Annotated in this window: 54 protein-coding genes and 1 pseudogene (2 of these 55 only partly in view); 28 read left to right on the forward strand and 27 right to left on the reverse strand. The window is 60.6% G+C overall.

Going from position 1 to position 57,170, the window contains the following annotated elements:
- Positions 1–349 carry the 3' portion of a hypothetical protein gene (locus IVB12_RS31800; protein WP_247305319.1) on the forward strand. 275 nt of this gene lie to the left of the window's left edge, so the window shows 349 of its 624 coding nt (coding positions 276–624); the start codon falls outside the window, past its left edge; its stop codon occupies positions 347–349.
- Positions 350–749: 400 nt separating this feature from the next.
- Here IVB12_RS31800 and IVB12_RS31805 read toward each other — a convergent pair whose 3' ends face one another.
- From IVB12_RS31805 to IVB12_RS31850, 10 genes are all read right to left on the reverse strand, one after another.
- Entirely contained in the window at positions 750–1,847 is a 1,098-nt protein-coding gene (locus IVB12_RS31805; protein WP_247305322.1) for a hypothetical protein, read from the reverse strand.
- A 179-nt stretch (positions 1,848–2,026) separates the two neighbouring features.
- The gene (locus tag IVB12_RS31810; protein ID WP_247305324.1) at positions 2,027–2,878 is read right to left on the reverse strand and encodes a glycosyltransferase family 2 protein; all 852 of its coding nucleotides are present in this window, start codon (positions 2,876–2,878) and stop codon (positions 2,027–2,029) included.
- A gap of 164 nt (positions 2,879–3,042) precedes the next feature.
- On the reverse strand, positions 3,043–3,687 hold the full coding sequence (locus IVB12_RS31815; RefSeq protein ID WP_247305327.1) for a class I SAM-dependent methyltransferase: 645 nt from the start codon (positions 3,685–3,687) through the stop codon (positions 3,043–3,045).
- 182 nt (positions 3,688–3,869) lie between these two features.
- A complete protein-coding gene (locus tag IVB12_RS31820) occupies positions 3,870–5,048 on the reverse strand; it encodes a glycosyltransferase (protein WP_247305330.1) in 1,179 nt (392 codons plus the stop codon).
- 45 nt (positions 5,049–5,093) lie between these two features.
- Positions 5,094–5,687 carry a putative colanic acid biosynthesis acetyltransferase gene (locus IVB12_RS31825; RefSeq protein WP_247305333.1) on the reverse strand — a complete coding sequence of 198 codons (594 nt, stop codon included), beginning with the start codon at positions 5,685–5,687 and terminating at the stop codon, positions 5,094–5,096.
- A gap of 68 nt (positions 5,688–5,755) precedes the next feature.
- Positions 5,756–6,730 (reverse strand): hypothetical protein, encoded by a 975-nt coding sequence (locus IVB12_RS31830; protein ID WP_247305334.1) that lies wholly within the window; start codon positions 6,728–6,730, stop codon positions 5,756–5,758.
- A complete protein-coding gene (locus IVB12_RS31835) occupies positions 6,727–7,947 on the reverse strand; it encodes a hypothetical protein (protein WP_247305337.1) in 1,221 nt (406 codons plus the stop codon). The genes IVB12_RS31830 and IVB12_RS31835 overlap by 4 nt, the downstream gene beginning before the upstream one ends.
- A gap of 49 nt (positions 7,948–7,996) precedes the next feature.
- Complete coding sequence (locus tag IVB12_RS31840) at positions 7,997–8,656, reverse strand: hypothetical protein (protein WP_247305340.1); 660 nt, start codon at positions 8,654–8,656, stop codon at positions 7,997–7,999.
- A gap of 27 nt (positions 8,657–8,683) precedes the next feature.
- Positions 8,684–9,775, reverse strand: a complete 1,092-nt coding sequence (locus IVB12_RS31845; protein WP_247305342.1) for a hypothetical protein — start codon at positions 9,773–9,775, stop codon at positions 8,684–8,686.
- A gap of 173 nt (positions 9,776–9,948) precedes the next feature.
- Entirely contained in the window at positions 9,949–11,316 is a 1,368-nt protein-coding gene (locus IVB12_RS31850) for an undecaprenyl-phosphate glucose phosphotransferase (RefSeq protein WP_247305345.1), read from the reverse strand.
- Between the two features lie 461 nt (positions 11,317–11,777).
- Between IVB12_RS31850 and IVB12_RS31855 the strand changes: the two genes are divergently transcribed.
- The 4 genes from IVB12_RS31855 to IVB12_RS31870 all read left to right on the forward strand — a co-directional run bounded on the left by IVB12_RS31855 (position 11,778) and on the right by IVB12_RS31870 (position 15,790).
- Complete coding sequence (locus tag IVB12_RS31855; protein WP_247305348.1) at positions 11,778–12,704, forward strand: ABC transporter substrate-binding protein; 927 nt, start codon at positions 11,778–11,780, stop codon at positions 12,702–12,704.
- A 190-nt stretch (positions 12,705–12,894) separates the two neighbouring features.
- Complete coding sequence (locus IVB12_RS31860) at positions 12,895–13,167, forward strand: hypothetical protein (RefSeq protein ID WP_247305350.1); 273 nt, start codon at positions 12,895–12,897, stop codon at positions 13,165–13,167.
- A 288-nt stretch (positions 13,168–13,455) separates the two neighbouring features.
- Entirely contained in the window at positions 13,456–14,430 is a 975-nt protein-coding gene (locus IVB12_RS31865; protein ID WP_247305354.1) for a GDP-L-fucose synthase, read from the forward strand.
- A 52-nt stretch (positions 14,431–14,482) separates the two neighbouring features.
- On the forward strand, positions 14,483–15,790 hold the full coding sequence (locus tag IVB12_RS31870) for a WcaI family glycosyltransferase (RefSeq protein WP_247305356.1): 1,308 nt from the start codon (positions 14,483–14,485) through the stop codon (positions 15,788–15,790).
- A gap of 599 nt (positions 15,791–16,389) precedes the next feature.
- Here IVB12_RS31870 and IVB12_RS31875 read toward each other — a convergent pair.
- Both IVB12_RS31875 and IVB12_RS31880 read right to left on the reverse strand, forming a co-directional pair.
- The gene (locus IVB12_RS31875) at positions 16,390–17,523 is read right to left on the reverse strand and encodes an ERF family protein (protein ID WP_247305358.1); all 1,134 of its coding nucleotides are present in this window, start codon (positions 17,521–17,523) and stop codon (positions 16,390–16,392) included.
- Positions 17,507–18,331 (reverse strand): YqaJ viral recombinase family protein, encoded by an 825-nt coding sequence (locus tag IVB12_RS31880; protein ID WP_247305360.1) that lies wholly within the window; start codon positions 18,329–18,331, stop codon positions 17,507–17,509. Before IVB12_RS31880 ends, IVB12_RS31875 begins: the two co-directional genes overlap by 17 nt.
- Before the next feature lie 93 nt (positions 18,332–18,424).
- Between IVB12_RS31880 and IVB12_RS31885 the strand changes: the two genes are divergently transcribed.
- Entirely contained in the window at positions 18,425–18,661 is a 237-nt protein-coding gene (locus tag IVB12_RS31885; protein WP_247305362.1) for a helix-turn-helix transcriptional regulator, read from the forward strand.
- A 728-nt stretch (positions 18,662–19,389) separates the two neighbouring features.
- Here the strand turns inward: IVB12_RS31885 and IVB12_RS31890 are convergent.
- Complete coding sequence (locus IVB12_RS31890) at positions 19,390–19,917, reverse strand: hypothetical protein (protein WP_247305365.1); 528 nt, start codon at positions 19,915–19,917, stop codon at positions 19,390–19,392.
- Positions 19,918–20,168: 251 nt separating this feature from the next.
- On the opposite strand from IVB12_RS31890, the gene IVB12_RS31895 reads away from it, so the two are divergent.
- The gene (locus IVB12_RS31895; RefSeq protein WP_247305369.1) at positions 20,169–21,566 is read left to right on the forward strand and encodes an IS1380 family transposase; all 1,398 of its coding nucleotides are present in this window, start codon (positions 20,169–20,171) and stop codon (positions 21,564–21,566) included.
- Between the two features lie 619 nt (positions 21,567–22,185).
- On the opposite strand, the gene IVB12_RS31900 is transcribed toward IVB12_RS31895, so the two are convergent.
- The 5 genes from IVB12_RS31900 to dctP all read right to left on the reverse strand — a co-directional run bounded on the left by IVB12_RS31900 (position 22,186) and on the right by dctP (position 27,039).
- Positions 22,186–23,091, reverse strand: a complete 906-nt coding sequence (locus IVB12_RS31900) for a tripartite tricarboxylate transporter substrate binding protein (protein WP_247305372.1) — start codon at positions 23,089–23,091, stop codon at positions 22,186–22,188.
- Positions 23,092–23,244: 153 nt separating this feature from the next.
- Positions 23,245–24,162, reverse strand: a complete 918-nt coding sequence (locus IVB12_RS31905; RefSeq protein WP_247305374.1) for an SMP-30/gluconolactonase/LRE family protein — start codon at positions 24,160–24,162, stop codon at positions 23,245–23,247.
- Positions 24,163–24,175: 13 nt separating this feature from the next.
- Positions 24,176–25,483 carry a TRAP transporter large permease gene (locus IVB12_RS31910; protein ID WP_247305376.1) on the reverse strand — a complete coding sequence of 436 codons (1,308 nt, stop codon included), beginning with the start codon at positions 25,481–25,483 and terminating at the stop codon, positions 24,176–24,178.
- Positions 25,480–26,034, reverse strand: coding sequence for a TRAP transporter small permease (locus tag IVB12_RS31915; RefSeq protein ID WP_247305378.1), 555 nt, complete (start codon positions 26,032–26,034; stop codon positions 25,480–25,482). The genes IVB12_RS31910 and IVB12_RS31915 overlap by 4 nt, the downstream gene beginning before the upstream one ends.
- Positions 26,035–26,040: 6 nt before the next feature.
- The gene (gene dctP / locus IVB12_RS31920) at positions 26,041–27,039 is read right to left on the reverse strand and encodes a TRAP transporter substrate-binding protein DctP (protein WP_247305380.1); all 999 of its coding nucleotides are present in this window, start codon (positions 27,037–27,039) and stop codon (positions 26,041–26,043) included.
- Between the two features lie 276 nt (positions 27,040–27,315).
- Between dctP and IVB12_RS31925 the strand changes: the two are divergent.
- The 5 genes and pseudogenes from IVB12_RS31925 to IVB12_RS31945 all read left to right on the forward strand — a co-directional run bounded on the left by IVB12_RS31925 (position 27,316) and on the right by IVB12_RS31945 (position 33,444).
- Positions 27,316–28,445, forward strand: a pseudogene (locus tag IVB12_RS31925) (CoA transferase).
- A gap of 58 nt (positions 28,446–28,503) precedes the next feature.
- Positions 28,504–29,652, forward strand: coding sequence for an acyl-CoA dehydrogenase family protein (locus tag IVB12_RS31930; protein ID WP_247305382.1), 1,149 nt, complete (start codon positions 28,504–28,506; stop codon positions 29,650–29,652).
- A 13-nt stretch (positions 29,653–29,665) separates the two neighbouring features.
- Positions 29,666–30,757, forward strand: a complete 1,092-nt coding sequence (locus tag IVB12_RS31935; protein WP_247305384.1) for an acyl-CoA dehydrogenase family protein — start codon at positions 29,666–29,668, stop codon at positions 30,755–30,757.
- Between the two features lie 208 nt (positions 30,758–30,965).
- A complete protein-coding gene (locus IVB12_RS31940) occupies positions 30,966–32,171 on the forward strand; it encodes an ABC transporter substrate-binding protein (RefSeq protein WP_247305386.1) in 1,206 nt (401 codons plus the stop codon).
- A gap of 85 nt (positions 32,172–32,256) precedes the next feature.
- Positions 32,257–33,444, forward strand: coding sequence for a CoA transferase (locus IVB12_RS31945; RefSeq protein WP_247305388.1), 1,188 nt, complete (start codon positions 32,257–32,259; stop codon positions 33,442–33,444).
- A 280-nt stretch (positions 33,445–33,724) separates the two neighbouring features.
- On the opposite strand, the gene IVB12_RS31950 is transcribed toward IVB12_RS31945, so the two are convergent.
- Positions 33,725–33,901 (reverse strand): hypothetical protein, encoded by a 177-nt coding sequence (locus IVB12_RS31950; protein ID WP_247305390.1) that lies wholly within the window; start codon positions 33,899–33,901, stop codon positions 33,725–33,727.
- Between the two features lie 36 nt (positions 33,902–33,937).
- On the opposite strand from IVB12_RS31950, the gene IVB12_RS38235 reads away from it, so the two are divergent.
- The gene (locus tag IVB12_RS38235) at positions 33,938–34,072 is read left to right on the forward strand and encodes a hypothetical protein (RefSeq protein WP_256467136.1); all 135 of its coding nucleotides are present in this window, start codon (positions 33,938–33,940) and stop codon (positions 34,070–34,072) included.
- On the opposite strand, the gene IVB12_RS31955 is transcribed toward IVB12_RS38235, so the two are convergent.
- On the reverse strand, positions 34,069–34,899 hold the full coding sequence (locus IVB12_RS31955; protein ID WP_247305393.1) for a helix-turn-helix domain-containing protein: 831 nt from the start codon (positions 34,897–34,899) through the stop codon (positions 34,069–34,071). The two genes, IVB12_RS38235 and IVB12_RS31955, sit on opposite strands and share 4 nt — an antisense overlap.
- 217 nt (positions 34,900–35,116) lie before the next feature.
- On the opposite strand from IVB12_RS31955, the gene IVB12_RS31960 reads away from it, so the two are divergent.
- Complete coding sequence (locus IVB12_RS31960) at positions 35,117–35,458, forward strand: hypothetical protein (protein WP_247305396.1); 342 nt, start codon at positions 35,117–35,119, stop codon at positions 35,456–35,458.
- A 21-nt stretch (positions 35,459–35,479) separates the two neighbouring features.
- On the opposite strand, the gene IVB12_RS31965 is transcribed toward IVB12_RS31960, so the two are convergent.
- A complete protein-coding gene (locus IVB12_RS31965) occupies positions 35,480–36,286 on the reverse strand; it encodes an enoyl-CoA hydratase-related protein (protein WP_247305398.1) in 807 nt (268 codons plus the stop codon).
- A 107-nt stretch (positions 36,287–36,393) separates the two neighbouring features.
- Here IVB12_RS31965 and IVB12_RS31970 point away from each other — a divergent pair, with 107 nt between their 5' ends.
- The 12 genes from IVB12_RS31970 to IVB12_RS32025 all read left to right on the forward strand — a co-directional run bounded on the left by IVB12_RS31970 (position 36,394) and on the right by IVB12_RS32025 (position 47,914).
- Positions 36,394–37,173, forward strand: coding sequence for an IclR family transcriptional regulator (locus IVB12_RS31970; protein ID WP_247305401.1), 780 nt, complete (start codon positions 36,394–36,396; stop codon positions 37,171–37,173).
- Between the two features lie 180 nt (positions 37,174–37,353).
- Entirely contained in the window at positions 37,354–38,058 is a 705-nt protein-coding gene (locus IVB12_RS31975; RefSeq protein ID WP_247305404.1) for a dienelactone hydrolase family protein, read from the forward strand.
- Positions 38,059–38,192: 134 nt separating this feature from the next.
- The gene (locus IVB12_RS31980) at positions 38,193–39,305 is read left to right on the forward strand and encodes an ABC transporter substrate-binding protein (RefSeq protein ID WP_247305407.1); all 1,113 of its coding nucleotides are present in this window, start codon (positions 38,193–38,195) and stop codon (positions 39,303–39,305) included.
- Positions 39,306–39,375: 70 nt separating this feature from the next.
- Positions 39,376–40,218, forward strand: a complete 843-nt coding sequence (locus tag IVB12_RS31985; protein WP_247305410.1) for a branched-chain amino acid ABC transporter permease — start codon at positions 39,376–39,378, stop codon at positions 40,216–40,218.
- Position 40,219: 1 nt separating this feature from the next.
- On the forward strand, positions 40,220–41,257 hold the full coding sequence (locus IVB12_RS31990; protein ID WP_247305412.1) for a branched-chain amino acid ABC transporter permease: 1,038 nt from the start codon (positions 40,220–40,222) through the stop codon (positions 41,255–41,257).
- Positions 41,238–42,023, forward strand: a complete 786-nt coding sequence (locus IVB12_RS31995; protein ID WP_247305415.1) for an ABC transporter ATP-binding protein — start codon at positions 41,238–41,240, stop codon at positions 42,021–42,023. The genes IVB12_RS31990 and IVB12_RS31995 overlap by 20 nt, the downstream gene beginning before the upstream one ends.
- The gene (locus tag IVB12_RS32000) at positions 42,013–42,726 is read left to right on the forward strand and encodes an ABC transporter ATP-binding protein (RefSeq protein WP_247305418.1); all 714 of its coding nucleotides are present in this window, start codon (positions 42,013–42,015) and stop codon (positions 42,724–42,726) included. Before IVB12_RS31995 ends, IVB12_RS32000 begins: the two co-directional genes overlap by 11 nt.
- Positions 42,727–42,763: 37 nt before the next feature.
- On the forward strand, positions 42,764–43,987 hold the full coding sequence (locus IVB12_RS32005; RefSeq protein WP_247305422.1) for a CoA transferase: 1,224 nt from the start codon (positions 42,764–42,766) through the stop codon (positions 43,985–43,987).
- Between the two features lie 13 nt (positions 43,988–44,000).
- A complete protein-coding gene (locus IVB12_RS32010; RefSeq protein ID WP_247305426.1) occupies positions 44,001–45,071 on the forward strand; it encodes an acyl-CoA dehydrogenase family protein in 1,071 nt (356 codons plus the stop codon).
- An 11-nt stretch (positions 45,072–45,082) separates the two neighbouring features.
- The gene (locus tag IVB12_RS32015; RefSeq protein WP_247305429.1) at positions 45,083–46,240 is read left to right on the forward strand and encodes an acyl-CoA dehydrogenase family protein; all 1,158 of its coding nucleotides are present in this window, start codon (positions 45,083–45,085) and stop codon (positions 46,238–46,240) included.
- A 30-nt stretch (positions 46,241–46,270) separates the two neighbouring features.
- The gene (locus IVB12_RS32020; RefSeq protein ID WP_247305432.1) at positions 46,271–47,047 is read left to right on the forward strand and encodes an enoyl-CoA hydratase/isomerase family protein; all 777 of its coding nucleotides are present in this window, start codon (positions 46,271–46,273) and stop codon (positions 47,045–47,047) included.
- Between the two features lie 9 nt (positions 47,048–47,056).
- Positions 47,057–47,914 carry an amidohydrolase family protein gene (locus IVB12_RS32025; protein WP_247305435.1) on the forward strand — a complete coding sequence of 286 codons (858 nt, stop codon included), beginning with the start codon at positions 47,057–47,059 and terminating at the stop codon, positions 47,912–47,914.
- Between the two features lie 21 nt (positions 47,915–47,935).
- Here the strand turns inward: IVB12_RS32025 and IVB12_RS32030 are convergent, their stop codons facing one another.
- The 6 genes from IVB12_RS32030 to IVB12_RS32055 form a co-directional block, all read right to left on the reverse strand.
- Positions 47,936–48,391 (reverse strand): PaaI family thioesterase, encoded by a 456-nt coding sequence (locus IVB12_RS32030; protein WP_247305436.1) that lies wholly within the window; start codon positions 48,389–48,391, stop codon positions 47,936–47,938.
- Between the two features lie 105 nt (positions 48,392–48,496).
- Complete coding sequence (locus IVB12_RS32035; RefSeq protein WP_247305439.1) at positions 48,497–49,666, reverse strand: NADH:flavin oxidoreductase/NADH oxidase; 1,170 nt, start codon at positions 49,664–49,666, stop codon at positions 48,497–48,499.
- 189 nt (positions 49,667–49,855) lie between these two features.
- The gene (locus tag IVB12_RS32040) at positions 49,856–51,067 is read right to left on the reverse strand and encodes an ABC transporter substrate-binding protein (protein ID WP_247305442.1); all 1,212 of its coding nucleotides are present in this window, start codon (positions 51,065–51,067) and stop codon (positions 49,856–49,858) included.
- 75 nt (positions 51,068–51,142) lie between these two features.
- Entirely contained in the window at positions 51,143–52,315 is a 1,173-nt protein-coding gene (locus IVB12_RS32045) for an NADH:flavin oxidoreductase/NADH oxidase (protein WP_247305445.1), read from the reverse strand.
- A 50-nt stretch (positions 52,316–52,365) separates the two neighbouring features.
- Positions 52,366–53,577, reverse strand: a complete 1,212-nt coding sequence (locus IVB12_RS32050; protein ID WP_247305477.1) for a CoA transferase — start codon at positions 53,575–53,577, stop codon at positions 52,366–52,368.
- A 16-nt stretch (positions 53,578–53,593) separates the two neighbouring features.
- Positions 53,594–54,439: an amidohydrolase family protein gene (locus tag IVB12_RS32055; protein ID WP_247305479.1), complete on the reverse strand. Its 846-nt coding sequence runs from the start codon at positions 54,437–54,439 to the stop codon at positions 53,594–53,596.
- Between the two features lie 429 nt (positions 54,440–54,868).
- Here IVB12_RS32055 and IVB12_RS32060 point away from each other — a divergent pair, with 429 nt between their 5' ends.
- Both IVB12_RS32060 and IVB12_RS32065 read left to right on the forward strand, forming a co-directional pair.
- On the forward strand, positions 54,869–55,645 hold the full coding sequence (locus IVB12_RS32060) for a helix-turn-helix domain-containing protein (protein WP_247305480.1): 777 nt from the start codon (positions 54,869–54,871) through the stop codon (positions 55,643–55,645).
- A gap of 1,027 nt (positions 55,646–56,672) precedes the next feature.
- A protein-coding gene (locus tag IVB12_RS32065) for a hypothetical protein (protein ID WP_247305482.1) crosses the window boundary here: on the forward strand, positions 56,673–57,170 show its 5' portion. The gene runs 153 nt beyond the window's last position; 498 of the gene's 651 nt are visible here — the first part of the coding sequence; its start codon is at positions 56,673–56,675; its stop codon lies off the right edge, out of view.

Below are 57,170 nucleotides of genomic sequence, written 5' to 3' on the forward strand. Positions count from 1 at the left end.
TTTTGCGACCGAAAACATTCGCTATATCGACCAATCTTACAGCTCCGGACCACACGAGGGGTGGATCGCACTTCGACGCAATCGGGTCGTGCTTTCGATATTTCCAATGCTTTCCGTGTCGGCCGAGGAACGGGTTGTTTCCGAATTCGCAGCAATGGTCGACTCGGACCTAATTGAGGATGCGGTGATGAACTTAACCGGAGTTGGCTGGCCTCAGCGGCAGCGCCTGCTGGCGGCGCTGGATAAGACGGATGTTCAATCGAGGAAGAGTCTGCAGAAGCGGCTCTTGATAGATGGCGTCAAAGTGGCGATTCCCGGAATCGAATACGACGAAAGACCTTGGCGATGAGAACGTTTGTTCAAGTATGTGCATTGTGGGCTGCCCTGGCCTCATTGGGGTCGGCGGTCCATGCTCAATCAACCACTTCGCAATCGCGGCTGACACTCCAGGGGGGGCCGGAGCAATCAGGTTCTCCAATGGCAAGGGATCCGCTCGGGAGGCCTTGTCTCGACGTTGAGGCCGCGGCCCGTTCCGAAATTATCAATCCGACGATGCTTGACCATGTAGTCAGCATCAGGAACAAATGTCCCAAGCTCATAAAGGCGAAGGTCTGCTACTTCAACTCGGAACGATGCAACGATGTTGAACTGCGTCCGTATGGTAGGGCCGACACCATTCTAGGCACGATGAAGGGGATTAGCTTCTTCAGGTATACGCTCACCCAGAAGTGACGCGAATGCGCGAATCTTCAGCGGTAGCCGGCGACGACTGCAGCGACGTCCACTTCATAGATCTGTCGCTCGATCGAGCTCGCGACATCGACGCAAATGGACGGTTTCGTCGGGTGCCAACGAGGGTGCAAGTCGCAGCGCACCTCTCCGTCGAGCACCGGCGGCATTCGAAAGCGGGACACGCTATAGACCCGTTGCGTTGCCAGATGGCAAAGTAACAAATGTGCTTCGCCATGCCGATCGGGGTATGTGTCGCTGACAAACCAAGCGCCGTCCGGCGAGAAGCTGCAATGGCCATCGGTGGTGAGATCACCCTTGCAAACTGTATCAGCGGTGCCGGCTAGCACGTCAAACAGAATGTAGCGATCGTTGAGCACGCCGGCTTTGAGCGCCGCAGGCTTGCCGAGGGCGCGATAGAGCTTCTTCAATGCAGGCCCGATCGGCAAACGGCTAATGAAGCCACCACGGGTGGCCGAACTCATGAGTCGTCGCTGCCCCGCCCAAGCCAGCAGACGGATATCGTCTTGCCAGCCAAAGTGCGATGCCATACCGGAGATCAACAGTCGCAGATTGCTGCCGTCCCGGTCGCAGGCGAACAACCGGGTATTCTGAGTGCCACCAGCGTTGACATAGCGGTGCAAGAAGCAGAACCGCGCGCCGGTACGGCTGTACATAACGTGATTGATGTAATGGAACGCCTTCAGCACGCCCGGCTCTTCATTGAACTCCACGATCTGCTGCATCGCGATGAGTCGTCGCGTCTGACCGCTAGAAAGATCGATGTGCCAGATGCCCGATTCCTTCGGATAGTTAACTCCCGCGAAAGAGTCAGTAACTCCGGGATAGCCGTATTCCGGTTTGATAGCGGTGAGGCGGCCGAAATCGATCGAGAGCGCCTCCGTGCCGCTAGGGGACACCGACGCGAATGGCAGCTCGTGCGTGCGCCGTTCGCCGTCAGTCAGGCTAAGGCAGACACCCACCGCTTGCTCGCCGTCCCTGTCGTTAAACAGAACTTGATCGGCGCTGCCTGGCAGCCATTGCAGCATGCTGCCTTGTTGAAAATTCCATGCCTTGCTGCTGGCAATGGCGTTAAATTGGCCGGTGGTGTCGATCAATCCGAGACGCACCTCATCGTCACTCCCCGGAGCAGAGCCGTACAATGAGGTTTCGTGCGCGAGGATACCGCGGTTAGGATCCACGGCACTCCACGGCGACTTGTCGTAATATCCAAAAAAATGGCTGATACCAGTCCGTGACAGCGGTCGTTGCGGACAGGTCTGAGTGATAACACCACTCACTTGCTGCCACCCTTGGCTGCACGCAACTCCATGACCTTGAGCACGATGAAGTATTCGTAGATGCTCTGCAACAGGCAGTAACGAAAGCCCGGCATGCCGTCGAGCAGGCCAAGCCGGAAGAAATAGAAGTAGATGAACTTGAACACTGGCCGCGCGGGCAAACGCAAAGATAGCCTCTTCAACGCGTTTCGGCGGGTGATTGGATCCAAAGAGAACAACTCTGATAGCCGGAGCTCGCCGGCAGCCAGCGAATGCATCGTCTCCTCTGCTTCGTACGACGAATAGCGATTGTGCCGCCAGATCCAATCCGCCAAACCTTTCGAGAACGGGTAGTGCAGATAGTCATTCTCCAGACGACCGACGGTACCCTCGATTTCCGGCACTGGATTGGCCTTGCGAGCCCAACGGATCTTTCCAGGCTGGAACAGCCGAATGATCCATAGGGGGTAGCTGGTGCTGTGCTTGATCCAAGTGTTCTGGAAATGGTCCCGTCGGGCAACCTGAAATGCAACATGCGGTGTCTTAGCATCAGAGGTGATGCGACGAATTTCGTCGGCCAGTGCCGGGGGCACGCGCTCGTCAGCATCGGTGTAGTAGACCCAGCGGTATTTGAAATCGATGTTGTCCATCGCCCAGTTCTGGTGCGCAGCACGGCCTTCGTACTTGTGCTGGATCCAGCGGGCACCCATCGATTTGGCGATCTGCTCGGTCTTATCGCTACTGAACGAGTCTAGAACGACGACGTCATCGCACCAGCTGAAGCAGGCAATGCAGTCGGCAAGGTTCACTTCTTCGTCGAGCGTCTGGATAAAGACCGAGACGCCGAGAGGCTTTTGATTCTCCGACATATTCGTAGTTGCCTTTCAGTGACTGTCGGGTCTGAGTTTGCTAAGCGGTCGCGTCAATCGCGTGACCGCGCTTTGTCACGTCCCGTTCCTCGAAACGGATGTGCTTGATCATTCGGAAGTGTGTCGAGCCCTTGGAAACGTGAGGTTGATTCACCCAGAAGGACTCAAGCGGGACGGCGTGCGACCATAAGCATCGACTTGGCGAGCGCCGGGATGCGTCCGACTCTATGTGTTCGCTCGACTCCAAAGCCCGCTTCGGTGAGCAGCTTGGAAAGGGTATTGATCGACCAAAACTTGATGTGTCCATGCGGCCACAACGCTGTGAAATGATCGTCAAGTTTTCCGGTTGCCGCCAATACTAAGTTCTTTAGATAGCCGTGATAGGGCGTGCTCACGAGAACGAGTCCGCCGGGATTAACAAGATCGAACAAGCACTTCGCGTAGGCGTATGGATCATAGACGTGTTCGACGACCTCGAAACTGTACACCACGTCGAACGTTCCGTATTTCTTCCTGAGGTCATCATATGCGGAGCCCTGCTCGAGGTGGAGGTGAGGAAAAGCCCGGTGAGCATGCTCCACGCCGATGGCGGATGGGTCTACCCCCATGACCGGAAAGCCGCGGCTTGCAACAACGTTTGCCGCAGCACCGTTGCCACAACCTAAATCAAAGACCGTAGGAGCGGCCTTCCCCGAGCGCCTTTCGATCTCTAGATAGTCAAATAGAATAGGTAGGAGAAGTTTGCTGGCTGGCTGACAATGATGATCGGAAAAGCCGTATCCAGTAATGTCGACGTGACCGCTATCCATCGGACAACCTGACCATCAGTGCACCCAAAAGGCAGACCAAGCAATTGAATTGCTAGAATTATCTCGGAATGTTTGAACCATACAACCCATAGAGTGGAGCGTCTATAACTTTCCGGAGGCGCGTACGACTGTCGCTTGGTGTGCATTCGTTATGGTTACCCTGCTTCTTCGATCGCACGCCTCTACCCAGTGATGTGAGCTTCCGTCTGTCGTGCCGCGCCAATTAGAAGGTGCTCAAGACGATCGGTCGCGGCTTCGATGCTAAACTCGTTCATGAAACATTTCCGTGCCGCTTGGCCCATTGTAGTCCGCTCGGCTTGGCTGAGTGCGGCGAAGCAATCGAGGAGCCTTGCAAGGCCCGCCGCGGTATCGTCCGCCACAACCCCCGCGCCGTTCTCGCTGATTGTTGCGTGGATGTTGACTTTATTGGTGGTTAGGATGGGAATGCCGCACGCTGCCGCCTCGGCGACTGCAATTCCGAAATTTTCCTGGTGCGACGGCAGTATGAAGGCGCTTGAATGACGTAACAGCGCCCATTTGCGAGCGCCAGTGACCATGCCTGTCCAATGGATGCGGGCCGAAACGATGGGATCGACTCGCTGCATGAGTTCAGTTCGAATGCCACTTGGGTCCGGCCCGGCGACCACGAGATCGTATCCCTGAAGTCTATCAGCATATCGCGCAAAACCTTCGATCAACAGGTCGATGCCCTTCTTGGGATGAATACGACTGAGAAACAGGAGATAGGGGCGCGAGACTAGTTGCCGGAGATCGTCAAAGTCGGCGAGCGACGACGACGGACTCACTGGCTCGCCTTCGATGCCCAACGGGACTATTTCAGACCGGTATGGCCGACCGCCAAAGAAAGTAAATCGGGACGCTTCTTGCTCAGCGTGAGTAGTGAATAGCACGGCGTGAGCATCGGCTAGCACGCGATTCTGAAGGGCGAGCCAGAACAGCTGCTTTGCCCATTTTTTCACCGGCTGCACAGAATTGAAGTAGATGTCGAGCATGCCGTGGGTGAAGTAGAGGTAGGGAATGCCGGCCGCAACAAGGCCAGCACGACCACCGATCGACGCATGGTTCCAGAGGCTGTGCAAGATGGCCACGTCGTACTCGCCCTTGTGTGCGACAACCCAGCTGCTGAGTGATCCGTTGTAGCGATAGCCTGATCCACCGGGACCGAGTGCATGCACCTGGTGTGACCCATCGAAAAGGCTGGCAGTTTTCGGATCGTCGAGGCAAACAAAGTCCACTCGATGGCCACGCCGCATCAGCTCCGATGAAAAACTCCGAGCCGCTTCGATGACCCCTCCTCCAGAGGGGTCAATGCTGCAGATCACATTCAGAATGCGGAGCACAAACAAATCCTTTCGCACAGCATCCATTCGGGCCAGTGGCGGGACTCAAGCCCGCCCACCCCTTTTTACGGACGGATCCCGCACAATGCGCGACCGCTTTGGTGTAGCCGGGTTGCCGGTGCATACGGTCCAGGTTGGCAAATCGGTAAAAACGGACGAGCGCGCACCGACCACGACGCCATCAGCGATTGTGACACCTGGGCCAACAAACACGTCGGCACATATCCAAACGCGATCGCCGATGTGGATCGGTGCGGTGAAGAGGGTCATTTTGGGATCTTCGAAATCGTGCGAGGCGCCACAAAGATAGCTGTATTGTGACACTGTGGAATGCTCACCGATGGAGATCGAGCCGGCGCAGTAGCAGTCGACATCAGGAGCGATAGTGCTGTGGTCGCCCATTGTTAGGTTCCAAGGAGCGAAGATGCGTGCCGAGCTGAACACCTTGGCTTTATGGCCTAGCTTGGCACCGAAGCATTTGAGCAGGAACCGTCGCCAGCCGTGCAGGGGTCTTGGGGAAGGCCGGAAGAGCAGGGTGTAGACAATGCCCCAGAGCGCACGCGCGATCTGGTTACGCCGCGAGTATGGGCTCGGCTTTCGGCTGATGTCGATGGTGACAGACGAAATGGGTTTATCCATGGATGGTCCAGCAGGGGTAGAAGAGTGATGCCCGGCTTAGCGCGAACTAGATCGGATATAGGATGACGTTAGTCGTTGGAATGAATGTTATGCTGCTCGCTCGCCTGCCAAACCGAAACGTTCTTGATGTGGAGCGGTGCGGTCTGGCTGGAGCCCAAGATCAACACGTGATGCTCTTGATCGATAATCGAAAATGCCCAGTCCTTTCCTGTCGGTGGAGGCAAAGCATCAGTTGGTAGAGGCTTCCAGCTGACACGTTCTCCGATTGGCGCGTCGTCAAAGTAGCGCTGTAGATAGCCCGGATGCATGTCGGTGGCGGGAATCCAAAGAAGGCCGTACCGGTGGAAGTCGGTTAGTTTAACTCGGCGAGGAAGCTCGATAAGGCTACCCTTCAGGCCGAGATCATGGTTACAGTATCCTTTTTGGCACGTCTTGCGGAAGTTGCCATAGAAGTGGTGGACGTTCGATCCGTAGAAGCGGGTATCATAGCCAAGATGGATCAGACCGTACTCTAGGATGTCGATTTCAGCGTACTGCTCGTAATTTTGGGGCTGATCCGGCCATTGTGCTTTTCCGTTTCTTAGCACCACCTCGACGGGCAGCGTCCAAAATGATGGCCATCCGGCTTGAAGCCCCCCAGCCCGAACCTGTTCAGGATCGAAAGCTAGCGCGGCTTCAAAATAGGCCCCTCCACCGAATGCAGTACCGACGAAACTTGCCGCATTCTTTGATTGTGTCCGCGCTCCAGTGGCGATCTGCGCATTGCGGTTCATGCCGTCATTAATGACATATGCTGGCCTGTCGCTTGAGAACACAATGCCGCGCGAAGAAACGTCACTTCCCCAAAAGTTGTATAGGTACCAGTTCTTGCCAGATCGGTACAACTTGTCGATGTCGGTCTCCGCTTTCGTCACATCGCTATTAAATGTGTTCACTACATAGCCAGCCTCGCGCGCCTGGCGGGGCGGTTCTGCAGCCTGAACAATCGAGACGGGCGAAAAAACCGCGGAAAGCAAGCAGAGAGCGGGGAGAAGTTGGCTCATGGCAGGGCTCTTTGAAGATGCGCTCTTGCCGTGCGGAGCGCGGCAATCCTTCGGTCTGGCCCACGGTCCAGGAATGCAGTTACAATATAGAGATAAACGATCGGGACGCCGTAGGCGTCAATCATATATCCTTCGAGGATAGAGCTGGCGAATAGGCCGATAAACAGACAAGCAAAGTATCGAACGAAAAGAGGGCTCGACCGCAATAGCATCACGCATCGACACAGCACTACGAACTGCAGAGCTGCATAAAGCGCGGCGTAAAATACGCCGTAATTAGCCCATCCGCGGAGGAACGAATTCTCGGTGGCTTTAGTGAAAATGCCGCTGCCGAACATGAAGTTTTCGTTGATCTCATCAACCAGCAGTCCCCAAGCTAGTGACCGCGTGTCGCCGCTAGAATAGTCACCACGATAGAAGCTGTTGCTCAGGTTAGCGAGATCGATGTCGTTCGAGACAATTAAGTAGATCAGTATGGTAGCGCCAATGAGCGAAGCGGCGACTAGAAGATAGTTCTGACGAGAAAACTCGAAGAAGAAAAAGTAGACCACCGGTATGACCATGCCGGACCGCGATCCCGTTTTTACAAGTAGGTAGCAGGACAAGCCAAACAGAACGAGTGAACTGATCTGATTGATCCTTCCATCGGTCTGACGGAAGTAGTGCCAGAAGGTACAGGCCGCGATCCCACATGTCGCGCCGAGAATATTGGGATGACTCGATGTTCCGAAGAAGCGCGGGACATTTACCGCATATCCGAAGCCACGCGCCATCTCATGTATGTTGATCAATATAATAATGGCGGCAAACAACACGCAACCAATGAAGATCGATTTCATGGTTGCGGTTTTTCCATCGGCTACAATTTCGCTAGAAACGAAAACATAAATGATCATGAAGGCGGCGATTCCGAATGCGAGTTTGATGCCAAGGTCGGTATCAAGGGCAAACCCCCGCAGAGCAGCGATCGTCTGCATCAACAACACAACGGCAAATAGCGGGCCGATACGGACGTTCATTACGCCTTTGAAGGTCGAGCGAATGGCGCAGATCACCAGCGTTACAAGGAGAAACGCTTGGGAGTAGGAGCGAATAAACAGAGAGATTCCGCTGTTCTCGATCGTGCTCCAATTCGCGTTCGTCAGGATGTTCTCATAATTGTTCTTCATGCTCGCAAAGAGCAGTAACGCCGCGATCAGTATTGAGACGATCTTCATCGCAAGGGTCTCAGGTCATTATGTTTGGGCGAGTGCCTGTTTCTGATGCTCAGTAACAAGGTCCCGCTGTGCGGGTGAAATAGGCAGCATTGGGATCGAGGGTTCGTTGGCGAGTCGCCGGTACACCGGAATAGAGGCCGTATGGCTCATCGTGGGCACGCGACAGAACCGATCCGGCGCTAAGAACAGAGTAGTCTGGCAGTCTTGCGCCATTCAGGATCACGCAGCGCGACCCGACGAAACAGTAGCTGCCAATTTCGATTGGCCCGCAGCGCTGCCGCGCTTCGGTGACTTTGATCGCGTGTGTAATCAATTGCGTGTTCCAGCCAGCGATAGTCGTGAACGCGCCTATGGTAACCCTATCTGTGCAGTCGATGCGGTGCGAATGCGTGATCGCAGCTTCGTTATTTATGTGCAGAGAAGGAGCTCGGCCGGAGTCTTGGAACGCTCGATTGCTGCCGATCGGCCAGCCTGAAATCCAATTCTTATTTCCGAGCAGAGCGCCGCGTCCTAGCGTCATCTCTTCGATATGCCGTGCGAAATTAAGATGGCCGATTCGACTATTCGGTCCCATCGTCAGGCGCGGCGTTGCCAAAAGCGACAGGCCGATCCGCGCGGTCGGATCAATGCTCCAGCCGAATGCTGCATTGAGCACTCGCCGGCGCAGGCCCCACGGCAAAGACAGGCATGCGATCTGCAGCAGGATCATCCTGCGTCTCATCTTCTATTCCCTTCGCTAATGATATCGCCAACGCGCGATAAACAGCGCCGATTGCAATACCATGCTTATGAATTCCATGAGGATTAAGGAGTAGATTGTGTTTGTGCTGAACAGCGGGTAGACGGCCAGAATCGGCAAGACATTTGCGATCACTAGGAGCACCGTGGTCTCGACCGCCTTCGATCGAAGAATTAAGACACGCTGCAAGGTCGCCGCTATAGCGATGCCCAAGATACACGGGGAGTAGGCGGCAAGGCCTTCGGCGAACGAAGGATTGAATTTCCAGAGCGCGAGCGATCCTACGCCAACGGCGAGCGTGCCCAGAGCGCCGAGCCGAACAGTTGTGGAAGCTAGCAAGATGCCGAGCGGCGTCCATGTTTTTTGACGTAGCTCTTCCGTAAAATCTTTGATGTCGACGCGCAGGTAAAAGCCAAGCCCTTGATAGCCAATGCCGATAATCTGGCGGCAGTAGAGAAACAGCGCCACGAGACTGGCCGACAAGAACTGTGCTGCTAGCATGACTTGGGCGCGGAACAACAGTTGGCCCGGGAGCGCAGTGAGCATGTAGGGCAGTGATACCGCCGCGATGGTGAAGACGCGCCGCGGTGACAGCTCCGTGAAAGCGGAGCGCCAGGGAATTCGAGCGGCGAAGACCTGGAAGGCGACAGAAATACCGATGGAAAGTGCGAAGAGGCTGCCGAGCACACGACCCGCGGTTGGGAGCTCCAAATAAGTGCAAGCAGGCATCGCCACAGCGACACCCACGATAGAGATCGCCTGAGTCAAACCAGAGATGCCACTTCGGCCAGCACCATCAAGTATGCCGATGGCGTTGAAGCCATAACAAAGCATGCCCAGGCTTGCGAACTTCAGGTACTCATTGAAGAATGTAGTGGGTTGGCCGAGGCTGTAGATGAAAAAGGTGACGGCCAACACCGCCGCGCCGACGAAGCGCGATAGGCTGAGGGCAACATAGGTTGCGGCTGCCGAAGGTCCGTTTTCTTGTGGAGCGACGACCTCCTTGGCCAGGTACAGTGTCCCGCCCCAGTCGGTGATGAAAAAGACGAATGTCGTTACCGCGTTTGCCGTGCCGAATTCGGCGATCAATTGGTAATGCCGATGCCAGTACAGATACGAAGTGGCTAAGAACAGTGTGCCCTGGCCGAAGCCAAAGCTAACCATCAAGAGGACTAGATTGCGGATCTTCGGCGAAGATGCCAGCCCACCCAGGAGCCTCCGGGGCCGGATTAGAGAAGGGTTCATGCAGAAGATTGCGCTCGTTAGTATGCTGTGGGTCGGGCGAACGTGACGACCGCTGTCCCAAGCAAGATCCTCACATCCAACCACACGCTCCAATTATTGATGTACCACAGGTCATGCTCCACGCGCTTCTGCATCAGCTCGAGCGTGCGGGTTTCTCCGCGATAACCATTAACCTGGGCCCAGCCGGTGATGCCGGGCTTGACGTGGTGGCGGAAGGCGTAGTTGCCGATGATCTGCTCATATTCGGTGTTGTGGGCGGCCGCGTGCGGGCGGGGGCCGACCAGCGACATGTCGCCCTTGAGCACGTTGAGGAGCTGCGGCAGCTCGTCGATCGAGGTCTTGCGCAGCCATTTGCCGATTGGCGTGACGCGCGGGTCGTTTTTCTGCGCCTGCACGATCGTCGGGCCGTCCTCGAGCACGCGCATGGTGCGGAACTTGAAGATCCTGAACGCGCGCCCGCCAAAGCCGTGGCGGGTCTGGCGGAAGAACACCGGGCCCTTCGAGGTCAGCTTGATCACGATCGCGGTCACCAGCATCACCGGTGCGAACACCAGCAGCGCACAGCTCGCGCCAACGAGGTCCAGCGCGCGCTTGAGCGCGCGTTCGCGATAAGAGAGCGGGGCGCGGCGCAGCTCGGCGGTGAAGGTGTTGCCGGTGCCTTCGAGCGGATAGCGCAGGAAGCGCGCCGTGTTGGCGTCCGGCACCAGATGCACCGGAAGCGGCAGGATCTTCAGCACGTCCAGAATGCTGTCGATCGCATGCTGCCGGCTCCAGTTGATCAGCAGAAAGACGTGCTCGATCCGGTTCTCGCGCGCGTAACTGATCAGCTCCTCGAAGCGCGGCGCCAGCGAAGACAGCAGCAGCGGCGAATCGAGCTCCTTGGGCCGGACCTCCATCACCCGCATCAGGCGGTAGCCGTGCTGGCCGAGATCGTCGACCGCGTTGGACGAGGTGGCAAGGCCGAACTCGGCGATCATGATCGCGCGGCCGTTGGCGAAGGCGCCGGTGCGCAAGGCGTGCGCGGTCCAGCGCGCGGCGGCGGTTTTCCAGGCGATGAGGACGGCGAGGCCGACCAGATAGAACGAGATCGTGGTGCCGCGGGAGAATTCGTCGCTGACCTTCATCGTGAAGGCGATCGCCAGCAGCGCGCCGAACAGAAAGGTCCACGTCGTCAGCGTCATCCGGAAGGTGCGCGGCAGGTTCGTGATGTTCTTGAGGCGATAGCCCTGCTGCACGATGGTCAGAAGGACGAAATTGATCGCGACGAGCAGGCTCGCCGCCGCATAGACGTCCGCCTTGCCGAGCGTGCCCGCGGTCGCGACGTGATAGCCGACCGCGCAGCCGATCCCGCTGACCACGATCAGCGCCGCATCGATCACGGCCATCGACCGCTCGACAACCACAGGGCGCAACCAGCTCGGCGCAAAGCCTGCAGCTGTAGATGCAACTGGCTCGACCACGCCAATTTCCCCCGCCGAATCAGCGACGGGCACCGGTCGCGTGGAAAGAATAGTCATCCTGCCAAACCCATTGACGCAATATTCATTGCCCGAACGCGCCGTGCTATCGGTCAAAATCGCTGTTAGAACAAGGCGAAGGAAAAATTAACCTTACCCCACAAGCTTGCATTGTAGCCCATCTCGCCTCGTGACTGATATGTTAAATTTCATAACCCGTTAGGAAGTTCTCGTTGCCTCGAACCCAGTCCCGGCGGCGACCTCGGCCGAGAGGGAAGCAGTACCTCGCCATCGGCCTTGCAGTCGTCGCGTTGGTAGGAACCGTACTCCTCGTTCTTCGCCCCGATAGAACGCCGATACGAGCTCCGATAGCTTCCACGGCCGCCGCAGTGAAGCTTCTCCTGGACGGGCCATATGGCGCGCGGTTTGCCGGCGAACTCGCGGCATCCAGACAGGGATACTTCTCCACCCGCATTGAGGTGTCGGCCCAGCCTGAAGACTCTGACTTCGTCCAAACCATTGCACGCCAACATGCCATCGGCGTGACGAGCGGCCAGAAGTTCTTGCTGGCGAGCTGGCGTGGCGTGCCCGTGACCGCCTTTGCTGCGAGCTTTCTCGACACTTCTGTCGCGATTTTCACGCTCGAAGCCTCGGGATTGCGGCGACCGGCTGATCTGGTCGGAAAGCGGATCGGATACCGCAGGGCGAGTGAGGGAGACGTCGTTTTCGATGCCATGATGGCGCAGCTCGGGCTTCCCCGGAGTCAGATCACCAAGGTCCCAGGCCGCGACAGCTTCGAGGCTCTGGGCGCCGGGGAAGTGGATGCGATCATCACCGCAATCGACGAGCAACCCGACGCCTCGAGTTCGGCTTTCGTGAAGCTGAATGTCATCAAGCCGCAAGACTACGGCATCCATGTCCCTGGCTTGGTCTACTTCGCGAGCAATGGTCTCGTCCATGAACAGCCATCCATGATTGCCGACATCCTTCATGGGCTCATTCGAGGATGGCAATTTACCTACGCGGACTATGCACGGAGCGTGCCCGTTCTCGCCGGCGCCGGCCCGACCAGGCTGAGCTCTGAGCGGCTGAAATTCGAGCTGCAGCAGCAGCGGCCGTTGGTGCTGCCGACGGGCGGTCGTATTGGCGACTACGACGAAAGCCGCTGGCGGACGCTCCGGGATATTCTCATTTTCGCCAAGCTCGGCGAGGAAGACGTGCCGCTGGCACAGACGGTCAACTACCAGTTCCTTCGGGATGTGTACCGCCGTTCACCCGACCTCGCCGCCCCGGGTGCCTGGAGCGAGGAAAAGTAGGACCAAGAAGCCACACCTGTGCGCCATATCGACCCAAGAGGCCTTTGGCCGCCGTGGCATCGGTTGCTTTTCTACCGATCGCCTTGGTAAAGTTCGGTTGACTATTTGGGCTAGTCGCGGACCGCGACGTCGGCCGGCTGGGGTCTGACGAGCACGGGGATCAAATCCGCAGGGGCGAGGAGCGTTTTGGATGTTTAAGACGTTGATGCGAGCAGGTCTTTTGGCCGCAACTGTTGCCCTCGGCGCGGCGAGCGGAGCAAGCGCCGCAATGCAGATGCCCGCACCGGCAGCCCTGCTCACGGGCGAGAGCCAGGTGACGCCCGTTACGTTCTGGGCGCAGCCGTACCCATACCGCTATGTGCCGGTGCGCCGTTGCCCCCTGGTGCGGGTCGAGACGCCCTATGGCTGGTACATGGACCGCGTTTGCGCGCCTGTCGGCCCTGTCCTCCGTCGGGCATACTAAGCTTGGGCTGAACAAGCGGCGGCCGCCGTTTCTTGCAAAGATTTAAAGGCAGCCGCACAGCTCATGCGGCTGCCTTGCTCGTTTTTGTTTCGCAGAGTGCTGCTCTTTTGTGCGCGCAGCGCAGGTTCACCATGAATATCTTTGTCGGGCCGGGATAGGCTTTCGCATGGTGAAGATTGTGTTACCAGATCGGCGGGGCTGCATCGGCAGCGTGATTGCTTAAGGCGGCGGTGGGCCGGATTTCCTGGGAGTGGTGATCCGGCCAATCGGTCGCTGGTAGAGGATACGATGACAGGGGTTTCAACCTACGATCTCACGGGCAAACGTGTCTTTGTCGCGGGTCACCGCGGCATGGTCGGATCAGCTGTCGTCCGAAGGCTTGCATCAGAGAATTGCACTGTGCTGACGGCCGACCGGCGTGAGCTGGACCTCACAAAGGAAGAGCCCACGCTGAAATGGCTGCAGGCCAATCGTCCCGACGTTGTGGTGCACGCCGCTGCAAAGGTCGGCGGTATCGCAGCCAACAATAGTTTCCCGGTCGACTTTCTCTGCGACAATCTTGCGGTGGAATTGAACGTCATCCGCGCGAGTCACACGGTTGGCGTGCAGCGCCTGTTGTTCCTCGGCTCGTCCTGCATCTATCCCAAGCACGCCAAGCAGCCGATCGCCGAAAGCGAATTGCTGACGGGGCCGCTCGAGCCGACCAACGAGTGGTATGCAATCGCCAAGATTGCCGGCCTCAAGATGTGCCAGGCGTATCGTCGGCAATATGGCGATGATTTCATCTCGGTGATGCCGACCAATCTCTACGGCCGCGGCGACAACTATCATCCGGACCATAGTCACGTCCCTGCAGCGCTGATCCGGCGCTTCCACGAAGCCAAGATCGCCAATGCGCCGAGCGTCTCCGTATGGGGCACCGGCACGCCGCTCCGCGAATTTCTCAACGTCGACGATTTGGCAGATGCCTGCGTCTTCCTTCTGAAGAATTATTCGAGCGACCTACCGATAAACGTCGGCAGTGGTGATGAGTTATCGATCGCAGACTTCGCGGCGGCCGTAGCGGAAGTCGTGGGCTATGGAGGCAAGCTCGCGTTCGATACCTCCAAGCCTGACGGCACGCCACGCAAGCTGCTCGATAGCTCGAGAATTCGAGGGCTTGGTTGGCGACCGAACGTCGCTTTGCAGGCCGGTCTCGCGGCCGCCTACGCAGATTTCTTGGAAGGCTACGGACGTCATCTGGAAGTCAGCGCAACGCGCTGAGTAGACTACTTAGAAGCTTTTTTATTCTGAACTTTGACTTGGGCGGGGCTTTATGCGTGTTCTCTTGGTGGGCATCAACTATGCCCCAGATCTGATCGGCGTTGCGAAATACAACGCCGAGCTCTGCGAAAGTTTGGCAGCCGACGGTCATGAAGTTCGAGTCATTACGGCGCCTCCCTACTATCCGGCCTGGAAGATCCCTCCCGCTTTCAAATCATCGTACTTCAGATCGAGAGATATTGACGGCGTTCGAGTAACACGTGTGCCGATTTATGTGCCCGGACATCCCTCGGGCGCTAAACGGCTGGTCCATCACGCTTCATTCGCACTCACGAGCGCGGCCCCGGTCCTCTTCGAGGCCCTATCCTGGCGACCCGACGTTATGATCGCCGTCGCGCCATCTCTGATGTCGGCTGCCTTCGTCTCGTTCGTCGCTCGTCGCGTCGGTGCCAAATCATGGCTTCATGTGCAGGACTTCGAGGTGGACGCGGCGTTCGATCTTGGTCTGCTGCGCAATCATTCACTGCGCAAGTGGATGTTGAGAACGGAAGCTGCAATCCTCAAATCCTTCGATCGCGTCTCAACTATTTCTGAGGCGATGCTGCTGCGCCTGGTAATCAAGGGGCTAGCGCCCAACAAAGCGCTTGAGGTCAGAAACTGGATTGATACCAGCGCGATCTGCCCCGGATCACGAATGACAAAATACCGCCGGCAGTTAAACCTTGGCGAGGGCGATATTGTTGCGCTGTACTCTGGAACGATGTCGAACAAGCAGGGGCTCGATCTCGTAATCGAGGCTGCGGTCAGCTTGCAGCAAAGCCATCCAAATGTTCACTTTATTCTTACCGGCGAGGGGCCGCACAAAACGAGGCTCGAGCAGATGGGCGCCGGACATTCCAACGTCCATTTTTTCGGACTCCAGCCCAACGAGAGCTTTAACGAATTGATGGCGACGGCCGATTTTCATCTCATTCCGCAGAAGGCCGAGGCGGCCGATCTGGTGTTGCCCTCGAAACTTGGTGCGATCTTCGCGTCCGCGCGGCCGGTCATAGCGATGGCCGAAGAAGGTACGGGGCTGTCGGTGGAAGTGACCGGCGCCGGTCTCGTGATTCCGCCGGGAGATTTGTCAGCTCTGGAAGTTGCGATCTGCCAGCTCAGTGAGTCGCCCGCACTCCGCCGGCGTTACGGCGATGAAGGACGAAAGCGCGCCCTCGAGCGATGGGATCGGTGGACCATAGTCCGGCGGTGGGCGGAAGTCATGGCAGGCGAGTCCAACTCAACTGGGAAAGAGGAAAGCGGTTCGGCAGGCGCTAACGACAACGTTGCATTGCCGGTGGAGGATGCGGTTCGTGTGCCCTGAGGTGCCTGGCCTCAACGCTGCGATAGGATTGTCGACAGAGACTAGCCGGAAGTAAGTGCCGCGATGAGCGCTCACGCCCGAGTCTCGCTCGCTGCGATGCTTGACCCGACGGGATCTTCCTCAGAGGGCGGCTATTAGTTCTGCGGCGAGACGATCCATAAGCACTAGTGTGAAATTAACCGTGAGATGGTTTGCGTCTCTATAGACAACGACGCCGTCGCGAATGGCCGGACATACCAAGCCTGTGCAAATCGACGATGTTAGGTCGATCATGCGCGCGTTGTTGATGGACGAGACGGCACGTTGCTCTGCTTCGAACACTTCGTTGCTTGTAGTGAACGAAAGACTGCGACTGCAGGTGCTAAATGGTAAGCGCCGCCATTCCGCCCGAGCCCTCCTGTGGACACGCAGCCTGTTCCTGCTTCGTGCCCTTCCTACATACTAGCGCTATCCATGCCGAGAGCCTCGTCAGCAACACCTCCTCCAGGAGCTCGGCGCCGCTTGGCTGACCTTAACATGAGCAAGACGCCCAGTGTTCGAGGATGAGGTTTTCAACTTCAATCGCCATCAGTACGCACAAGAAACTCTACGGGATAACATCATTGTGGGGCCGAGCTTCTGTGAATGGGGCTCGACGTCCAGAGCTGCTTTGCGATGGGCAGCGGTGAGACTTGCATGTTTGACCACCATGCCTTCTCGTTGCCTTTTCGGTGCAGCTGTTGATGATGTGCCCTGCACAAAGGAACGGTAAATTCGTCACTCACTTTGCGTCCCAAGGATCTAGGCTGAGCGAACTTGACGTGATGTGGATCGCAAGGCGTCTGCTTGCAGATCAGACACGGTTGTGTTCTGACGAACTGTAAATGTGCCTTGCTTCGCTTCCGCGCTGGCTCCTTGGGAAAGGCCAGCTGACCCTGCAAGTCGGCGCGGGAATTGTCTCCAGAATGATTCGCTTCACCCGAGGAGAAATCCTCCTGAGTTTGTCCACGACCCGCTGGGGCGAGTTGGTCTTCCGCAACTTTAGTACCGAATGATTCCAGCTTCGTGAGTTTCTGTTGATAAGCATCTTCGACGCTGCGGGCATCGGCCTGAGCGAGGGAGTTCTTAATAGGTAGGGTTCTCTTTGCCCAAACCAGAAGATCGTCGCTTGTTTCCAAAGGAGCGATTTCACCGAGCAGTTGGTCGCGCAGCTCGGAGGATTTATTCTGGTTTAGGATTGCTGGACGCTCCCCATTGATCTTGGGAGACTTGCTCTTGGGGCTTGGGGCCATGCTCGGCTCAGGCGGCGGCGTGGGCGGCGCGGCCGAACTCTCAGGAGCATCGAGATCATCCTCACCGGCAATGCCAACTAGTGCAAAGAGCGCATACCTGCGCGCGTATGTGAGTGCCGCTCCCATTCGATGGGGAGCCTCCAGGTCTTTGCTGGCACACACCGGAAGGTCCGACGAAATCCACTCCCCCGACGAGTGGGCAAGAAGCGTGGTGAGGTAGATATGGCCGGTCGCCGGCTCGGTTCGCGTCGTCTGAATTGTTGCAATTTCTTGCTGGCTCAACGTCTTCCGCACGACGTCAAGCCCGCTTGCGAGCGAGGCGTAGCGGAAGGTTCGGCTTCCTTCTCTCGGGAACGGCGAGTAGATGGTGGCAGTGAGTGTCTTCTCAGGATTCGTCAGCTCGCCCTGTGCTTTGGCTAAAGCCGCGGCGATGGCGCCAATGCGCTCACTGGACCGGTGCATGAGCGACCTCCATCGAGAACACCTCGAAGCTGATTGCGCCTGTTTTGGAGCGTTTGGCCTTGATGCCGTGACCAGTCGCTTCCTTCGCGTCCTCAGGCACCAGCTTCTTCAGTTCGGCCTTGGCAAGTTCATGATCGCTATGGGCTTCCCGAGTGCGAAGATAAATTGCAGCCAGCTCTGCCCAAGAATTGGATGCTGCCATGTCGACGACCTTGACCGCCTCAAGCCGCGGCCGGGGCGTCTCGATGTTGAACAGCACGGGCGGCTTGCCGGTCTGCACGCAACGCCAGAACTTCTTTTCCGCAGTGAGGAGGAGGTGCTGGTACAACGGGTCGGCATGAACAGTGATCTCGACCCACTTGCCGCCTCCGGTAATGATCGAAAGCACTGCTGAACGTGCCGCCACGACCCACATGTTGTGCTGGAGCTGTGCCATGTGTTTCTCGGCTGCCGCTTCTTCGGAGAAATTCCAGGGCAGCATGAACTTGGCCTCATACACCGCACCGGTTTGCTGCACCCTTCCGTCCAAAGTAGCCCCCATCCATTTGTGGATCGGGTGTCTGACCTTTCTCTGCACGTCTTCAACGGTGTGGCCGCTCGCGCGCTCATACCAAGTGCGGTTGAGGTCTTCGGTGATGCTGCCGAGCTGGACGATCAAGTCGTTGCTGAAATCCTGTGGCAGCGCTTCGCCCCGCTTCTCCCGCCAAAGCCGGAGCAGCTTGTCCTGATCGCCGCCCATGATGATCCGCGCGTCGGATCCCCCGATGTAGTCTGAACGTGAAGTCCAAGTCGCATTGGTCGGCTTCATTAATCTGCTCCATCGAAAAACGACAGATCTGATTATAATGTACATTTTAGACGAATCAATCGTTTTTCGACATATTGCTTTGAGGAGCTTCGAATGATTTCTCCCATGCAATGTCGAGCCGCGCGCGGTCTCTTGGATTGGAGCCAGCAAATGCTGGCTGATCGCGCAAAGGTTGGGATTGTTACCATTCGCCAACTTGAGGCGGGTACTCACGAACCTCGGCGGGCGACGTTACAGGTCGTGCGCTCGGCTTTCGAAGAGGCGGGCGTTGAGTTCATTGATGAGAATGGTGGCGGCGCCGGCGTCCGCCTGCGGAAACCAGCACGCTAGTCGGCCCGCAGCTTAAGGCGCGTGGCGCGGCCCTAGATTGCTACTGTCGGGAAAGCTTTCTTCCGCCACGCAGCGGTCGCGGCGGTGGCTCGTTCCGAGCCGGCGTAGCGAACAGCTCAATAATCGGGCCGTCGCTATTGCAACACCAACGTGGTGATGACTGCGGGTGCCGTTACCCGCGTCAACTACACGGGTCCGACCGGCAGCCTGCTCACAGGTGCGGAGCAGCGCGCCTTCGCTGTCGAGAACTGCACCAGGTAAAGCAGGGCGAGTTGCAATGACACCGAAAGCCTGTCTGCGGCCGCTGTGGGGCTCAATTGAGCGATCCGCCAGAAGTCCGGTTCGCGTGGGCCCTCTACCACTACCGCAAACCCGCTGCAGCGGTAGGAGTACTTGCCTTTTTGGCGCTCGCGGCTTGGCAGCCCTGGCACGCCTTTGGCGAACCGCAAAACTTGCTTGAGTGCCAGGAGAAGGCGGCTCGAACCGCGCGCTCGAATGCCGCAATGCATATCTTGTTGACAGCATGTTCATCACGGTTTCGATGAGATTGCGCGAACTACCTCGAAGCGCCCGAATATTTAGCTTGGTACGTCAGGCTTTGAGCTTCAACATCTATGCGATGGGCGAGTGCCCTCGGGTTCACGCGAGTTGGTCCGAAGGTGCGTCGGAATCTTTCAATCCGGCTCACGTAACCTTCCTTGCATTTTCCAAGGCATAGGAACGCATAGCTAGCGTCGAAGTATTTTGGTCGCGAGAAACTTGAAAAGCGGGGGCTTTGTGCCCTGAGGCCAGGGCAGGGCCGTATAGTCGAGGCCGACCGCGTCCACCAAGCTCCGCATGCCCTCGGACCAGCCGAGCAATTCGATCATTGAGCGGCAATCGAGCCGCTTGTCCTGAGCCCATCCCTCGAGGAGATCGGCTAGTCCGGATAATTCAAACCCCGACAAAGCGACGAGATGGTGGACAGAAGGCGTGGCATAATAGCGCCGCACCGCTTCGGCCTCATGAGAAGCGATAGGCCGTTCGAAGGGTCTTCTGTGTACGACGAAGTCACGGATGTCGTATTCCAACCGACATTCACATCTGCGCTTTGCAGCTGTCATTGCCTTGCCGCTTAGCTCAAGGATGTGAGACATCTTCAAATGAAGACGGCTTTGCATGTTTAAATCGCTGCCTCTGTAGGCCGCCACGAGAGTGGTGAACTGCTTTGCATAGAGCAGTAGCAAACGTTCAGAACCAAAATATCTGTTCTTCATTCATTCAGCCGAATCGCAATGGGCAGAGCTGGCGCAACGTGTTGGACCAAAGAAATGGGGACCCATTTATCGGTCCGCTAGAGCTATCGTTGGAAGTAGTTTTCGGAAACCAATTACCGTCTCCGCGGCGTCGCCCGTGAGCAGATGCGAGAGCTAACCCGCATTTCTCACAGTATTGAGGCGCATCGGGGCGCGAATCAACGAAAGTTCTTTTGCGAGAAGGACTTTGCGATGATTCAAGGAATGCCCCGATGCCGACAGAGTGTAGCGCAGAACGTTTTGATTTTGGAGTGGTGGAAGGCCGGGCTGTGGAAGCGGCCTTTGATGCTGGGCTGGTGACGTCGGATGCTGGAGCGCTGCTTCTGGGCGCCACCGATCGAGCGATCGATCTGGTGGGGCGCTTTGCAGCTTGCTTTCGCGATCATCGCCGCGCGGACCTGATCGAGCATGCGGTCGAGACGTTGATCGGACAGCGGGTCTTTGGCATTGCGCTCGGCTACGAAGATCTCAACGACCATGATGAACTGCGGCACGATCCGCTGATGGCGGTGCTGGCGGGCAAGCTTGCGGCCCGGCGGCAGGACTGCGCACCGGTGGCCGGCAAGTCGACGCTGAACCGGCTGGAGCTGAGCCGCAGCGAGCCTTCGCGCTATCACAAGATTGCCTATGACGCGGCGGCGATCGAGGCGCTGCCGGTGATGCTGTTCCTGGAGGCCCACGAGCGACCGCCGGCGCAGATCATCCTCGATCTTGACGCCACCGACGACCCGCTACACGGCCATCAGGAGGGACGCTTCTTCCACGGCTACTACGACTGCTACTGCTATCTGCCGCTGTACGTGTTCTGTGGCCGGCATCTGTTGGCAGCCAAGCTGCGACCCTCCGATATCGACGCCAGCGCGGGCAGCGTCGCGGAGGTCGAGCGGATTGTCCGGCAGATCCGCGCCCGCTGGCCGTTCGTGCGCATCCTGCTGCGGGCGGACTCAGGCTTTGCGCGCGAGGCGCTGATGGCGTGGTGCGAGCAGAACCGCGTGGACTACCTGTTCGGGCTCGCCCGCAACACGCGCCTGGTCGCCATGATCGAAGAGGAGCTTGCCACGGCTCGCGCTGCGGCCGAGAAGACCGACCGACCGGCGCGCCGCTTCAAGGACTTCCAATGGAGCACGCTCGGCACCTGGAGCCGAAGGCGCCGCGTCGTCGCCAAGGCGGAGTGGACAAAAGGCGAAGCCAATCCGCGCTTCGTCGTGACCTCGCTCAAGCGGGCCGAGGCGGGCGCGCGACAGCTCTACGAAGACATTTACTGCGCCCGCGGCGACATGGAAAACCGCATCAAGGAGTGCCAGCTCGACCTCTATGCCGACCGGACGTCGGCGGCGACCATGCGCGCCAACCAACTGCGGCTGTGGTTCGCCGCAATGGCCTATGTGCTGATCTGTGCTCTGCGGCGCATCGGCCTTGCCGAAACCACTTTTGCCGACGCCACCTGTGGCACCATCCGCCTCAAGCTCCTCAAGATCGGCGCACTGGTGCGCATCAGCGTCCGCCGCATCAAAATCGCCATGGCTTCGGCCTGCCCAGCCGCCCAGGAATGGGGACACGTGGCCCGCCGCCTGGCCGAAACCGCCAAGGCCCGCGCCGCACCCACCTGACACGCGAAGCTGCGACGCGCTCAATCGGCGGCATCACCAACAGGTCCAAAGGAGACACTCAAAGCCAAATCGCCACCCGCGCCTCCAGCGCAACGGCTCCTCATCACCTTCGCTAGACCTTCTATCCTCTGTCGCACAGCTATCGGCCGTGTGAGAAATGCGGGCTAACGTCGCGGCGTTCGTCCGCGTATACGGTCGAAGCCCTGCTTGATCGCTGCGAAGCGCTTGTCGATGAAGTATCGGTGAAGATGTAGGGCCGGTCGTTTTCGATGGCCTCGCGAGCCAGTTCGCCCACATAGAGCGGATCAATGCCGTTAATGATCCGTTCCTGCAGTGCCTTGATTGACCCGGCGCGGGGCCTTCTGTCGGCGGAGGGCTGTCGACAGCCCCAGCAAATCGCTGCGGCACGTTAGAAACGGGGCTGGACCACTTATTGTCGAACTTAGCGAATGGCTGGTGTAGGCGTTCCGGAGGCGCAGACAGCCTGAACGCCACCGTCATTCGATGACGACCGGCCGCTCGGCATGGAGTGGTCGGTCCGCATCTGTCCGAGAATGTGCTTGCCCCGCCGGATTTCAGTGAGGGATAGGCATAAGCGGCGAGCTCTGCTGGATTAAAGCTATTTCGGCTCGGCCAGCTCGCTGGCGAGCGGCTGCAACGCCTTCGTCATATCGTCGAGGCGCTTCTGCCATTCGGCCCCGGGCATGAAAGCGAGGACAGGTGCGTCACCGGGAGAGCTCTTGACGTATTCGGAATCGCTGAGGCTTTCGGCGATCGCGGCTTCCAGTATCTTGGCGAGATCGTGGGGCGCGCCCTTTGGCAGCGCAAACCCTCGCTCCGCGGTCATGATGACGGGAACGCCGGCTTCATCGGCGGTCGGAACACCCGGCAATGATGGGGAACGAGCCTTCGACAGGATTGCAATGGCCCGGAGTTCTCCCTTGTTGGTGCCGTGGAGCTCAGGCACTTCGCTCAGGCTGACCATGCCGACGTCCAGATGGCCGCCGAGGACGTCGGTCCTCTGCGCCGCTGTCCCGCGATAGGAAATCTCGTTCGGCTCGACGCCGGCGGCCTTTGAAAGCATGCGGATGGCCAAATGGCCGTTCGTGCCAGCGCCGTTATGGCCGAATGTGACCGAACCGGGCTTCTTGCGTAATGCGCCGAGCACACTTTCCAGCGTCGTGAACGGGCTGTCGTTGCGAACGACGATCACGCTGGGATCGTCGACCACGCGCGCGACCAGACGGATCTCGTCCATGGTGTATTGGGTCTTCCGCGTCATCGGCAGGAAGTTGTAGCCGGGCACGTTGACCACGCCCATCGAGTAGGCATCGGGGGCCGCGCGTGCGATCGCGGTGAACGCGATCTCGCCGCCGGCGCCGGGCTTGTTGAGGACGACAAATCTCGCGTTTCCGAGCCTCTTCTCGACGAAAGGAAGAAGCTTGCGGGCCATGACGTCGGTCCCGCCACCCGCGGCGAAGCCAACCACGACCTCGATCGGTTTGTCGTCGGGCCATGCGGCCATCGCCGATCCCGAAGCGGTCAGGCCAAGCATCAGTATGACTGTTCGAACCTTCCTCAACATGAAGGCTGCCCTTTCATTCTTCGTAATAAACAATTATCCGGCTGTTCTGTCGTGACCTGCCTGGCCCCGAGCCCTTGCCAACCTCTTCCAGCACTATCGATGCGATGCCATGACTCGTCCAGCAACGGGAACGCGCGCGACCAGGATGCAGCCGCTCTCGGATTCCGTGATGTAGAGGCTCTTGTTGTCGGCGCCGCCATAGGCCACGTTGGTGGTGGCTAGGCCCTGGCAGGAGCGGATCCGATAGAGTGGCTCGCCGAGGCGGCTGAAGATCCAGACCGTGCCAAGGCCGGCGTGAGCGATGGCAAGGTTGTCCTGCTCGTCCATCGCGAGGCCGTCGGGGCCGCCGAGGCTCCCGGACAGTTGGATGAAGATCCCGACCTTCGATGCGGTGCCATCAGGCATCAGCGGTATTCGCCAGATCGCATTGCCCCGCGTGGCGGCAACGTAAAGGATATGTTCGCTGCCGTTGAGCACGAGGCCGTTCGGACTGGGGACGTTGTTGACGATCTGGTCGAGCGTTCCGTCCACGCGTAGGCGATAGACGCGGCCAGTTGGGTCGTGCATGCCGGTCTGGCCCTGGTCGGTGAAGTAGATGTTGCCGTTACCGGCGAAGACCAGGTCGTTGACGCCCTTGAAACGCTCCGACCAGCGTCGCTCCAGCATAGAGGTGACCTTGCCGCTGGCCGGGTCGAGCGTCATGAGGCCATGACGATAGTCCGTGATCACGATCCGCCCGTTGCACGCGATCTTCAATCCGTTCGGCTCGCCGTCGTATTCGGCGACCAGCGTGAACTCCCCCGCCGGCGAGATCCGGAAGATCCGCCCATAGGGAATATCGACGATATAGAGATTGCCGTCGCGGTCGAACGACGGACCCTCGATGAAGGAGTCCGCGGTCAGGCCGCGGCGGTTGACCAGCGACCAGGCATTGTCGGGGTCCTTGCGGCGGAATTTGTCCGGCAGGCGGGCGAAGACCTCGGTCTTGATCTCTTGGGGTGGTGCGTACATTAGGGCATCTCGCTTAAGGCACGGCAGTGACTTGTGAAGGCAGCCACATTGCGATTTCGGGGAACATGACGAGCAGGCCGAGCAGCACGAACATGATCAGGTGAAACGGGATCGTGCCCGCGACGACGTCGCTCAGCTTGCCGGTCCAGATGCTCTGGATCACGAACAGATTGATGCCGATCGGCGGGGAGATCTGGCCCATCTCGATGAAGAGGACCAAGATCACGCCGAACCAGATCGCATCGATGCCGTACTGAACGAGAACGGGATAGAGCAGCGGCACCGTCACCACGATCATGCCGAGGCTTTCGACCAGGCAGCCCAGCACCGTGTAGAGAACGAACAGGGCGAAGAAGAAATCCAGCTTCGAAAGCTTAAGATTGACCAGGAATTGGGTGATCTGCTCACCGACGCCGGCGTAACTGATCGCGTAGGAGAACAGGAAGGCGGCATAGACGATGAACAGGATGTTGCCGCACACGCGCACGGTGGTCTGCAAGGCGCGCCGGAGGATCGCGACGCTGAACTCGCCCCAGAACACCGCAATGATCATCGCCAGCACGCAGCCGACCGCCGCTGCCTCGGTCGGCGTGACCAGCCCCGAATAGATGCTGCCGATGGTCCCGCCGATCAGCGCCATGAAGGGGATGACGTCGAGCAGAGCTGCGAGGAATTCGCGAACCGACCGGGCGCCGACTTCGATTGGAGCGGTCCCGGCCTTGAACCAGGCATGCACCGCGATATAGGCCATGAACATCGCCGTCAGTAGCAGGCCGGGCATCACGCCGGCCATGAACAGTTTTGCGACGGAAGTCTCGGTGAAGGTGCCGTAGACGATCATCGCGATACTCGGCGGGATCAGGATGCCCAGCGTGCCTCCCGCCGCCAGCGAACCCGCGGACATCCGCGGACTGTATTTGCGCTTCTGCAATTCGGGGAGCGCGACACGCCCGATCGAGGCGGCGGTGACCACGCTCGAGCCGCTGATGGCGGCGAAGATCGCGCAACCGGCGATGTTGGTTTGCAGCAGGCCGCCGGGGATCCAGGACACCAGCTTGGACAGGCCATGATAAACCCGCAAGCTAAGGCGGCTCTCCTGAAGGATTTCTGCCATCAGGATGAACAGGGGAATGGCACTCAGCGTGAAGCTGTTCATGCTGCCCCAGCTGACGAGGCCGATGCCCTTCAAGCCGGGGAGGCCTGCGTGCAGGAGCAAATAGAGGACGGATGGCACCGTGATCGCAAACGGGATCGTCATGCCTGCGCAAAGCAGGCCGATGAAGATCGCCAGCACAAAAATCAGTTCGACGCCCGCGGTCATGGCTGCGCACTCCTGCGAAGGCAGTGAACCCTGGCCAGGATGGTCCGGACGAGGGCGAGGCAGAGCAGGAACATGCCGATCGCCATGGTGGTTTGTGGCATCCACAGCGGCGTCTGGAGCGGCGTGGGCGCCACGTCCTCCGAGCGCCACGAGTTCATGACCAGGCGCGCGAGCTGCCAGGTGATAAATGCGGAGGCGACCAGCGACATCAGGTCGAACAGGATCTGCGAAATAAGCCGGGCGGATTGTCCGAGGCGGGCCTGGACCAGTTCGACCCGGTGAAACGCGCCATGGGCTTCGGCGACTGACATGCTCAGGAAGGTCGTCGCCACCAGCAGATAACCGCCGATCTCGTCGGTGATCTGAAGCGACGTCGCGAACACATTGCGCGCAATCGCCTCGGCCCCGATCAGGACGATCATGCCGATCAGCAAGAGCGCGCAGACGGCTTCCGAGGCGTTCTCCACCGGGCCGGGGCCCGATGAGACGTTGTCGATGAGGTGGATGGCGCCGTCAGGCGCCACCTCCTTGATCTCGATGCTGCTGGCCATGTCCGATCACCGGCCGAGCGCCGCACGAACCTGCTTGAGCGCCGCCGCAGCATCCGGCCCCTTCGCCTTTGCCCATTCGTCCCAATAGGTCGAGATTACCTTCGTACCGACGTCGAGATCGCCGGGCTGTTGCTCGGTCACCGTCATGCCGCCTTCGGCGAACTTCTTGCTGAGACTGTCTTCCTCATCCGCCATGGCCTTGGTGATCAGCGGCATGTTGTCGGTAACGGCCTTGCGGACCTTGGCCTGGATCTCCGGCGACAGCTTGTTAAAGCGGTCCTTGTTCACGATGACGACGGAGTTGAAATAGTTGATGCCTAGCCGGTAGTTGAACTTCAGCAGGTCCTTCCAGGTATTTCCGCCGCCGGTGTTCGCCGTGAGCACGCCGTCGACGATGCTGCGGTCGAGTGCGGAGGGAACTTCCGGGGCGCCGAGCGTGACCGGCACGCCGCCGAGCCGCTTGATGAATTCGCTCTGCTCGGGCGACGTCACGCGGATCTTCTGGCCCTTGATGTCGGCCAGCGCGGTCAGCTTCTTGCTCGAGAATGAGACTTGGTAAGGGTATAGGTACTGTCCGAGCACCAGCACGCCCTTCTTCTCGAAAGCTTTCTCCAGGTACGGCGCCATAATGTCCGCTGCCTTCTTGTATTCATCGAGAGAGCGGATCAGCATCGGCAGCCGCAGGACACCGCCGATCGGCACGTTGCCGAGGAAATACCCGTCGTCGCCCATCTGCACGACGTCGTCGCTGACGGCCTGGGTGATGGTGGTGGTGTTGATGGGGAGCGATCCTCCGAGGTGCAGCCGGACCGACAGCTCGCCGCGGGTGTCCTTTTCAATCTGCTCGGCGACGGCATTCATGCCCTTGGCCGCTGCCACAGTTGCTACGGGATTGTAGATGTAAAGATCCCATTTCTCGGCGGCTGCGGCTGGCGCCGCGAAGCCGGCCAATGCAATAGCCCCTGCGATCACGCCCGCAAGTTGGCGACGGCTCGTCGATATCATTGTTTTCTCCCAAGTCTTTTTTTGGTTGGGCGAAACTATGTTTGATCGCCTTCCCGCCAGCAAGAGAGCGAAGGGGCGTAATCAATCGCATATGTGATAATTGGCGCGACCGGGCCGAACCGTATTGATCCGATTGCAATCACGTAGAAGTTGGACGTCCCGCCCGGCACGCGCCAGTCGGCGCGGCAAGTTGAACAAGAGAGCTTCCGGATGGACACGACCCCTGCAGACGGCCCGTTAGGCGGAATTCGCGTCATCGACCTGACCAACGTGATCATGGGACCGTTTGCGACCCACATCATGGCCGATCTCGGGGCCGACGTGATCAAGATCGAGAGCGAGGAAGGTGATTCTTTCCGGACTTACCGGCCCAATCGCCATGAAGGCATGGCCGGCGGCTTTCTCCATCTCAACCGCAACAAGCGCAGCGTCATGCTCGATCTGAAGCAGCCGTCGGGGATGGATGCCCTGCGCAACCTGATCGCGACGGCCGACGTGTTCGTCCACTCGCTGCGGCCCAGGGCCATCGACAAGTTAGGGTCGGCTATCAGGTAGTTCGCGCCATCAAGCCTGAGATCATTTATTGCGGCGCTTACGGGTTTAGCGAGAAGGGGCCTTACCGCGACAAGGCCGCCTATGACGATATCATCCAGGCCGGCTCCGGGCTCGCTGCATTGCATATGGCCGCGCGCGGCGAGCCGGCCTTCATGCCGACGGTGCTGTGCGACAAGCTGTCCGGGCAGGCGATCGCCTATTCGGTGATGGCAGCCCTGTTCCAGCGTGAGCGCGGCGGCGGAGGTCAGGCGATCGAGGTGCCGATGTTCGAAACCACGGCGGAATTCGCCTATATCGAGCATCTGCTTGGCTTCGCCTTTGAGCCGTCCCTCGGCAATCCCGGCTATAGCCGAGTCGTCAGTCCGCGCCGGAAGCCGTTTCGCACGCGCGACGGATACATGTGCATCCTGCCCTATTCGGATCGCAACTGGCGCGACTTCTTCGACTTCGTCGGCCGTCCCCAACTGAAGTCCGACACCCGCTTCTTTCCGCTGGTCGAGCGGGCAGCCCATCTCGAGACGCTCTACGAAATTATCGAGCAGGAAGCCGCCAGGCATTCCACGGCCGCTTGGGTGTCGTTCTGCGACGAGGTCAGCATTCCCTGCATGCCCGTGCTCGGCCTCGCCGATCTGCCCGACGACGAGCACATGAAGGCGGTCGGCATGTTCAGCCGGGCCGAGCACCCGTCCGAAGGAGCGTACAAATCAATCCGGGCGCCGGTGTCCTTCAGCTCGGCGCCGTTCCGGCTCCGCCGCCATGCGCCGCGGCTAGGTGAGCATACGGCCGAGATCCTCGCGGAAATCGGCGTGGACGCCGCGGAGATGGCTTCCATCAGCGGCAGTCGCAAGTGAGGCGCAGTTGACGACTGATATTCCGCCAAACAACGACTTTTGATGAATGGAGGCTAGAATGCGCGCATTCCGGTTCGAATTCCTCAAATTGCCGCCCGAGGCCGACGAGATGAGGCGCAAGGCCCGCGCCTTCCTGCAGGAGGAGCGTGACAACGGCTGTTACGCGGCCCACCGGACATCCTGGTCGACATTCGATCCGGAGTTCAGCAAGCGCGCCGCCAAGGCGGGCTTTATCGGCATGACCTGGCCGAAGCAATATGGCGGCGGCGAGTACTCCAACCTGCAGCGCTTCGTCGTGACCGAGGAAATGCTCGCGGCCGGTGCGCCGGGGGGCGCGCACTGGATCGCGGATCGGCAGTCCGGGCCGCAGATCCTCAAGCACGGCAGCGAGCGGGCGCGGGAGCTGATCCTGCCGAAGATCGCGATGGGCGAATGCTATTTCGGCATCGGCATGAGCGAGCCTGATTCCGGCTCCGACCTTGCGGCGGCCCGCACCAAGGCGGACAGGGTCGATGGCGGCTGGGTCATCAACGGCACCAAGATCTGGACCTCGAACGCGCATCGCGTTCATTACCTGATCGTGCTGGCCCGCACCGAGCCGCCGAGCGAGAACCGTCACGCCGGCCTGTCCCAGTTCATCGTGGATACGGGCTCGGAAGGTATCGAGATCAGGCCGATCATGAACCTGTCTGGCGGGCACGAATTCAACGAGGTGTTCTTCAAGAACTGCTTCGTTCCCGACGACATGATGATCGGAAAGCCCGGTGAAGGCTGGACGCGGGTGACGGGCGAACTGGCGTTCGAGCGCGCCGGCCCGGATCGTTTCATGTCTGACATCCGGCTCCTGGTCGAACTGGTCGACAAGATCGGGCGCGAGCCGAATGAGCGGCAGGCGGTCGAGATTGGCCGGCTGGCGTCTCACTTCGCCACGCTGCGCAGGATGTCGTCGTCGATCGCCGGGCTTCTGGAGCGCGGCGAGAGCCCGGTCACGGAAGCCGCCCTCGTCAAGGACGTCGGAACGGCATTCGAAAGGGAGGTTCCGGAAATGGTGCGGAAGCTGTTGCCGATCGAGGCGAGTCTTGATGACGACGACGAGTATTCGCAGGCGATGGCGCATGTGCTGCTGCACGCGCCCTCGTTCACCATTCGCGGCGGCACGCCGGAAATTCTGCGCGGGATGATTGCCCGCGGTCTTGGCCTGCGCTGACGGGGAGGACGCCATGGAAGACATGTCCGCTATTGTGCTCGAACAGGCCGATCGCTTGTTTGCGCAACACATTGACAAGAAGGTTCTGTCCGCGGCCGACGCAGGGCAGTGGCCCGATGCGCTCTGGAGTGCGGTGGAAGACGCCGGATTGCCGCTGGCGCTAGTGCCCGAAATGAACGGCGGGGCGGGGCTGGCCCCGGACGTTGCGGCAAACCTGATCCGCAGGTGTGCATTTCATTCCGTTCCGCTGCCGCTGGCGGAGACCATGATCGCCAACGCGCTCTGGGCCGACGCCGGCGGCGAGGTCATCGCGGGTGCTGTGACGCTTGCGCCGGTCAATCCCCAGGATCGCATCACCCTTACGTCGAATGCCACGGGCTCAACGCTGCAGGGCATCGCGCGACATGTTGCCTGGGGCAAGCAGGCGCCGTCTGTGCTGGTCCTTGCTCGCGACGCGAATGGCAAAGCCTTCCTGTGCCGCGTGCCGAGCGGCAAGACGCGCTCGAACAAGACGCGTCGGAACGTTGCCTATGAGCCGCGCGAAGACGTCGATTTCGGCGGCGTGCGATTGGCCGCGAGCGACATCTTGCCGGCGCCCGCCTGCCTCGGCGCCGATGGCCTAATGCCGTTTGGCGCCGCCATCCGTGTCCAGCAGATGATCGGCGGGATGGAGCGGTGCATGGAGTATGCGCTGTCCTACGCCAATGAGCGCGTGCAGTTTGGCCGCCCGATCGCGAAATTCCAGGCGATCCAGCACATGCTGGCGATTGCGGCAGGCCAGTTTGCCGCGGCGTCGGCGGCGGGTGATGCGCTCACGAAATCGCCGAGGCTGGGCGATGACACGCTCGCCGTTGCGATCGCAAAATCCCGGTGCGGCGAATCTGCCGGGCAGGTCGCCGCGCTCTGCCATCAGGTCCATGGCGCGATGGGATTTACCCAGGAGCATCCGCTGCACTACGCCACCCGTCGTCTCTGGTCGTGGCGCGACGAATGGGGCGCTGAGCCCTGGTGGCAGGAAAAAATCGGCCGGATGATCTGCCAGCAGGGCGGCGAAGGCTTCTGGTCGCTGCTCGTCGATCGGCCGGCAGTCGCCGGCGCCGCCTAGCTCGAGGAGGTTGGACGTAGACGGCGCTGCACGACGAGCGATTGCAAGTTGCGCATAAGCGTCTGACATCTCCGCTACATCTCAAACTTCAAACCGCGAGTATAATCTCCGCCAGCGATGTCGAGATTACTGCGGCTTGGGACAATCAAGAACAAACGACACGCCGTTAGCTCGCGGTCACGGTCTTGGCGGGAGGGAGAATTTGAAAATGCAGAGAAGACAACTCGTCCTTGACGCTTTCGCTCTATTCACAAGTTTCTGTGTCGCTTCGGCTGCAATCGCCGGCAACTACGACACGGGTGCGACGGACAGGACAATCAAGCTCGGCCAGACCATGCCCTATTCGGGGCCGGCCTCGGCCTATTCCGCGATTGGTCGCGCCGAGATCGCTTATTTCAAGATGCTCAACGACAAGGGCGGCATCAACGGACGCAAAGTCGAGCTTCTCAGCATGGACGATGCATATTCGCCGGCGAAGACGGTGGAGCAGGTGCGGCGTCTCGCCGAGAGCGATGAAGTTTTGGCGATGTTCTCGATGCTCGGAACTGGTCCGAACATCGCGGCGCAGAAGTATCTCAACGCCAAGAAGATACCGCAACTATTTCCGTCGAGCGGCGCCAGCCGCTGGAATGACCCGCGGCATTTCCCCTGGACCACCGGTTCGCAGCCGACCTACAGGACGGAGGGGCGGATCTACGCGAAATGGATTCTGGCGAACAAGCCGGACGCCAAAATCGCCGTCATCACGCCGAACGAGGATCCGGGGCGCGACTATCTTGCGGGCTTCAAGGAAGGGCTGGGCGAGCACGTCAATCAGATCGTCTCTGAAGCCGTCTACGAGACATCCGATCCGACCGTCGACTCGCAGATAGTTAAGTTCAAGGCCGCCGGCGCCGACGTTATCTTCAACGAGTGCACGCCGAAATTCGCGGCGCAAGCGATCAAGAAAATCGCGGAGCTCGGCTGGAAGCCGCAGATCATCCTTCCCGCCGTCTCCAATTCCGTGGGCTCCGTGTTGGTACCGGCCGGGCTCGAGAATTCCATCGGCATCGTCACCGGCGCCTTTCAGAAGGATCCCGGCGATCCGCGGTGGGAGAATGACGCTGGCATGAAGGCCTGGCGCGAGTGGATGAAGACGTATAATCCCGGAGCTGATCCTGCCGACATCTTCAACGTCACCGGCTACACCATGGCGCAGATCATGGAGTTGGTGCTACTACGTGCCGGCAACGATCTGACGCGCGCGAACCTGATGAAGCAGACGCAGTCGTTCAAGGATGTCGAGCTGCCGATGCTGCTGCCGGGCATCAAGCTCAATACCTCGGCCGAACAGGTCACGCCGATCCGCCAGTTGCAGATGGCGCGGTTCAACGGCAAATCTTGGGAGCTGTTCGGCGACGTGATCGGCGAATAGTCCAGACGCAATGACAAGCGGGCAGGTGCTCCAGCTTTTTCCGCTTGGCATTTATTGGTCGATTCCTCCAGCCCCAGTTGAAGAAATGCTGACAGGTCCCCTCAGCGGTATCCGCGTTCTCGATCTGACTAGCGTGCTGTTCGGTCCCTATGCCGCGCAGATGTTAGGCGGCTGGGGCGCCGATGTCATCAAGGTCGAGCCGCCCGCCGGCGATACCTGGCGCTACACGGGTGTATTTCGTAACCGCGGCATGAGCGGCCAATTCATGGCGGTCAACCGTAACAAGCGCAGCCTCGCGCTCGATCTGAAGAAGCCCGAGGGCAAGGCCGCGCTCGCGAAGCTGATCCCAACCGTCGACGCGCTCGTCACGAATGTGCGCCCGGCCGCGATGGCGCGTCTTGGCTTCGGTTACGAGGCCTGCGCGACACTCAATCCCCGGCTGATCTATGCTGCGGCCACCGGCTTCGGCCAAGACGGTCCGTGGGCGGCGCGACCCGCCTTCGACGAAATAATCCAAGCTGCGTCAGGGCTTGCGTCATCGATCGGATCGGACGAGGAGCCTGAATTTGTCCCGAGCCTGATCGGCGACAAGATCTGCGCGATGGCGATGGTCGGCGCGGTCTCCGCCGCTCTATTCCGGCGTGAGCGCAGCGGGCAGGGCCAGATGGTCGAAGTGCCAATGCTGGAAACCATCGCCAGCTTCAACAGCATCGAGATGCTAGGCGGCCACGCCTTCGATCCGCCAATCGGCCCGATCGGCTACAAGCGAATGAAGAATCGGCGCCCGGTGCGAACCAAGGATGGTTGGCTGACCATGCTGCCTTATTCCGGGGACAACTGGTGTGGGTTTTTTGAAGCCGTGGGCCGCCCTGAATTGAGCGATGAACTCGGCGTGCGCGATCCCGTGCTACGCTCCCAGAACATCGACAAAATCTATGACCGCATGAGTGAGATCGGCCTGACCCGCACCACCGCTGAGTGGGAGGAATTACTGCTCCGGCTAGACGTGCCGCACACCGCCTTCGCCCGGCTTACTGAGATCGGGGAGCAGCCGCATCTTGCCGCCGTTGGGCTGTTCGCAGACGTCGATCACCCAACCGAAGGACGCATCCGGCAGGCGCGCCCGGCGACGAAATTCTCGGAAAGCCCGGCCGGCATCCATCGCGTCGCGCCGCACCTCGGCGAGCATTCGCGCGAGGTGCTGCGCGAGGCCGGCCTGAGCGAGGCCGAAATCCAGGCCGCCATCGACAGCAAGGCCGTCACTGCCGCATAGCTCCATGCACATCGGCCAATTCGGCCTGAGAGTAGTTTCTCTTGACTTTGCTCCTGCTGATCTGGGGCGCTCGCTTTCGGAGCGCGGCTCGGCGCTCGCATCGGTGCTTGAAGGGCAACGCAGCCCAACGGACCGGGCTGGTCAACCCCGTCGTCCCTCGGAGACCATGCGTGTATTCTGAAACTCGATCATGCGCTTGCCGAAGACCGCGCGCTCCTTGACTTTCGTGGGTGAGGAAAGCTGCGAGCACGACTCATTCGCAGATTTATTGTGAAATCCGTCAATGAGTTCCGTTGAGCATGTTGAAGGTCTGCTCAAATCGCCCCTCTGCCTCCGCATCTCGCAGAACGCCCAGGCGCTTCACTTTGATCTCATGCGGAGTGGGCTGCTGGTGAAGAACTTCAATTGTCTCGTTGATGAAATCCACCAGCGGCATCGGGTGGGGGGTCTTCAGCATGGCCTGGCATCAAATCAGTGTTGCACCAAGGAAGGAATGATCTCCAGCACCTCGAACGAGGTGCCTTGGAGCTGGTGGCAGAAAAAAACCGGCCGGATGATCTGCGAGCAGGACGACGAAGGCTTGTGGCCGCTGCTCATTGACCGGGCGGCAACCGCCGGTGCCGTCTAGCTCGAGGAGGTTGGACAAAGATAGCGCTGCACGACATCGTTGAGCAGCGCGACGATCTGCGTCTGTCGCCGCGTGATATCCTGGAGCGGGCCTGACACAGCGACAGCAAGCGCGCGGTTCCAGCCATCGATGCCCTCGGGCAGCGGTACGGCAATCGATCCGGCGCCCGGGGTAACAAGGCCAGCCGAGAAGAAGAACCCGTCACGGCGCGTCCGCTCGACGTTTTCGAGCACCTGATTGATGTCGATGCGCGGTATGTCGAGCGCCGCTTCCGCGTTGGTGCGCGTGCACAGGCTGCGAATCTCCTTGTCGCTGCTGGCCGTCAGCAGCGAAAATCCGGTGGCTGACCAGACCACAAGGCGCCTGGACCCGGGCGGAACGTGAAAGCGCATGGTCGCTCGCGCCTGCAAGACGTGGATATATTGCGCAAAGATGCCGCTCCGCGCGGCGATGATGACGGTGTCCCCTGTTTTCTGGGAGAGCTCTTCGAGCATCCTCATCAGGCTGCCGTTTCTGACAGGGCCCTTGTCGAGCCAAGTCCCGAGCAGGGTGACGCGAGGCGAAGGCAGGAAACTGCGGCTTCCCGGCAGATAGTCCATGTAACCGAGCTCGACGAGGCAGTTGAGCAGGATCGAGGTTGACGATTGCGGAAATCCCAGCCGCTCGGCCACTTCGGCAACGCGCGCGTCCCGCTGGATCTCGTCGAAGAATTCCAGAATTCGCAGCACACGTCCCGCCGACTTGACCGATCCCGCCGCCGGCGGGCCGTAGCTCGTGGCTTCCGTGATCTGATCGTCTGCTGTTCCTGTCTTGCTTCTTCTGGCCATCGTCTGACTGTGCCGGCAATTCCGCAGACATCCGGTAACGCCGCGCCGAAATCCTTATTCCATGTCCATTTGGCGGCACGTTAGTCGGGTTGCGCTGGCAGGTCTAGTCGAGCCCATCGACAGGGCCGGTATCCAAGTTCGACGGAGCGGTCATGACTTTCACATCATGCTCCACTCACATAGAGGGCCCAGGTGAATCGTACGGTCTGAGTCGCATGTGAGTTTCCAGCTCTCGATACTGAAGATTCTCGACGGGCAGACCGACGGACGGGCCAGTCTCGAGGTCATCAAGCAGCACCTTGCTATGCTCCATACGAGTGGCCAGGAATGGACCGGACGTATGAAGCGCCTGGCCGAACGGGTGCCCGACCTTGATATATTCGGCCAGAAACTGGTGATGCGCGAGCCGGGCATGTGGAGCATCACCGCGGAAGGCCGCAGCTTTCTCGCGACCCTCGAGCAGCCAGCCGCGGCCGATCACAATATTGCCCATGCCCAGCCGAGCCCGGCCGCTCCGGCGCCCGGGGCAAGCGCTCGGGCCGGACCTCAGTTTCGTTGAAAGACGCCCGCGACCTCGCGTTCACTTGCCGGTGAAGCGCGGCGCCCGCTTTTCGACGAAATGAGCAACGCCCTCCTTAAAGTCTTCCGTTCCGCGGCAGATCACGACCTCCCTGTTCGCGAGCTGCGTGGCTTCGGCCAATGTCTGCCGGGGAGCGGCCGTCAGCTGCAGCTTGATAATGCGCATGGACCGGGGAGAGCAGAGATTGGCGAAGTCCGAAGCCATTCGTTGGACGGTTTCGCGGAAAGTGTCCGCCGGCAGCATTCTGACGAGGCCAAGCCGCTCGGCTTCCACAGCTTCAACCACGCGCCCCGAAAGAAGAAGATCCGCGGCATTCATCGGTCCGATGAGCTGGCGCAACATCCAGGCGCTGCCGTGCTCCGCGATCAAGCCGCGCCGGGCGAAGGACGTAGTCAGCTTTGCGCCTGCGGCCATGAAGCGGAGATCGCAATAGAGCGCGATGCAAAGACCGACGCCTGCGATTGCGCCATTGATGCCCGCAATGATCGGCTTGGGAACGGCCAGGAGATAGCTGTATCGCTGCGCCAGATCATCATCGCTCTCCAGGGGGACGACCGGTGCAGCGGCGGCTGCGCTTCCTGACGCTGCGTCGGAGAGGCGGCCCATGTCGGCGCCAGCGCAGAAGCCCCGGCCGGCGCCGGTGATCACGATCGCCCGGACCTCATCGTCCTCGGATGCGATCGCCATCAGGCGGCGCAGCTCGCTCTCCATGACCGGCGTCCAGGCGTTCATCTTGTCCGGTCGGTCGAACGTGATCGTCGCGACGCGATCGGACACTTCGAACTTCATCTGCTCGGCAGAAACCATGGGCGACCTCAGTTGGCGAGCCTTCTAGCAAACGCGAGGAACCCGCGAAATGCCTTTCGTCCACGGGAAAACTTTTCTATCTATGTGAAAAAGCGAGCGAGGAAGCCATGTCCAAAGAGGTCATCAAGACGGCCAAGCGGCTGTTCGAGATCCTGGAATATTTCGACGAAGTGCAGCGCCCCCTCAGTCTCAAGGAGGTCGCGTTGCGTTTCGGCTACCCCGTCTCAAGCGCCTCCGCTGTCCTCAAGAGCATGGTGGTGCTCGGCTATGTCGACTTCGACCGTTATTCGCGGACGTACATGCCGACCATGCGGATCGTTCAGCTCGGGCACTGGGTGCAGGGCGCGCTGTTCGGCGAAAGAGGCATTTCGGCGCTGGTCAATCACCTCAACAGGGAAACGGAAGAGACGGTCAGCATCGCGACCCAGAGCGATCTGTACATGCAATATATCCATGTCCAGCCTTCGCCGCGCACAATCCAGTTTTCGATCAGGCCCGGGACGATCCGGCCGCTCGCGCGTTCGGGTCTCGGATGGATGCTGCTGAGCGCGCGCTCTGATGAGACGATCGAGAAGCTCGTGCGCCGCATCAATTTCGAGGAGGAGGATCGGAAGAAGAAGGTCGATCTGAAGGAGCTGATGCAGAAGCTCCGCAAGATCCGCAAGGATGGCTACGTCATCTCCCTTCACACTGTGACGGCGGGGGCAGGCGTCATCGGTATGTTGTTGCCGGAGCGGCGCCACGGCCGCATCCTGGCGATCGGCGTCGGCGGGCCAGTCGATCGGCTCGTGTCCAAGCGAACGCAGATCCTGAGATCACTGCGCGAAGGCATCGACAAATTCGTCTCGCGGGAGGATGGCGCTCCCGCGCCAAAAGCCCGCAACTGACCGAGGCCATTTTCACATATCTGTAAATACGAGCGCATATCTGTAATGCTCTGGCTTTCAGCTGCGGCCCGGCACATTGTCCTACCCACTCCACGCCTTGAACGCGCGGAGACACAAGATGGTTAAAAGGGTGGAGTCGTGCAGGAGAAGGTCGTCGATCTGAAAACCAAAGATGGGGTGATGAACACGTATGTGTTTTACCCGGACCGTCCAGGACCGTTCCCTGTCATCATCTTCTATATGGACTCGGTCGGCGTCCGCGAAGAGTTGTCCGACATGTGCCGGCGTTTGGCGACAGTCGGCTACTACGTCATCATGCCGAACATGTATTACCGCATGGTCCGCTGCGTCGATCTCGACGCCAATCGGCTGTGGGACCCCGCTTGCGCAGACAAGCTGGAGTTCATGTGGAAGCTCAACCGTCACCTCACCAACACGATGGTGATGGAGGACACTCAGGTCATGTTCGACTTCCTCGCCAATGAACCGGCGGCGCGGCAGGGCAAGACGGGATGCGTCGGCTACTGTATGAGCGGCCGCTACGTCTATCGCGCGATGGGCGTGTTTCCCGATCGCATGGCCGCCGGCGCCTCCGTCTACGGCGCGCGCCTCGTCACCGACCAGCCGGACTCCGCACATCTCGTCACCGACAAGATCAAGGGCGAGATCTACTTTGCTCTCGCCGAGCATGATCACTACGCGCCGCCCGAGATGCTCGAGCAGGTGTCGCAGGCGATCAAGACGACCGGCATCAAGGGACGGATGGAATACTATCCGGAAGCCGAGCACGGCTTCGCCTTTCCAACACGGCGCCTCTACCATAAGGCCAGCAGCGAGCGGCATTGGGAGCGTCTGTTCGATCTCTTTCAGCGCAATCTGAATTGAGCTCGAACATCTGAATTGTCCTGCATTCAAGAAGGCCGCCGCGGCGTCGCCATGGGCTGGCCGGATAAAATCATAGGGGAAGAACGATGATGCATGCGGATCGCCGAAAGATCATGTTTTCGTTGGGGGCCGTCGTGGCTGCCACTGTGCAACTCGCCTACGCGCCCGGCGCGATGGCGGCCGACTCGGTCAAGATCGGCCTCGCGCTGCCCCTGAGCGGCGCGGCGGCGACTTACGGCCAGGAGTTGCAGCGCGGCGCTGAATATGCGGCGGACCTCGTCAATCAGCGCGGCGGCATTCTCGGCGGCCGGAAGATCGAGCTGGTCTTCGAGGACGAGAAGGGCACGCCGCAGGGCGGCGTCGCAGCGGTGCAGAAGCTGATGTCCGTGGGGCGCGTGAAGGCGATCACCGGGGGCACCAACAGCTCGGTTGTGCTCGCGGAATCCTCGGTCACGAAAAAGCGGATTCTGCAGGTGAACGCCGGCGCGCAGGCCGACGCCATCACGGATCACGGCAGCCCTTGGCTGTTCCAGATCAACAATACGGTGTCGCTCAATTCGGAGGCGTTCAACACCTACATCATCAAGACGCTGAAGCCGAAGACCGTCGCCTACATGGGCGAGAACTCCGAGTTCAACAAGACGGTGCTTGAGAAGCTCAAGGAGAGCCTCAAGTCCGCCGGCATTGAGCTGGTGAGCGCATCGACCTACGACGCCGAGACCAACGACTTCACGTCCATCCTCACGAAGATCAAGGCGAGCAATCCGGACATGATCTACGTCGCCGACGCCTATCCGGCGCGCGCGGCGCAGCTCTGGAAGCAGGTGCGTCAGATCGGCGGCTTCAAGACCGAAGTGATGTCGCCGGGCGTGGTGACGCCGGGCATGATCAAGCCGTCGGAGGGCGCCATGAACGGCGTCATCACCGGCGAAATCTTCATGGCGTCCGATCCGGGGCCCGACGGCAAAGAATTCGTCGAGAACTACCAGAAGAAGTTCAACAGCGTCCCGGGCAAAGGCGAGCTGGTGATCTTCGAAGCGATCAACCTGATTGCGTCCGCGATGGACAAGGCCGGCACCGATAGCGACTACGACAAGATCTCGAAAGCCATTCGGGAGGGTGCATGGCAGAGCCCGCGTGGCCTGCTCAAGTTCGACGAGAAGGGCAGGGCGCGCGCGCCGTACTTCTACATCCAGCGAGTTGAGAACGGGGCTGTCGTCCAGCTCGAGCGCGTCAGCGCGAACTGAAGATCGACCGGATTAAACGCAAAAGGTACGTACGGCTTTGGAACTTCTGGTTCAAACCCTCGTCAACGGAATGGTGCTGGGCGCCGGCTATGCCGTCATCGCCGTCGGCCTGACGCTGATCTTCGGGATCGTGGGCATTGCAAACTTCGCCCATGGCGCGTTCTTCGCCATGGGCGGCTATGCCTGCTATCTGCTGACGTCGCGAGGCCTGAACTATTTCGCCGCTGTGCCGCTCTCGGTGCTGATCGTCGTGGTCATCGGCGCCGTGACCGAATGGATCGTTATCCGGCGCAGCCTCTACGGCGACTCGCACCACGGTTCGCTCATCGTGACCTTCGCGCTCGGCCAGGCCGCGGTGGCCGGATTGATCCTGATCTTCGGGCCTGATCCGCTTCCCGTGACATCGCCGCTTGGGCAGAGCACGATGCGATTACTGGGCATCTTCGTGACCTCCCAACGCGCATTCATCTTCATCTGCTCGGTGCTGGTGCTCGGAGCGCTCGGCCTGTGGCTCCGCCTGAGCATCAAGGGCCAGCAGGTCGTGGCCGTTGCCCAGAATGCGCGTGGTGCGCTCTATTCCGGCATCGACGTGCCCTGGATCCGCGCACTCGCGTTTGTGCTCGGCGTCGCCGCCGCTGGTTTGGCCGGTGCGCTGCTGGCGCCGATTTCGACGATCTACCCGACGATGGGGTACAGCGCGCTAATCGTTGGATTCACGGTCGTGATCCTGGGCGGGATGGGCAGCATCCCCGGCGCGATGTTGGGAGCGCTGCTGATCGGCGTTGCCAACGCCCTGTTCGAGACTTTCGTGTCGGTATCGTGGACCCCCGCGTTGGGGTGGGGACTCGTGATCGCCACGCTGCTGTTCCGGCCACAGGGACTGCTCGGCCAACTCCAGCAGCATCGGCACTGACATGGCGATTCAGGATTTCGGCACGGTGATGGACAGGAAGCAGCAGGTCGGCGCCATCGCCAGGAATAAGTCGGGGCGAATGGCGCGAGAGTCGCTCTATGTCGTATGCGCCGTTGTGGCCATCGCGGCGTTCGTATTCGCGTTCACCGATCCGTTTGTGGTCACTCTCGCCGGCCACACCTGCGCATTCGCTCTGTTCGCTCTGAGCATCAACATCATCCTCGGCGGCGTCGGGGAAGTGCCGCTCGGCCAATGTTTGTTCTTCGGCGTCGGCGCCTATGGCGCGGCGATCGGAATGGGCAAGCTGGGGCTGCCTTTCGAGGTCGCGGTGCTGATCGCGCTCGTCTTGTCCGTGGTGCTGGCCGCGATCATCGGCGTCATCACGCTGCGTCTGACCGGCGCTTATTTCTCGATCGTTTCCTGGGGCCTCACCGGCGTCGCCATGGTCGCGGCGACGAATCTCGAGGAGATCACCGGGGGTCCGCTCGGCCTGTTCGGCTTTCCACCGATCGAGATCGGCCCGCTTGAGCTGTCGGATCCGCAGACCTATTTCGCGGTCACTGCCACGATTCTTCTGCTCGCGATCCTCTTCCTGGTCGCCCTGCGCCGGTCTCCGTTCGGCGCCGCGATGGACAGCGTGCGCCAAAATCCTCATCTCGCCCGCTCAGTCGGCGTCGATGTCGCGCGTGTCCGACTGAAGGCGTTCATGCTGAGTGCGCCGTTCGCTGCGCTGGCCGGCGCGCTTGCCGTTCCCTACACCCAGATCGTGACGCCCGAGGTGTTCAGCGTCGCGAACACGGTGGATGGCCTCCTGATGGTGCTGCTGGGCGGCGCCCAGCTCGTGATCGGTCCCGTCATCGGCGCTGCGATGTTCACGCTGATACCGCAGGCCATGAACCTCGATCCGAACGTGAGGATCCTGGTGTTCTCGTCGATCATCATTCTGATCATGATGTTTGCCCCCGGGGGATTGCATCAACTGGGCCTTGCTCTGCGTGACCGGTTGGGAAGGAAGACAGATGACGATCGCAGTCGTTGAGCGTCCAGCCGTCTCGGCCCGGGACATCGTCAAGCGGTATGGCGGCGTGACGGCCCTGAACGGCGTCAGCCTCGACGTCCAGGAAGGCGAGATCTTCGGCATCATCGGTCCGAATGGCGCGGGCAAGTCGACGTTGTTCGACATCCTCTGCGGCATCACCGTGCCGACCAGCGGATCAATCCGCATTATGGGCAGCGAGATCGCGGGAATGCCGCCGCACCTCATCGCGCGCTCGGGCGTCGCCCGGACCTTCCAGAGGACCGCGGTGTTCGCCGACAGTACGGTGCTTGAAAATCTCCTGTTCGGGCGCCATGCGAGCTTTCACCACGGCGTCGTGGGCCGGATCATCGGCAGCAAATCCTATGCCGAGGATCAGCAGGCCTTCCAGGCTCGCGTCGAGGAAGTGCTCTCGCTCATCGGCCTCGACGGAGAGCGGCACCGCAAGGCCGGCGTGCTGGCCTATGGCGTGCAGCGCCGGCTCGCTGTCGGCATCGCCTTGATGTCCGATCCGAAAATCATGTTCCTCGACGAGCCGGCTGCCGGAATGAATGGCCGCGAGACCGCCGACTTCATCGCGCTGATCCGTGCGATCGCCCCCGGACGGACGATCCTGATCGTCGAGCACGACATGGCCGTTATCCGGCAGCTCTGTGGCCGCGCGCTCGTCGTCGTCGACGGCAAGCCGGTCGTGGTGGACGCGCCGCATCACGTTCTCAGCCATCCGGAGGTGGTGACCGCATATCTGGGGGCCGACGATGACGAGTGATAGCACGCTGTTGACTGTCAAGGACGCCTCGGCGGCCTACGGCAAGGTCGTCGCGCTCCGCGGCGTCTCGCTCTCCGTCAATCGCGGCGAGATCGTCGCCATCCTCGGCGCCAACGGCGCCGGCAAGACCACGCTATTGAATGCCATCTCCGGGGTTTTGCCGATCACGGCGGGCCGAATCGAATTCGCAGCCGAGCGTATCGACGGTCGCAAGCCCTGGACGCTCAGCCGGGCTGGCATCAGCCACGTCCCCGAAGGGCGCGAGATCTTTCCGTCGATGACGGTTGAGGCGAATCTGAAAATCGTCGATGCGTTCGGCGCCGGTCCAGTGTTCACGGTCGAGGACGTGCTGAATATGTTTCCGCGTCTGCGCGAGCGCTTTCGGCAGGCTGCCGGCAATCTCAGCGGCGGCGAACAGCAGATGCTTGCCATCGGCCGCGGTTTGATGGCGCGCCCCCGGCTCATTCTTTTCGATGAACCTTCGCTCGGGCTCTCGCCATTCTTCTCCAAGTTCGTGCTTGGCGCGATCGGAGCGCTCAGGGCCAAGGGCCTCTCGGCGCTGCTGGTCGAACAGAACATGCGCGCGGCGCTCAAGATCGCCGACCGCGCCTATGTGCTGAGGGTGGGCTCGATCGTGCGCGAGGGATCGGCCGGCGAAATCGCTGACGCCCCCGACATCCAGGAAGCCTATCTGGGCGCCTAGCGGACACAGCTCGTTGCAAAGGATTTGAGACAGACACATGCAGGGTCGACGCAATCTTCCGCTCGATGGCCTCACCGTCATCGATCTTGGCCAGGTCTATCAAGGGCCGTACGCAACGTACCTGATGGCCAAGGCCGGAGCCCGAGTGATCAAGATCGAGCCGCTGGCCGGTGAGCCGGTTCGTCAGCGCGACAGCGTCAGTCGCGGCTCGGGCGCACCATTCGCAATGCTCAACGGCCACAAGAAGTGCATCACGCTCGACCTGAAATCCACGAAGGGGAAGGAAGTCCTCAAGCGCCTGGTCAGGGACGCCGACGTTCTTCTGGAAAACTACGCGCCGGGCGTCATGGATCGGCTCGGCATCGGCTGGTCCGTGCTGCACGAACTCAATCCCCGGCTGGTCTACGCCTCGGGATCCGGTTACGGGCTGTCTGGCCCGGACAAGGACAATCTGGCGATGGACGTGACCGTTCAGGCCGTTTCGGGGCTCATGAGCGTCACTGGCTTTCCGGATAGTCCACCAGTCAAGGCAGGTCCGGCGCTGGTCGATTTCATGAGCGGAATTCATCTCTATGCCGGCGTGATGACGGCCTTGTACGAACGGCAGATCACGGGCGTCGGGCGGCTGGTGGAAGTGGCGATGCAGGAAGCCGTATTTCCCGCGCTCGCCTCGAACCTTGCCTACATGTACGACATCGGCAGGGCCCCGCCTCGCACCGGCAATCGACACGGCGGGCTCTCCGCGGCGCCCTACAACGTCTATCCGGCGAGCGATGGCTACATCGCGATCATTGCGACCAACGATAAGCATTGGAGCAATTTGCTGCAGGCGATCGGGCGGACCGAACTCGCGGACGATCCGCGATTCCGGGACAAGGTCGCGCGCGTTCGCAACATGGACGAAACCGACCAGTTGATCGCGGACTGGAGCTCGAAGAGCACCCGCGAGGAGGCCTGCGCTGCGCTGGCGAAATTCAAGGTGCCTTCCGCACCGGTTCGCGATCTCGAAGAGGTCTGCAACGATCGCCACATGCATGCGCGCGGCATGCTGGAATGGATCGAGCACCCGCAGTTCGGACGGATCGTGATTCCGAACAGCCCCATCCGCATCCACGGAGCCGACAGGTTGCCGGCGGCGGTCTCCTCCAGATTGGGCGCGAACACCGATGAGGTGCTGACGTCGATGCTCGACATGTCCGAGCCCGAGATTGCCGCGCTGCGAACCGAGGGCGTGATCGGCCCGCGCCCCTCATCAACATAGTGAGAAAATGACGATGTCAGCTTCGGAAACCCTCGTCGTCGAGACCGCCGCGCGTGTCCTTGCGGATCTGGCCGATCCGCAGACGATCGTGCAGAAGCGCGACGATACATGGAAGGCGCCGCTCTGGTCGTCGCTTCGGGAGATTGGCCTCGATCTGGCCTGGGTCTCGGAGACCGCCGGTGGAGCAGAGGCGTCGCTTGCCGATGGCTTCGGCATCATCCGCCAGGCAGGTCGCGCGGCATTGGCAGCGCCGCTGGCGGAAACGCTTTTGGCCGGGTGGCTGCTGGACAGGGCTGGTCTGACCGCGCCAGGCGGCCCGATGACGGTGGCGCCGGTGCGGCCGAAAGATCATCTCATGCTGGACGAGACCGGCCGCATCAACGGCCGCGCCCGCATGGTGCCCTTCGCTGGCGACGTCGACCATATCGTCGCGCTGGCCACGGCAGACGATGGGCTTGCGGTGGCTCTGGTCCGAACGGCCGACTGCACTCTGAAGCCCGGCAAGAGCCTCGCTGGCGATGCGCGCGACACCGTGGAATTCGCGAACGTCTTGCCGGTTCAATGCGCGCGCTTGAAGGGTGCGAGAGGACGCGAAAAAGATGTTCTCCTGCTGATGGGCGCGGCGGCGCGAGCGCAGCAGATCGCAGGTGCTCTGGACAGGACACTCGAGCTTTCCGTCCTGTATTCGCAGCAGCGGATTGCATTCGAGAAGCCGATCTCGAAATTCCAGGCAATTCAGCACAGCCTGGCGCGGCTCGGCGGTGAGGTTGCTGCGGCAGCGTCCGCTGCGGCGTCAGCGGCCGATACCATCGCCAACACCGGCTTCGATGATGACGCAGCTCTGCTGGAGATCGCAGCAGCCAAGATTCGCTGCAGCGAGGCCGCAGAGGTCGGTGCCGGCATCGCCCATCAGGTGCACGGCGCGATCGGGTTTACGGATGAGCACATCCTGCACCGCTTCACGCTGCGCCTGCTCTCGTGGCGGGATGAGTTCGGCGACGAAACGTTCTGGAGCCTTAAGCTCGGCGAGTTCATCACAGCAAGAGGTCCCCGGGAGCTCTGGCCCTTGCTGGCCTCTCGCTGAAAGGAGCCACAATGTCCCTTATTCATTTCGACGCCATGCGCCTGCCGGAGCATTGCCAGGAGCTGCGCAAGGAGGTCCGGGCGTTTCTGCAGAGCGAGATCGCAGCGGGCACGTTCGATCCCGACAGGCCGGAGGTCGGCGCGAAGAATGCCGATGAATTCTCCCGCCGCGTCGGCGCGAAAGGCTGGATCGGCATGACCTGGCCGAAGAAGTATGGCGGTCAGGAGCGCAGCTTTCTCGAGCGCTATGTCGTGACCGAGGAGATGCGGATTGCCAATGCTCCCGTGCGGCGCTTCTTCGTCGCGGATCGGCAGAGCGGTCCAACCCTCATTCGCTACGCCCATGAAAAGATCAAGCAGGACGTGCTTCCCCGCATCATCCGCGGCGAGCTGTTTTTCTGCATCGGCATGAGCGAGCCCAACTCCGGCTCGGACCTGTTCGCGGCGCGGACGAAAGCGACCAAGACCGACGGCGGCTGGCTGATCAACGGATCGAAGGTCTGGACCAGCAGTGCGCATCTGGCGGACTACATGATCGGCCTGTTCCGGACCTCGAGCTCGATCAAGGAGAACCGGCGGCATGGCCTGACGTCGTTCCTGGTCGACATGAAGACGCGGGGCATCACCTGCCGACCAATCGGACAGATGAGCGGCCAGCGCGACTTCAACGAGGTCATCTTCGAAGATGCCTTCATTCCGGATGACCACGTCATCGGCGAGGTCGACGGTGCCTGGAAGCAGGCCACGAGCGAGCTGGCCTATGAGCGCTCCGGGCCGGAGCGGTTTCTCGAAACCTATGACGCGCTGCTCGCGCTCACCAACGCGGCGGGCGTCAAGCCGGACGTCCGAGTGACGGTCGGCATCGGGCGACTGGTCGCGCAATTGCACACGCTGCGCCGCATGTCCGTCTCGGTGGCGGGGATGCTCGAGGCCGGCCGCGAACCCGTCGTCGAGGCCGCAATCGTCAAGGACCTCGGCACGGTCTGGGAGCAGGGCCTGCCGCACCGGGTCCGCGAGCTCGCTTCGCTGCTCGACCTCGAGGACGACGAAGAGGACGCCTTCCGCAACAAGCTGGACTTCGAGCTCAAGATCGCACCGAAGCTGACGATCCAGGGCGGCACCACGGAAGTCCTGCGTGGCATCATCGCGCGCGGGCTCGGGCTTCGCTGATCAGCAGATACGAAAGGAATTCGACACCACATGAGCACTGATATCGCAGTTACCAGGCAAGGCCACGTCGCAACGATCGAGATCCAGCGGCCGCCGCTGAACTATTTTGATCTTCAGCTTATTCGCGACATTGCCGACGCCCTCGACAAGATCGATGCGGAGAGCGAAATCCGGGCGGTCGTCCTTGCCGCGCAGGGCAAGGCGTTCTGCGCCGGTGCGGATTTCAATACGCCGGCTCAGGGCGCGCAGGCGAACAACGACCGGCGGGACGGCGGCCACCTCTATATCGAGGCGGTTCGCATCTTCCGGAACAAGAAGCCGATCGTCGCGGCCGTGCATGGCGCCGCGATCGGCGGCGGCTTTGGCCTGGCGATGTCGGCGGATTTTCGCGTGACGTGCCCCGAGGCCCGGTTTGCCGCGAACTTCACCCGTCTCGGTTTCCACCCCGGCTTCGGGCTGACCGTCACGCTGCCGGAAGCCATTGGCAAGTCGAACGCAGAGCTGATGTTCTACACGAGCCGGCGCGTCACCGGTGAGCAGGCGCGGGCAATGGGATTGGCCAGCGTGCTGGTTCCTCAGGATCAGGTTCGTGCGGCCGCTGTGTCGCTCGCGCAGGAGATTGCCGAATGCTCGCCGCTCGGCCTCCTGTCGACCCGCGCCACCATGCGGGCAGGTCTGGCGGACCGCGTCAAGCGCGCCACGGATCACGAGCTCGCCGAGCAGAACCGCCTGCGTGTGACGGACGATTTTCGCGAAGGCGTCAAATCCACGGCGGAGCGCCGATCCGCCAATTTCACTGGCAAGTGAGGGGCCATCATGACGGAGAAGCTCGAAAAATTCCCGGACGGCAGCTGCGATTGCCATGTCCACATCTACGGGCCCTTCAATCGCTTCCCGGCCGACCATGCCGGCCGGTTTTCGCCGAAGCAGGAATTCCCGGTCGAGATGCTGTTCGACGTTTGGAAGTCGATCGGCATCTCGCGCGGCGTTATCGTCCATGCCGGCAATGCCGGCTCGGACAATGAGGTGACGCTCGAAGCCTTGAAGCGTTTTCCAGACAAGCTGCGCGCTGTCGCGATCCTCAACCGGGACGTCACTGACAAGCGGCTGGACGAGTTGACCGACGCCGGCTTCAAGGGCGTGCGCATCAATCTGTTGTATCAGGATGGCAAGCCCGTGATGTCGGGCGGCATGAACCTGGACGATCTGAAGGCCTTGGCGCCGCGCATCGCCGAGCGCGGCTGGCACGCGCAGCTCTGGATCGAGACCGGCGATCTGCAGCAGCTGGCGCCTGAGATCGAAAAGCTCCCGCTTGATTTCGTGATTGATCACCAGGGGCGCACCATGGCGGACAAGACTGTCAATTACAGCGGCTACCAATGGTTCTGCGACCGCGGCCTCAAGAGCGGCCGCTACTGGTGCAAGCTGTCCGGCGCCGACCGCAACACGCGCGTCGGCAGCCCGTACAAGGACACCGAGGATTTCATGAAGGCGCTGGCCGCCGCTAACCCCGACCGGCTGGTCTGGGGCAGCGATTGGCCGCATGTCGGACACACCGGCGATGCGGTCCCGAAAGAGTCCGTGCTGATGGACCTGTTCAGGCGCTGCGTGCCTGACGAAGCTGTCCGCAGGAAGATCCTGATCGACAATCCGACCCGGCTCTACGGCTTCTGAGAGCCGAAAGCCGCGAGGGGATCACGCTGGGCTGGTCCCGGCGGGATTCTTGGCCCGCAGGGCCGCCGTCGAACTTGCCGTCGCGATGAGCACGTCGTTCGAATCCCGCAGCTCGGCTTCCAGGAAGCCGATGCTGCGTCCTTGTCGCACGACCTTGCCGTAAGAACGGTACAGGCCCGGATGCGCGGGCAGCAGGAACGCGACCTTGATTTCGAGGCTTGCGACCGCGATCTGGTATTCACCACGCAACAGGCACGCGGTGGCCATGGCGGCGTCGAGCCATCCCGTGACAATTCCGCCCTGGACGATGCCGCCCCTTGGGTGGCCTTCAACCGAGTGGCAGTGGCGTTGTTCGGCATGCCACTCGATCGTGACGCGGTTCAGTATCTTATCGTAGGTGACGCCTCCTATGCCGAGAAGCTCCCATGCCGGCGGACGCCGCGCTTCGATCTGCCTGATCAGTTCTGAAGTGGACATGTCTCTCTGATTGCTCGCTGCTCGGATTCTGCACGAGGCGAGCCACGGCACGCCTGCAGGTAATCAACATGAGCGGAACGGCTCCGCAACTCCGCCCAGCGGTGATCAGCTATCCGCCGCGATGCCCTTTTGCCACGTGGAGGGATTTCCGCCGAAACCGCGGCGGGCGCGCTTTTCGAGCCAGTAACCCATTTGGGGCGGGACCGCGCTGAAGGTCGGATCGGCGCCGAGCTTCTGTGCCGCGTCCATCGCCCAGTTCGGGTTATTGATGAACTCGCGGCCGACCGCGACGAGATCGGCCTTCTTGTTCTGAAGGATCGCTTCGGCCTGATCGCCGTGGATGATGAGACCGACCGCCATGGTCATAATGTCTGCCTCGCGGCGGATATAGTCCGCGAACTGGACCTGATAGCCGTACGCGTTGAGGCGGAAAAAGTTCGGGACCTTGCTGTTGAGGCCTCCTGTGCTGCAGTCGATGACATCGACGTCCTTCGTCTTCAGGATACGCACCAGCCGGGCGTTCTCCGCCGGTCCCCAACCCGCCTCGTCCTCGATCGACAGGCGGACAAACAGGGGCTTGGACGCCGGCCAATGGGCGCGAACGGACTCGGCGACCTCGATGGCAAATCTCATTCGGTTGGCTTCGCTGCCACCATAGTCGTCCGTTCTCTGATTGGCCTCGGGCGAGAGGAACGAATGGATCAGATAGCCGTGGGCGGCATGCAGCTCGACGACGTCGAAGCCGGCCTGGTCGGCCCGCGCCGCCGCCTTGCCCCAGGCGTCGATCGCATCGGGGATCTCGCTGCGCTCCAGGGCACGGGGCGTCACATAGCCGCTGCCGAATGAAAGCGGGCTCGGACCGATCAGGTCCCAGCCTTGCACGTCCTCAACCGCTGCGAGCTCCTGCGCAGACAGCGTGCCGTCACCTTCCCAGGGACGCCGGGCCTTGCCCTTCCGGCCGGTGTGCCCGAGCTGGATGCCAGCCAACGCGCCGTTCGATTTGATGAGGCTGGCGATCTGCCGGAGCGGCGCGATGAACTTGTCATCCCAGATGCCGAGGTCTCCAATCGTCCCGCAGCCGCGGCGTTCGACCTTGGTCGACTCCACGATCACAAGACCGGCGCCGCCCGCGGCGAACTTGCCGGCGTTGCTCAGATGCCAGGGCGTCGGAAAGCCGCGCTCTGCAACGTATTGCAGCATCGGCGGGACCACGATCCGGTTCTTGAATTCGACATCCCGGATACGTAGTGGCGAGAACAGCAACGTTTCGTTCATCCCGGCCTCCCTTGTTGATCCAAGATTAGGTGGCCAGTCTCCGCATGCCAATGCGCGTCAGGGACGACGTCGCATTTCCATGGATGTGAAAAGTAGTGCTGACGATTTCCCGAGCGTTGGAAGCGAGAGGCCTGAGCGGCAGCACTGCAACTGCCGATCAAGCCCTGGCTGGTCCATGACGCCCGAAGATCAGGACTTCTTCATCAGCGAACACTTGCTTTGTTCGCGAGGAATGTTGGCGTCTTCGGCCGGGACGGTTGCGACAACGTCATAGAAGTCCCAAGGACCCTTGGACTGCTCGACCGTCTTTGCGCGCAGAAGATAGTAGTCGTGGATGTGCATGCCGTCCTCACGAACATATCCCTTCTCCGAGAAGAAATCGTTCACGGGCATCGAACGAAATTTTGCGAGCACGGCGGCGGTATCGAGCGTTCCGGCCGCTTCGACGGCCTTCAGATAGTGCATAGTTGCCGAGTACAGGCCGGCCTGAACCATGGTCGGCATACGGCCGACCTTCTCGAAGAACCGCTTCCCGAACGCGCGCGAGGCGTCATTCCGATCCCAGTAGAAGGCCTCCGAAGTGTACAGACCCTGCATGTTTTTCAGACCGACAGACTTGGCATCCGTGATCTGGAACAGCAGCGCCGCCACCTTCATCTTGCTCTTGAGTCCGAGCAAGCCGAATTCGTGAGCCTGCATGAGCGAGTTGGAGGTATCACCGCTGGCATTGGCGAGCGCCAGCACATTGGCGCCGGAGCTCTGGGCCTGCAGCAGGAACGACGAGAAGTCGCTTGTGTTGAAGGGGTGGCGTACGGAACCGACGACCTTGCCGCCGTTCGCCTTGACCACGGCCGAAGCATCCGCTTCGAACGCGTGACCGAAGGCATAATCGGCCGTCAGGAAGAACCATTCGTTGCCGCCTTGCCCCATCAACGCCTTCGCCGTGCTGCGCGCCAGCGTGTTGGTGTTATACGTCCACTGGAAGGTGTTGGGGGAGCATTTTTCGTTGGTGATCGTCGAGGCCCCCGCCGACGACACGATCATCATCTTGTTCTTGTCGCGGACCAGATCGGCAAGCGCCAGCGCGACCGCCGAGTTTCCGATGTCGAGAATGACGTCGACGTTTTCCGTGTCGATCCAGCGCCTGGCGATAGCCGAGGCGATATCCGTCTTGTTCTGATGATCGGCGAAAATGAGCTCGATCGGCTGCCCCAGCAGCTTACCGCCGAAGTCGGCGATCGCCATCTTGGTGACTTCAACGGCCGCAGGCCCCGCGGCATCCGCATATTGGCCCGATTGATCGTTGAGCACGCCGAGCTTGACCGGCTTCGACGCAGGCGTCTGCGCGTGAGCCGAAGCAAGACTTAGGAAGACCATCGACGCGGCCAGCACACTTCTCATTTTTTCACTCCCTTTGAAATTTTAACCCTCGAAATCAGAATCGATCTTGTGACGCCAGCCGCGCAGGCGGAGGCCCTATTCGGCGGCCTCGTGGTATCGCTCCACCCCGTGCAGGCTTTCGCCATTGGTGCGAAGCGCTCCGCCCCATTTGGCGAGCCACCAGCCATATTGTTCGGGCCACTTCTCGAAGTTGCCGGTCAGCCCGAAATGCTCTGCTGCGTGGAGCGCCCAGAACGGATTGAAGAGCATCTGGCGGGCCATGAAGATGAGGTCGGCACGGTCGTCCTGCAGGATCTTCTCCGCGAAATCCGGGGTTCGGATCATGCCGACTGCGCCGGTTGCAATGTTGGCCTCGTGGCGAATGCGTTCGGCGAACGGCACTTGGTAGCCTGGGCCGCGACCGAGATTGGCATTGGTCGATCCGGCGCGAAGATTACCGCCTGTCGAACAGTCGACCAGATCAACGCCCAGCTCCTTCAATTTGCGGGAGAAGACGACGCTATCTTCGATTTCCCAGCCACCATCGATCCAGTCCGTGGCCGAGATGCGCACGAAGAGCGGGGTGGACGAAGGGAGCGCGGCCCTCACGGCGCGCGTCACTTCCAGCGGAAAACGCATCCGGTTTTCGAGGCTGCCGCCATATTCGTCGCTGCGGAAATTGGCGAGCGGCGACAGGAATGATTGCAGGAGATAGCCGTGAGCCATGTGAAGCTCGATGACGTCGAAACCCGCCAGCACGGCCCGGCGCGCCGTCGCGACGAATGCATCGCGCACGCCGACGAGGCCTTCCTTGCTAAGAGGAATAGGAGTCTGGAAGCCTTCGGAGAACGCGACATCCGACGGCCCCGTGGGCACCCAGGTTTCCTCTCCCATCTCGATATCGCGGTCCGTCAAATGACTGTTGCCCCGGAACGCGCGCTGCTGGCTCGATTTTCGTCCGCCGTGATTGATCTGGATCGCCGCTTTGGCGCCATGCGATTTGATGACATGAACGATCTGGCGCATGCCGTCGATCTGGCCGTCCTCCCACAATCCGGGATCGCCGTTGGTGATGCGCCCCTTCCGGGTGACCGACGTCTGCTCGACGAAGACAAGCCCGGCCCCGCCCATGGCGAACTTGCCATAGTGAACCAGATGGAACGGCGTGACGTAGCCGTTCTCGGCCGAGTACATTCCCATCGGCGAGACGACGATCCGGTTGCTCAACTCGACGCCACGAAACGCGATGCTTTCAAACAGCTTGACCATTGTGATCTTCCCCCGAATTAGCGGACCGGAAATTCGCGCCTCGACGTCCGTCATGCTTGTGCAATGGCGCCGGAGCGCCGCAACGCATCGATCTCGCTGGTGGACAAGCCGAGATATTCCGACAGGACCTCGCCATTGTGCTGACCAAGACGCGCGGACGGGACGTAGTCCGGCGCTGCCGTATCGTGGAGCACCAGCGGACTGCGATGCACGAGGATGTCGCCGTATTCCGGGTGCTCGATCTCGCGCAACATGCCCCTGGCATGGAGGTGACTGTCTTCGGTCACCTCGCGCAGGTCGCGAACCGCGGCGCAAGGCACCCTGTTGATGCGGCAAAGCTCGGTGACCTGATCGCGCGTGAGCTGCGAGGACCACTCGGAGACGACCTGGTCCGTTAGATCGATGTGTTTCAAACGGTCGAGCACCGTTTTGAAGCGCGCATCGTCGGCCAGCTCCGGCCGTCCCATCGCGCGCGTCAGTCCGGTCCAGTGGGATTCGTTGACGCTGATGATGGCGACATACCCGTCGGACGCGGGATAGACATTATAGGGCGCCTCCGCGAGCCCGCCGTGGCGGTTGCCGGTGCGAGGGGCCGCCGCCTTGCGATTGAAGACGTCGGCCAGGTTCGAGGCCATCGCCGGATAGACGGTCTCGACCATCGCGATCTCGACCAGCCGGCCGCGGCCGCTCCTCGCCCGATCGTAGAGCGCGGTGAGGATGCCGGCGTACAGATGCACACCGCTGATGAAGTCGGTAATGGCCGGCCCCGCCTTGACCGGGGGACCATCGGCAAAGCCGGTCACGCTCATGATGCCGGAGATCGCCTGGACGGTCAGGTCCATCGCCAGATTGTCCCGGCTGGGGCCCGACAGGCCGTAGCCGGTGGCCGAGCCGTAGATCAGCCGCGGATTGATGGCGCTGAGCACGGCGTAGCCGACGCCCAGTCGATCGAGCACGCCTGGCGCGTAGTTCTCGATCAGCACGTCGGACTTCGCCGCGAGCTCCTTCAGGACCCTGACCCCGTCTGGCGACTTCAGATTCAGGCTGATGTTGCGTTTGTTCGCATTGAGCATCGCGAACGGGACGGCGTTGCCCTTGCTGATGCGGGCACGATGACGCACCGGCTCGCCGTTCGGCGGCTCCACCTTGATGACGGTCGCTCCGGCCTGCGCCATCAGGAAGCCGGCATACGGACCCTGATACACCTGCCCGAGATCGATGACGATCACGCCATCGAGCGGCAGCTTGTTGTTGTTCTCCAAGGCTTCCTCGGTCTTGTCAGAAATTGTAGAGCCGCGCCGGATTGGCGATCAGGATCTTTCGGCGGATGGCTTCCCCGGGGACGCACTCGTGCAGCAGGCGAAGCAGATCCTGAAGATCGGGCCTCGTCTCGGCGCTGTGGCCAACATGGGGCCAATCGCTGCCCCACACGACCTGATCCGGGGCAGCCTGAACGATGGCGCGCATGAAGGGCGCCGTGTCCGCATAGGGACGGCCGACACGCGTGTTGCGATCCGCACCCGAGATCTTGGTCCAGTACCGGCCGGTCTTCAGCCGGTCGGTGAAGGCGCGAAAATCCGGATGCTCGTGCCCCTTGTCGGCCATGGTCCGCGACATATGGTCGATCACGTAGTTCAGCGGCAGCTTCTCAAGCTCGGCGGCAGCGGCGACCAGATCCGAACTCTCGATCCAGAGCTGGGCATGCCAGCCTCGCTCCGCGATGCGAGGGGCGAGCTTGACCAGATCGTCGTAGCTGGTGCCGAGTGTCGAGACCGGTTTGCCGTCCTGCCGGATCATGGTGACGCGCACCGCCTTGAAGCCGGCATTGGTGAGTTCATCGAGCCGGCGATCCGAGACGTCGGGCTGCAGGATTGCGACGGCACGAAGCCTGTCGGGATAGCGACGCAGCGCGTCGTAAGTGACAGCGTTGTCTTCTCCAGATCCCACCGCATGAACGATAACGCCGCGCGTGACGCCGAGCTTGTCCCAGATGGCAAAGGCGTCTTCGATCGTGAATGGCCGTGCGGCGGTAAAGCGTCCCTCGTTTCCGGGCGGAAAGCGATCGAACGGGCCGTAGATGTGAAAATGACAATCGCAGCTGCCTTCAGGCAATCGATAGTCCATGCAAGCAAATCCCTGTTCGGTATTGAGAGGTGTTGCCGTCGCTGCGCACAGTGGCCTGGCCAGCGTCACCGTCGTGAGCGCGAGGGTTGATCTTCAAGAGAATGGTCGCGAGCAGGTTCAACTTGGCGACTGGGAGCCGTGCAGCGACCGGTCGCACCGGCCGGCATCAGTCGAACGCGGCAGACAATTTCATTCCCAGCTCCATGACGTCTCCTTGCAAGCGCGCGCCACCCGTGGGCGTTTTTGTTGTTGGGCGGCTGTGACGCCGCGGCCTTGCCGGCCGGGGGAGAACACTAAGAGCAGGGCGCCCCTGAGTCTACTCTTTACAGATATGTAGTTCTATTTACATATATATGGAAAATGGTTGCGATCACGGTGTTAAGGCGCTAAGTTGCGACCGCGCCAAGTTCTGGCCTATCAGAATATCTGATGCCGGTTCTTGGAAATATTTCCACAAGTGTGAAGATGATGGATTCCAGCATCAAGTCAGCCAAGCGGATCTTCGAAGTCCTCGAGTACTTCGAGGATGTGAAACGGCCGATCTCGCTGAAGGAAGTCGCGACCAAGTGCGACTATCCCACGTCCAGCGCTGCGGCGTTGCTGAAGAGCATGGCGATGCTCGGTTACCTGTTCTATGACAGCTACAATCGCACCTACATGCCGACGATGCGCATTGCCCAGATGGGCCGGTGGCTGGACACCGGGCTATTCGGCGACAGCGCCATCCTTGCGCTGGTCGATTTCGTCCATGAGAAGCTCGACGAGCTTGTGAGCATCAGCACGCAATCCGATCTGCATGCTCAATACATTCACGCTCTACAAACCAGCAAACGTTTGCGCTTCGAAGTGAAGTCTGGCGATGTCCGGCCGCTTGCGATCAGCGGAATCGGGCGCACGCTGCTCAGTGGTCATACCGACGTCGAGATCGAACGGCTCCTGCGCCGCATCAATGCCGTTTGCCCGCGGGAAGAGCACTTCGAACTGAACGCGTTGATGAAGATCATCAACGGCATCCGGCGCGACGGCTACATGTTCTCAAAACACATCATCGTCCAGGACGCCGGGGTGATTGCAGTCCTGCTGCCAAAGCGCGACTTCGGACGCAACCTGGTCCTCGGCGTCGGCGGCCCAGTGTCCCGTCTTGAGGAGCGGCAGGATGAAATCCTGGCTTGTATCCGCGAAGGCATCGCCCGGTTCCTGACGTGACCTCGGGCGTTTGGCAGAACAAGGCGCGCCGCAGGACCGCGGATGAAACTTCTGTCGACCTTCATGGCGTCATCGCTCTGAGGGGCGTCAAGGGAGCAGTCGGTTTCGTCGCCACCTGCACATGGTGTCAGCTTTGGGCCACAAGCGGCAGGCGAGCGCGCCTCCGCCTCCGCTCTACTGACGATAGCCCACAATAGGATCGGCGTGGCTAGGCTAACGCCCGGAAGACGAGTTGATTACATCAGCGGAGATTGCTGCCGACCGACGAGCACGTCCATCTATCTCCAAAGCTCAAAGCGGCGAGCGAGTGCGGAGGTGATGCGGTCCTCAATCGCCATTTGTTCATAGGTCAGTGCGGATTGAGCGTTCGCGATCGCCGTCAACAAGCGATCTATTGCCGATGCAACTGCATCATTTCCTAGCGGTCTCCGAGTTCTCCGATTGAACTTTGAGCTTGTGTATAATTTCCACTGAACGCCGCATGATATTGCTCGTATGGGCCTACTGCTTTGGCTGGTAACGCTCGCCGGAGAGTTGATGTTCATTTGATTTCATGCGTATGGCAGATGTGCCGACCGGCGCCTTTAGCCGACCCGTAGTGCGCTTGCAGCCTGTCGGTAGCCCGCGCTAGCTCGGCGCCTTCAAAAAGTGTGGACATTCTGACGGTAGAGCTAGACCGCTTTCTCGAACGGTAGGAAGATCAGTATTCGAATCGGCAACGGGAATGCCGCAGCAGGCTCTCGCCTGGCCGATTTTTCTAACTTCAGAACAAAAATCGAAAGGGGGAGGTCGGCTTTTAGCAAGACGGAGAAGTTACCTCATGTCTCAAGATGAGCCTCTCAGCCCTCGCACAAGAGCCGCCGGTAGCGCGCGGAAAGCTGTCATCTCCAGGAAGCCGAGCGCCCTGAAGCACGGCGCCTTCTCTTCGATCGACTTGATGCCTTGGGAAAGCGGGGACGAGTTCGACCGGTTGCGTCGTGGGCTAATTGAGAAATACTGCCCCGACGGCCCTCTCCAGGAAGAATGCATGGCGAGCATCGCTTTCTTGATGTGGCGCAAGCGTCGGATTCAGAAGAGGCGCGAACTCGATCTGGCTGCCGAACTTGATCGTGCAGAAAATGCTATTCTGTGGCAGCACCCGCCGCCGCTCGCTGATGATTGGCTCGAACACATGAAACAGGAGGCCGCAAGGCTCAATGAGGCGAATACGCGCTCTCGGCGCGTCCGCGAAGATTACGATGAGCTCTTTAATTTCAGTACCAGCCTCTATCGCGACCTCCCTGCGTCGACCTTACGGTGCGCAATTGAGATGTTGCCCGCCGAATTCGCCGAACACCTCAAGAAGGCCTGTCCGGAAGGAAACTACGAAACCAATTCTCAATGGATCGTTGCGCTTAAAAGGGAGGTTGACGGCGTATTGCTTCCAATGGTGCGCACGCGTCACCCCACCACAGAAGGCAATCGTTCCGCAGAAGCTGCTGCGAAGGTGCTGAACGAGAAGCGCCTGTTCGCGGACCTTGCCGCC

It is taken from the genome of Bradyrhizobium sp. 179 (genome assembly GCF_023073535.1).
Classification (GTDB): domain Bacteria; phylum Pseudomonadota; class Alphaproteobacteria; order Rhizobiales; family Xanthobacteraceae; genus Bradyrhizobium.

Bases quoted from the DNA above. Each gene is read 5' to 3' on its own strand.
- IVB12_RS31810 (WP_247305324.1), bottom strand. From the start codon at position 2,878: ATGTCGGAGAATCAAAAGCCTCTCGGCGTCTCGGTCTTTATCCAGACG.
- IVB12_RS31815 (WP_247305327.1), bottom strand. From the start codon at position 3,687: ATGGATAGCGGTCACGTCGACATTACTGGATACGGCTTTTCCGATCAT.
- IVB12_RS31825 (WP_247305333.1), bottom strand. From the start codon at position 5,687: ATGGATAAACCCATTTCGTCTGTCACCATCGACATCAGCCGAAAGCCG.
- IVB12_RS31830 (WP_247305334.1), bottom strand. From the start codon at position 6,730: ATGAGCCAACTTCTCCCCGCTCTCTGCTTGCTTTCCGCGGTTTTTTCG.
- IVB12_RS31835 (WP_247305337.1), bottom strand. From the start codon at position 7,947: ATGAAGATCGTCTCAATACTGATCGCGGCGTTACTGCTCTTTGCGAGC.
- IVB12_RS31840 (WP_247305340.1), bottom strand. From the start codon at position 8,656: ATGATCCTGCTGCAGATCGCATGCCTGTCTTTGCCGTGGGGCCTGCGC.
- IVB12_RS31850 (WP_247305345.1), bottom strand. From the start codon at position 11,316: ATGGCCGTGATCGATGCGGCGCTGATCGTGGTCAGCGGGATCGGCTGC.
- IVB12_RS31860 (WP_247305350.1), top strand. From the start codon at position 12,895: ATGTTTAAGACGTTGATGCGAGCAGGTCTTTTGGCCGCAACTGTTGCC.
- IVB12_RS31865 (WP_247305354.1), top strand. From the start codon at position 13,456: ATGACAGGGGTTTCAACCTACGATCTCACGGGCAAACGTGTCTTTGTC.
- IVB12_RS31870 (WP_247305356.1), top strand. From the start codon at position 14,483: ATGCGTGTTCTCTTGGTGGGCATCAACTATGCCCCAGATCTGATCGGC.
- IVB12_RS31875 (WP_247305358.1), bottom strand. From the start codon at position 17,523: ATGCACCGGTCCAGTGAGCGCATTGGCGCCATCGCCGCGGCTTTAGCC.
- IVB12_RS31880 (WP_247305360.1), bottom strand. From the start codon at position 18,331: ATGAAGCCGACCAATGCGACTTGGACTTCACGTTCAGACTACATCGGG.
- IVB12_RS31885 (WP_247305362.1), top strand. From the start codon at position 18,425: ATGATTTCTCCCATGCAATGTCGAGCCGCGCGCGGTCTCTTGGATTGG.
- IVB12_RS31890 (WP_247305365.1), bottom strand. From the start codon at position 19,917: ATGAAGAACAGATATTTTGGTTCTGAACGTTTGCTACTGCTCTATGCA.
- IVB12_RS31895 (WP_247305369.1), top strand. From the start codon at position 20,169: ATGCCGACAGAGTGTAGCGCAGAACGTTTTGATTTTGGAGTGGTGGAA.
- IVB12_RS31900 (WP_247305372.1), bottom strand. From the start codon at position 23,091: ATGGCCGCATGGCCCGACGACAAACCGATCGAGGTCGTGGTTGGCTTC.
- IVB12_RS31905 (WP_247305374.1), bottom strand. From the start codon at position 24,162: ATGTACGCACCACCCCAAGAGATCAAGACCGAGGTCTTCGCCCGCCTG.
- IVB12_RS31910 (WP_247305376.1), bottom strand. From the start codon at position 25,483: ATGACCGCGGGCGTCGAACTGATTTTTGTGCTGGCGATCTTCATCGGC.
- IVB12_RS31915 (WP_247305378.1), bottom strand. From the start codon at position 26,034: ATGGCCAGCAGCATCGAGATCAAGGAGGTGGCGCCTGACGGCGCCATC.
- dctP (WP_247305380.1), bottom strand. From the start codon at position 27,039: ATGATATCGACGAGCCGTCGCCAACTTGCGGGCGTGATCGCAGGGGCT.
- IVB12_RS31930 (WP_247305382.1), top strand. From the start codon at position 28,504: ATGCGCGCATTCCGGTTCGAATTCCTCAAATTGCCGCCCGAGGCCGAC.
- IVB12_RS31935 (WP_247305384.1), top strand. From the start codon at position 29,666: ATGGAAGACATGTCCGCTATTGTGCTCGAACAGGCCGATCGCTTGTTT.
- IVB12_RS31940 (WP_247305386.1), top strand. From the start codon at position 30,966: ATGCAGAGAAGACAACTCGTCCTTGACGCTTTCGCTCTATTCACAAGT.
- IVB12_RS31945 (WP_247305388.1), top strand. From the start codon at position 32,257: ATGCTGACAGGTCCCCTCAGCGGTATCCGCGTTCTCGATCTGACTAGC.
- IVB12_RS31950 (WP_247305390.1), bottom strand. From the start codon at position 33,901: ATGCTGAAGACCCCCCACCCGATGCCGCTGGTGGATTTCATCAACGAG.
- IVB12_RS38235 (WP_256467136.1), top strand. From the start codon at position 33,938: ATGATCTCCAGCACCTCGAACGAGGTGCCTTGGAGCTGGTGGCAGAAA.
- IVB12_RS31955 (WP_247305393.1), bottom strand. From the start codon at position 34,899: ATGGCCAGAAGAAGCAAGACAGGAACAGCAGACGATCAGATCACGGAA.
- IVB12_RS31965 (WP_247305398.1), bottom strand. From the start codon at position 36,286: ATGGTTTCTGCCGAGCAGATGAAGTTCGAAGTGTCCGATCGCGTCGCG.
- IVB12_RS31970 (WP_247305401.1), top strand. From the start codon at position 36,394: ATGTCCAAAGAGGTCATCAAGACGGCCAAGCGGCTGTTCGAGATCCTG.
- IVB12_RS31975 (WP_247305404.1), top strand. From the start codon at position 37,354: ATGAACACGTATGTGTTTTACCCGGACCGTCCAGGACCGTTCCCTGTC.
- IVB12_RS31985 (WP_247305410.1), top strand. From the start codon at position 39,376: ATGGTGCTGGGCGCCGGCTATGCCGTCATCGCCGTCGGCCTGACGCTG.
- IVB12_RS31990 (WP_247305412.1), top strand. From the start codon at position 40,220: ATGGCGATTCAGGATTTCGGCACGGTGATGGACAGGAAGCAGCAGGTC.
- IVB12_RS31995 (WP_247305415.1), top strand. From the start codon at position 41,238: ATGACGATCGCAGTCGTTGAGCGTCCAGCCGTCTCGGCCCGGGACATC.
- IVB12_RS32000 (WP_247305418.1), top strand. From the start codon at position 42,013: ATGACGAGTGATAGCACGCTGTTGACTGTCAAGGACGCCTCGGCGGCC.
- IVB12_RS32005 (WP_247305422.1), top strand. From the start codon at position 42,764: ATGCAGGGTCGACGCAATCTTCCGCTCGATGGCCTCACCGTCATCGAT.
- IVB12_RS32010 (WP_247305426.1), top strand. From the start codon at position 44,001: ATGTCAGCTTCGGAAACCCTCGTCGTCGAGACCGCCGCGCGTGTCCTT.
- IVB12_RS32015 (WP_247305429.1), top strand. From the start codon at position 45,083: ATGTCCCTTATTCATTTCGACGCCATGCGCCTGCCGGAGCATTGCCAG.
- IVB12_RS32020 (WP_247305432.1), top strand. From the start codon at position 46,271: ATGAGCACTGATATCGCAGTTACCAGGCAAGGCCACGTCGCAACGATC.
- IVB12_RS32025 (WP_247305435.1), top strand. From the start codon at position 47,057: ATGACGGAGAAGCTCGAAAAATTCCCGGACGGCAGCTGCGATTGCCAT.
- IVB12_RS32030 (WP_247305436.1), bottom strand. From the start codon at position 48,391: ATGTCCACTTCAGAACTGATCAGGCAGATCGAAGCGCGGCGTCCGCCG.
- IVB12_RS32035 (WP_247305439.1), bottom strand. From the start codon at position 49,666: ATGAACGAAACGTTGCTGTTCTCGCCACTACGTATCCGGGATGTCGAA.
- IVB12_RS32040 (WP_247305442.1), bottom strand. From the start codon at position 51,067: ATGAGAAGTGTGCTGGCCGCGTCGATGGTCTTCCTAAGTCTTGCTTCG.
- IVB12_RS32045 (WP_247305445.1), bottom strand. From the start codon at position 52,315: ATGGTCAAGCTGTTTGAAAGCATCGCGTTTCGTGGCGTCGAGTTGAGC.
- IVB12_RS32055 (WP_247305479.1), bottom strand. From the start codon at position 54,439: ATGGACTATCGATTGCCTGAAGGCAGCTGCGATTGTCATTTTCACATC.
- IVB12_RS32060 (WP_247305480.1), top strand. From the start codon at position 54,869: ATGCCGGTTCTTGGAAATATTTCCACAAGTGTGAAGATGATGGATTCC.